Annotated in this window: 48 protein-coding genes (1 of these 48 running past the window's edge); 28 read left to right on the top strand and 20 right to left on the bottom strand. The window is 70.6% G+C overall.

The window, feature by feature from the left end; all coding sequences use genetic code 11:
- On the bottom strand, positions 1-728 hold the 5' portion of the coding sequence (gene fmt, locus HV826_RS06195) for a methionyl-tRNA formyltransferase (protein WP_176416081.1). It extends 211 nt beyond the left edge of the window; the window shows 728 of its 939 coding nt (coding positions 1-728); the start codon lies at positions 726-728; the stop codon falls past the left edge of the window.
- Positions 729-757: 29 nt separating this feature from the next.
- Positions 758-1339 (bottom strand): signal protein, encoded by a 582-nt coding sequence (locus HV826_RS06190; protein ID WP_255207896.1) that lies wholly within the window; start codon positions 1337-1339, stop codon positions 758-760.
- Positions 1340-1442: 103 nt separating this feature from the next.
- Between HV826_RS06190 and HV826_RS06185 the strand changes: the two genes are divergently transcribed.
- Positions 1443-3038, top strand: a complete 1596-nt coding sequence (locus HV826_RS06185; RefSeq protein WP_176416080.1) for a HEAT repeat domain-containing protein — start codon at positions 1443-1445, stop codon at positions 3036-3038.
- Here HV826_RS06185 and HV826_RS06180 read toward each other — a convergent pair.
- The 3 genes from HV826_RS06180 to HV826_RS06170 all read right to left on the bottom strand — a co-directional run bounded on the left by HV826_RS06180 (position 2992) and on the right by HV826_RS06170 (position 7605).
- A complete protein-coding gene (locus HV826_RS06180) occupies positions 2992-5172 on the bottom strand; it encodes an FUSC family protein (RefSeq protein WP_176416079.1) in 2181 nt (726 codons plus the stop codon). The two genes, HV826_RS06185 and HV826_RS06180, sit on opposite strands and share 47 nt — an antisense overlap.
- Positions 5173-5219: 47 nt before the next feature.
- Positions 5220-6566 (bottom strand): LETM1 domain-containing protein, encoded by a 1347-nt coding sequence (locus HV826_RS06175; RefSeq protein ID WP_255207897.1) that lies wholly within the window; start codon positions 6564-6566, stop codon positions 5220-5222.
- Positions 6567-6762: 196 nt separating this feature from the next.
- Positions 6763-7605: a metal-dependent hydrolase gene (locus tag HV826_RS06170; RefSeq protein WP_176416077.1), complete on the bottom strand. Its 843-nt coding sequence runs from the start codon at positions 7603-7605 to the stop codon at positions 6763-6765.
- A gap of 155 nt (positions 7606-7760) precedes the next feature.
- On the opposite strand from HV826_RS06170, the gene HV826_RS06165 reads away from it, so the two are divergent.
- Positions 7761-9620, top strand: a complete 1860-nt coding sequence (locus HV826_RS06165) for an HSP90 family protein (protein WP_176416076.1) — start codon at positions 7761-7763, stop codon at positions 9618-9620.
- A complete protein-coding gene (locus HV826_RS06160; RefSeq protein ID WP_176416075.1) occupies positions 9620-10747 on the top strand; it encodes a hypothetical protein in 1128 nt (375 codons plus the stop codon). The genes HV826_RS06165 and HV826_RS06160 overlap by 1 nt, the downstream gene beginning before the upstream one ends.
- Positions 10748-10759: 12 nt before the next feature.
- Here HV826_RS06160 and HV826_RS06155 read toward each other — a convergent pair whose 3' ends face one another.
- Complete coding sequence (locus HV826_RS06155; protein WP_176416074.1) at positions 10760-13111, bottom strand: Tex family protein; 2352 nt, start codon at positions 13109-13111, stop codon at positions 10760-10762.
- Between the two features lie 59 nt (positions 13112-13170).
- Positions 13171-13710, bottom strand: a complete 540-nt coding sequence (locus tag HV826_RS06150) for a GNAT family N-acetyltransferase (protein ID WP_368670848.1) — start codon at positions 13708-13710, stop codon at positions 13171-13173.
- A 153-nt stretch (positions 13711-13863) separates the two neighbouring features.
- Here HV826_RS06150 and HV826_RS06145 point away from each other — a divergent pair, with 153 nt between their 5' ends.
- On the top strand, positions 13864-14274 hold the full coding sequence (locus tag HV826_RS06145) for a hypothetical protein (RefSeq protein ID WP_176416072.1): 411 nt from the start codon (positions 13864-13866) through the stop codon (positions 14272-14274).
- A gap of 41 nt (positions 14275-14315) precedes the next feature.
- Entirely contained in the window at positions 14316-14513 is a 198-nt protein-coding gene (locus HV826_RS06140; RefSeq protein ID WP_176416071.1) for a hypothetical protein, read from the top strand.
- Positions 14514-14708: 195 nt separating this feature from the next.
- Here HV826_RS06140 and HV826_RS06135 read toward each other — a convergent pair whose 3' ends face one another.
- The 3 genes from HV826_RS06135 to HV826_RS06125 all read right to left on the bottom strand — a co-directional run bounded on the left by HV826_RS06135 (position 14709) and on the right by HV826_RS06125 (position 19090).
- The gene (locus HV826_RS06135) at positions 14709-16934 is read right to left on the bottom strand and encodes an alkaline phosphatase (RefSeq protein WP_176416150.1); all 2226 of its coding nucleotides are present in this window, start codon (positions 16932-16934) and stop codon (positions 14709-14711) included.
- A 163-nt stretch (positions 16935-17097) separates the two neighbouring features.
- On the bottom strand, positions 17098-18192 hold the full coding sequence (gene recA, locus HV826_RS06130) for a recombinase RecA (RefSeq protein ID WP_176416070.1): 1095 nt from the start codon (positions 18190-18192) through the stop codon (positions 17098-17100).
- Positions 18193-18304: 112 nt separating this feature from the next.
- The gene (locus tag HV826_RS06125; RefSeq protein ID WP_407938383.1) at positions 18305-19090 is read right to left on the bottom strand and encodes a hypothetical protein; all 786 of its coding nucleotides are present in this window, start codon (positions 19088-19090) and stop codon (positions 18305-18307) included.
- An 85-nt stretch (positions 19091-19175) separates the two neighbouring features.
- Here HV826_RS06125 and HV826_RS06120 point away from each other — a divergent pair, with 85 nt between their 5' ends.
- Genes HV826_RS06120 through HV826_RS06105 form a run of 4 tightly spaced genes read left to right on the top strand, consistent with a single transcriptional unit; the run spans position 19176 to position 20987 of the window.
- Entirely contained in the window at positions 19176-19769 is a 594-nt protein-coding gene (locus tag HV826_RS06120) for an RNA polymerase sigma factor (RefSeq protein ID WP_176416068.1), read from the top strand.
- Positions 19766-20242, top strand: a complete 477-nt coding sequence (locus HV826_RS06115; protein ID WP_176416067.1) for an anti-sigma factor — start codon at positions 19766-19768, stop codon at positions 20240-20242. The genes HV826_RS06120 and HV826_RS06115 overlap by 4 nt, the downstream gene beginning before the upstream one ends.
- Positions 20239-20736 (top strand): DUF3106 domain-containing protein, encoded by a 498-nt coding sequence (locus tag HV826_RS06110; protein ID WP_176416066.1) that lies wholly within the window; start codon positions 20239-20241, stop codon positions 20734-20736. Before HV826_RS06115 ends, HV826_RS06110 begins: the two co-directional genes overlap by 4 nt.
- The gene (locus tag HV826_RS06105) at positions 20733-20987 is read left to right on the top strand and encodes a hypothetical protein (protein ID WP_176416065.1); all 255 of its coding nucleotides are present in this window, start codon (positions 20733-20735) and stop codon (positions 20985-20987) included. The genes HV826_RS06110 and HV826_RS06105 overlap by 4 nt, the downstream gene beginning before the upstream one ends.
- A gap of 87 nt (positions 20988-21074) precedes the next feature.
- Here HV826_RS06105 and glmS read toward each other — a convergent pair whose 3' ends face one another.
- Positions 21075-22910 carry a glutamine--fructose-6-phosphate transaminase (isomerizing) gene (glmS, locus tag HV826_RS06100; RefSeq protein ID WP_176416064.1) on the bottom strand — a complete coding sequence of 612 codons (1836 nt, stop codon included), beginning with the start codon at positions 22908-22910 and terminating at the stop codon, positions 21075-21077.
- A 107-nt stretch (positions 22911-23017) separates the two neighbouring features.
- Positions 23018-24430 (bottom strand): bifunctional UDP-N-acetylglucosamine diphosphorylase/glucosamine-1-phosphate N-acetyltransferase GlmU, encoded by a 1413-nt coding sequence (gene glmU, locus HV826_RS06095; RefSeq protein ID WP_407938385.1) that lies wholly within the window; start codon positions 24428-24430, stop codon positions 23018-23020.
- A gap of 420 nt (positions 24431-24850) precedes the next feature.
- On the opposite strand from glmU, the gene ggt reads away from it, so the two are divergent.
- The 3 genes from ggt to HV826_RS06080 all read left to right on the top strand — a co-directional run bounded on the left by ggt (position 24851) and on the right by HV826_RS06080 (position 29682).
- A complete protein-coding gene (gene ggt / locus HV826_RS06090) occupies positions 24851-26659 on the top strand; it encodes a gamma-glutamyltransferase (protein WP_176416062.1) in 1809 nt (602 codons plus the stop codon).
- A gap of 3 nt (positions 26660-26662) precedes the next feature.
- On the top strand, positions 26663-27448 hold the full coding sequence (locus tag HV826_RS06085; RefSeq protein WP_176416061.1) for a TatD family hydrolase: 786 nt from the start codon (positions 26663-26665) through the stop codon (positions 27446-27448).
- 176 nt (positions 27449-27624) lie between these two features.
- The gene (locus tag HV826_RS06080) at positions 27625-29682 is read left to right on the top strand and encodes a M3 family metallopeptidase (protein ID WP_176416060.1); all 2058 of its coding nucleotides are present in this window, start codon (positions 27625-27627) and stop codon (positions 29680-29682) included.
- A gap of 111 nt (positions 29683-29793) precedes the next feature.
- Here HV826_RS06080 and HV826_RS06075 read toward each other — a convergent pair whose 3' ends face one another.
- A complete protein-coding gene (locus tag HV826_RS06075) occupies positions 29794-30072 on the bottom strand; it encodes a hypothetical protein (protein WP_176416059.1) in 279 nt (92 codons plus the stop codon).
- 250 nt (positions 30073-30322) lie between these two features.
- Between HV826_RS06075 and HV826_RS06070 the strand changes: the two genes are divergently transcribed.
- The 5 genes from HV826_RS06070 (at position 30323) to HV826_RS06050 (ending at position 34612) form a co-directional block, all read left to right on the top strand.
- On the top strand, positions 30323-30550 hold the full coding sequence (locus HV826_RS06070; protein ID WP_176416058.1) for a hypothetical protein: 228 nt from the start codon (positions 30323-30325) through the stop codon (positions 30548-30550).
- A 13-nt stretch (positions 30551-30563) separates the two neighbouring features.
- Complete coding sequence (locus HV826_RS06065) at positions 30564-31511, top strand: amidohydrolase family protein (RefSeq protein WP_176416057.1); 948 nt, start codon at positions 30564-30566, stop codon at positions 31509-31511.
- Between the two features lie 160 nt (positions 31512-31671).
- Positions 31672-32049 carry a response regulator gene (locus tag HV826_RS06060; protein WP_163783677.1) on the top strand — a complete coding sequence of 126 codons (378 nt, stop codon included), beginning with the start codon at positions 31672-31674 and terminating at the stop codon, positions 32047-32049.
- Between the two features lie 89 nt (positions 32050-32138).
- On the top strand, positions 32139-32960 hold the full coding sequence (locus tag HV826_RS06055; protein ID WP_163783676.1) for an ABC transporter ATP-binding protein: 822 nt from the start codon (positions 32139-32141) through the stop codon (positions 32958-32960).
- Positions 32957-34612 (top strand): hypothetical protein, encoded by a 1656-nt coding sequence (locus HV826_RS06050; RefSeq protein ID WP_176416056.1) that lies wholly within the window; start codon positions 32957-32959, stop codon positions 34610-34612. The genes HV826_RS06055 and HV826_RS06050 overlap by 4 nt, the downstream gene beginning before the upstream one ends.
- Before the next feature lie 136 nt (positions 34613-34748).
- Here the strand turns inward: HV826_RS06050 and HV826_RS06045 are convergent, their stop codons facing one another.
- A complete protein-coding gene (locus HV826_RS06045; protein WP_176416055.1) occupies positions 34749-36008 on the bottom strand; it encodes a VWA domain-containing protein in 1260 nt (419 codons plus the stop codon).
- A 184-nt stretch (positions 36009-36192) separates the two neighbouring features.
- On the opposite strand from HV826_RS06045, the gene HV826_RS06040 reads away from it, so the two are divergent.
- From HV826_RS06040 to HV826_RS06000, 9 genes are all read left to right on the top strand, one after another.
- Positions 36193-36909: a hypothetical protein gene (locus HV826_RS06040; protein WP_255207898.1), complete on the top strand. Its 717-nt coding sequence runs from the start codon at positions 36193-36195 to the stop codon at positions 36907-36909.
- A gap of 143 nt (positions 36910-37052) precedes the next feature.
- Entirely contained in the window at positions 37053-37430 is a 378-nt protein-coding gene (locus HV826_RS06035) for a peptide chain release factor-like protein (RefSeq protein ID WP_176416053.1), read from the top strand.
- Positions 37431-37670: 240 nt separating this feature from the next.
- Positions 37671-38057: a pilus assembly protein N-terminal domain-containing protein gene (locus tag HV826_RS06030; RefSeq protein ID WP_176416052.1), complete on the top strand. Its 387-nt coding sequence runs from the start codon at positions 37671-37673 to the stop codon at positions 38055-38057.
- The gene (locus tag HV826_RS06025) at positions 38054-38761 is read left to right on the top strand and encodes a prepilin-type N-terminal cleavage/methylation domain-containing protein (RefSeq protein WP_176416051.1); all 708 of its coding nucleotides are present in this window, start codon (positions 38054-38056) and stop codon (positions 38759-38761) included. Before HV826_RS06030 ends, HV826_RS06025 begins: the two co-directional genes overlap by 4 nt.
- Positions 38758-39312: a type II secretion system protein gene (locus tag HV826_RS06020; protein WP_176416050.1), complete on the top strand. Its 555-nt coding sequence runs from the start codon at positions 38758-38760 to the stop codon at positions 39310-39312. Before HV826_RS06025 ends, HV826_RS06020 begins: the two co-directional genes overlap by 4 nt.
- A complete protein-coding gene (locus tag HV826_RS37990) occupies positions 39309-40496 on the top strand; it encodes a prepilin-type N-terminal cleavage/methylation domain-containing protein (protein ID WP_176416049.1) in 1188 nt (395 codons plus the stop codon). Before HV826_RS06020 ends, HV826_RS37990 begins: the two co-directional genes overlap by 4 nt.
- 5 nt (positions 40497-40501) lie before the next feature.
- Complete coding sequence (locus HV826_RS06010) at positions 40502-40999, top strand: hypothetical protein (RefSeq protein ID WP_163783667.1); 498 nt, start codon at positions 40502-40504, stop codon at positions 40997-40999.
- Positions 41000-41035: 36 nt separating this feature from the next.
- Positions 41036-45520: a PilC/PilY family type IV pilus protein gene (locus HV826_RS06005; RefSeq protein ID WP_176416048.1), complete on the top strand. Its 4485-nt coding sequence runs from the start codon at positions 41036-41038 to the stop codon at positions 45518-45520.
- 64 nt (positions 45521-45584) lie between these two features.
- Entirely contained in the window at positions 45585-46007 is a 423-nt protein-coding gene (locus tag HV826_RS06000; RefSeq protein WP_176416047.1) for a GTP pyrophosphokinase, read from the top strand.
- A 97-nt stretch (positions 46008-46104) separates the two neighbouring features.
- Here the strand turns inward: HV826_RS06000 and acnA are convergent, their stop codons facing one another.
- The 5 genes from acnA to HV826_RS05975 form a co-directional block, all read right to left on the bottom strand.
- The gene (gene acnA / locus HV826_RS05995) at positions 46105-48822 is read right to left on the bottom strand and encodes an aconitate hydratase AcnA (protein WP_176416046.1); all 2718 of its coding nucleotides are present in this window, start codon (positions 48820-48822) and stop codon (positions 46105-46107) included.
- Positions 48823-48966: 144 nt separating this feature from the next.
- Complete coding sequence (clsB, locus tag HV826_RS05990) at positions 48967-50229, bottom strand: cardiolipin synthase ClsB (protein WP_255217062.1); 1263 nt, start codon at positions 50227-50229, stop codon at positions 48967-48969.
- A 138-nt stretch (positions 50230-50367) separates the two neighbouring features.
- Positions 50368-51939: an FHA domain-containing protein gene (locus HV826_RS05985; protein WP_176416044.1), complete on the bottom strand. Its 1572-nt coding sequence runs from the start codon at positions 51937-51939 to the stop codon at positions 50368-50370.
- A gap of 6 nt (positions 51940-51945) precedes the next feature.
- Complete coding sequence (locus HV826_RS05980; protein WP_176416043.1) at positions 51946-52875, bottom strand: YafY family protein; 930 nt, start codon at positions 52873-52875, stop codon at positions 51946-51948.
- The gene (locus HV826_RS05975; RefSeq protein ID WP_176416042.1) at positions 52872-53894 is read right to left on the bottom strand and encodes a YafY family protein; all 1023 of its coding nucleotides are present in this window, start codon (positions 53892-53894) and stop codon (positions 52872-52874) included. Before HV826_RS05975 ends, HV826_RS05980 begins: the two co-directional genes overlap by 4 nt.
- 313 nt (positions 53895-54207) lie before the next feature.
- On the opposite strand from HV826_RS05975, the gene HV826_RS05970 reads away from it, so the two are divergent.
- The gene (locus HV826_RS05970; RefSeq protein WP_176416041.1) at positions 54208-54678 is read left to right on the top strand and encodes a hypothetical protein; all 471 of its coding nucleotides are present in this window, start codon (positions 54208-54210) and stop codon (positions 54676-54678) included.
- Positions 54679-54694: 16 nt separating this feature from the next.
- On the opposite strand, the gene proB is transcribed toward HV826_RS05970, so the two are convergent.
- Positions 54695-55828: a glutamate 5-kinase gene (proB, locus tag HV826_RS05965; RefSeq protein ID WP_176416040.1), complete on the bottom strand. Its 1134-nt coding sequence runs from the start codon at positions 55826-55828 to the stop codon at positions 54695-54697.
- A 122-nt stretch (positions 55829-55950) separates the two neighbouring features.
- Between proB and hflX the strand changes: the two genes are divergently transcribed.
- A complete protein-coding gene (gene hflX / locus HV826_RS05960; RefSeq protein ID WP_176416039.1) occupies positions 55951-57603 on the top strand; it encodes a GTPase HflX in 1653 nt (550 codons plus the stop codon).
- Positions 57604-57671: the final 68 nt, after the last annotated feature.

The following is a 57671-nucleotide window of genomic DNA, read 5'->3' as shown; positions in this document are numbered from 1 at the left end:
AGCTTTCCACCCAGCGTGGTGAAGGCCCCGGGCCACGGCGTGAAGGCCCGCAGGCGCCGCTCCAGCTCCGCCGCGGGCTTCGTGAAATCCAACCGGCCCTGGTCCTTCTCGATGATGGGGGCCAGCACCATGCCCTCGGAAGGCTGCGGCACCGGCTTCAGCTCCCCGCTCAGGTAGGCCGGCAGGAACTCGCGCAGCACCTCACCGCCCAGCGCGGCCAGCTTCGGATACAGCGAGGCGCTCGTCTCGTCCGGGGCAATGGCCAGGCGCTTCATCGCCAGCACCGGACCGGTGTCCAGGCCTTCATCCATCACCATCAGCGACACGCCCGTCTCCGTGTCGCCATGGGCAATGGCCCACTGGATGGGCGCCGCGCCCCGGAAGCGCGGCAGCAGCGAGCCGTGCACGTTGACGCAGCCGTGGGTGGGCAGCGCCAGCAAGTCCTTGGGGAGGATGCGGCCATAGGCCGTCACCACGCAGACGTCGGGCGCGTACTGGCGCAGCGCCTCCGCGAAGGGCGGCGTGCGCAGCTTGGCGGGCTGGAGCACGGGGACGCCGCGCGACAGGGCCAGCTCCTTCACCGGCGGCGCCGTCACCGTGTTGCCGCGGCCCTTCGGCTTGTCGGGCTGGGTGACGACGGCCACCACGTCTCCCAGCTCGAAGCAGGCGGCCAGTGAGGACACCGCGAACTCAGGGGTGCCCATGAAAACGATGCGGGGTCTACTCATGGTGTCGCGCTTCTCCTGCGCCGGGCGACTCAGGCCACGGACTTGAAGGTGCTCCCGGTGGGAGTGTCCACCGCCTGACGCTTGCGCGTGTGCAGGGCGCTCAGGGTGCCCAGCGCCTCCAGGGCCTCGGGCGTGGTGGCCACCGGCCGCAGGGCCTCCAGCACGGTCTCCAGCGCGTAGGCCTCATCCGCCTCACGCTCCCGGATGCGCGTCACCGCGTCGGTGAAGCGGTCGAAGAACTGCTTGAGCTCGTCCCCGCGCCGCAGCGGTCTCATCCGGGGATAGCGGCCGGCCGCCAGCGACGCCACGTACAGGCTCATGACGTGGACGGGACCCGCCACCCGGTGGGTGAAGACGAGGCCGAAGAGGCCCATCGCCACCGCCGTGCCCAGCGCGCCCACCGCCGTCAGCCACAGCAGCGTCTGCCCGCCGTCCAGCCCCTGGGCCGTGGACGACACGTGGACGCGGTGCGCCAACAGCCCGAACACGAGGATGCTGCCGGCGCCAATCCCCGCCAGCAGCAGGATGTATTTGAGCTGGAAGGGCCGGTCCAGGATGTACGTCCGGCGGACGTGGCTCGGGCGCACCGTCTTTTGATTCCCATCGGACATGTCGTTGACCAGCGTACCCCAGGTGCCGGGGGCGGTTTGCTTCCTTCCTCTCGCGAGGTTTACACGGAAGACAGGACAACCTCGCAGACGCACTGGAGACCGCATGACCCGCTCTCTCACCGCGTTGTGTGTTGCGCTCTCTTTCCTGGTGTTGGCTGGGTGCAAGGGGGACCCAGCGACCCCGGAGTACTGGGAATCAGGCATCCAGCAGAGCCGCAGGGCGGAGGACCGCATCCGCATGGTGGAGGCCATGCGTTCGTCCGGGAAGATGGACGAGCGCTTCCTGCCCATGCTCCACGGTCAGCTCGACACCGAGCGCAAGCCGGAGGTGCGCGCCGCGCTGGCCCGCGCGTTGGGCGACTTGAAGCATGCCTCTTCAGTGGAGCCGCTGACGAAGGCCCTGGACCCGGCGGCGAGCGACATGCCCGCGCACCTGGCGAACAAGGCCATTGTCGCGACGCTGGGGGCCATTGGTGACCGCCGCGCCATCCCCTCGCTGGTGCCGCTGCTGCGCGCGAAGGACAACTACACGCGCATCGAGGCGGTGCAGGTGCTGGGCGACATGAAGGCGAAGGAAGCGGTGGAGTCGCTCATCACCCTGGCCACGGACGACACCGTGGAGCCCTTCCTCAACAAGAAGGCCATTGAAGCCCTGGGGGACATCGGTGACGGCCGCGCGGCGCCCGCGCTGGTGCGGATGCTGACCAAGGAGCGCAAGGGCAAGTCCTTCTACGTGGAGAGCTCCTTCGCGCTGTACCAGCTGGGCGCGCCCGCGGCGGACGCGCTGCTGCCGGCGCTGGAGGGCCAGGACAAGGAGCTGCTGAAGTGGGCGCGGTCGAACGGCGTCAACCCCGCCAGCTACGCGATGAAGGCGGCGACGGTGCTGGGAGACTTGCGGGAGAAGCGCGCGGTGGCCGCGCTGATGAAGCAGCTGGACTTCACCCACGCGGACCCGCAGGTGCAGGCGCTGGTGCGGATGCAGGCCGCGGACGCGCTGGCGCGCATGCGCGCGCAGGAGGCGGTGAAGCCGCTGGCCGGGCTCGTGGCGGAGACGGACGCCACCGTGAGGGATGCCTACGTGAGCGCCCTGGTGCGCCTGGGCGGACGCGACGCGCTGCCCGCGCTGGAGAAGGCCGCGGGCACCGGCGACTGGTACGCGAGGGAGTCGGCGGTGAAGGGCCTCGCCATGCTGGGCGACGCGCGCGAGCTGCCCGTGCTGCAGAAGCTGGCCGCGGCCGAGCCGGCGCGGACGGCGGCGGACTGCAAGCAGGCGGAGGATGACGGCTGCGACGACGCGGCCGCGCTGGGCAAGCAGCGGGCGGACCAGATCGCGGGCCAGTCCAAGCTGCTGGAGGCCGCGCAGGCGTGCGCGGGCAACGCGGGCTGCTGGGTGCAACGCATGGAGAAGGCGGAGCCGCGGATGCTGGAGCGCGCGGCGCTGGAGGTCGGCCGCTCGGGCGCGGCCGAACACGCGGGCGCGCTGGCCTCGCGGCTGGGAGCGCGCGACACCGAGGCCCGGCTCGCGCTCGTCCTCGCGGTGGGCTGGCTGGTGGAAGGCTCGAAGGACGCCGCGAAGAAGCTGCGCGAGGCCTCCCTGCCCACGCTGCGCAAGCAGCTCGCGGACGAGCAGGGCAACACCCGGTTCGTCAACGTCAACGAGGACCTGCGGCGGCTGGTGGCGACGCTGGACCGGACCTGACGCCCTCCTTGAGCCGCAGCGGCGGGACGCGCTCCGCCGCGGAGTGCAGCACGGTGAGCTGTCGCACGAGCCGCTCCACGTGCGCGCGCGACAGCGCATCCACCCCACCCACCGGAGCCGTGGCGGGCATGGGCGCGGGCCGGCGTTGCTGCTCCATGGCCGTCGCCAGCTCGTCCAGCACGCCCCCGGCGAAGCGCACCACCTCGGAGAGCTCCCGGGGGGACGCCGGGTCCGCGCGGCTGGCGGCCAGCGTGGTCACCGCCGACGTGAAGCGCCGCGCATAGACGAGCAGCGCCATCACCGGCTCCAAATCCCTGGCGGGTCCGCGCCACTCTCCCAGCAGCCGCTGGAAGGACGCCTCCGCCGCCAGCAGCGCCAGGCCCATCTTTCGCCGGGCCTCGCGCACCGCGGGCTCCGCGTCCGAGTGCGCGGCGGCCACCGACTTCAGGTAGTCGCGGTCCGCGCGCAGCGCGAAGGCCACCTGCTCCGGCAGGCGCAGGTGCTCCGGGCTGGGCCACAGCAGCCGCGTCACCGTCAGCGCAATCAGTCCGCCGAGCAGCGTGTTGATGATGCGCACCCCGGCCAGCTCCCAGTCTCCCGACTGGAGCTCCGCGAGCAGCACCAGGGCCGGCGTCAGCAGCACCTGGAACGCGGACAGGCTGAGCGGCTGGACGCTCATCGCCACCGCGAACAGCACGACGATGGCCAGCAGGATGATGGCCGGGTCCCTCACCAACGCCACCAGCCCCGCGGCCAGCGCCGCGCCCAGCAGCGTGCCCGCGATGCGCTGCAGGCTCCGCTGGAACGTGAGGCCCGCGTAGGGCTGCAGGACGACGGTGACGGTGATGATGACCCAGTAGCCGTGATTGAGCCCCAGCGCCCAGACGAGCGCGGTGGCCAGCGCGGCCGCGACGCCCAGCCGCAGCGCGTGGCGGAAGATGACGGAGCGGACGTTGAGGTTCTCCCGCAGCGGCTCCAGGAGCGCCTGCCGCGGCGCCGGCTCCGCCTTTCCCGCGGGCAGCGCCAGGGCGTCTGGCACGGGCGCGCCGCCCTCCAGCCGCGCCGCCACCTCCACCGTCGCGTGGGCGTAGTCCCGCAGGCGGTCCAGCAGCGCGTACACGTACTGGTAGCCGGCACGCACCGGCTCGGGCACCTCACCCGCCGTCTCCAGCGCCTCCAGGGCCCGCTTCACCCGCTCGGCGTCCCACACCGGCTGGGGGTTCACCGCCGCCCCCTTCTCCAGGGCCAACGTGACGCGGCGCAGGTCCGCGGCCAGCGCCGCCAGCGCGCGCTGCACCTCCGCGCGGAGCGCGTGATACCGAGGCTCGGCGGGCGCCACCTCCAGCATCTCCGTCAGCGCGATGAGCGTCACCATCATCGAGTCCACGCCTTCGACCAGCACCAGCAGGTGTTCGCCCCGGCCGCTCTCCCCCGCCCGGCCCATGCGCGTGGAGGCCAGCACGGTGCGCGCCTGCTCGATGAGCTGACGCATGCGAGCCTGCCAGGGCGCCACCACCGGCAGGACGCCCGCGGCGGCGGGCGGCACCCCTTCGAGCGGCCAGCGCCCCACCTCTTCCGCGTGGTCCGCCAGCGCGTCGTAACACCGGGCAACGGCCAGACGCGCGGGCCGGTAGGGCACCAGCGGCCACAGCATCAACGCGAGGAACATGGCCCACGCCCCGCCCACCAGGAACAAGCCGGAGCGCAGCAGGGCGTCCGCCACGTCCCTGGCGGGGAGCGCGAGCGACACCACGAAGTAGTTGGCGAGCACCACGCCCATCAACCCGGGCGTGTCCCCAAACGAGCGAGCGAACCCGCACGCCGTCACCCAGAGCAGCGTGGCGATGACGGCGGCCCACGCGGGCAGGTGCAGCGCCGCGACCAGGCCCACCACCGCGCCCAGGAGCGTCATGGCCCCCATGGTGAGCGCGCGATACCGGTAGGGCCCGCCCCGGTCCACCAGGGCGACGAAGAGCGCGGCCAGCCCGACCCACGTGGCGGCGGGGAGGTGCAGCAGGGCCGCGACGGCCATGGGGCCGCCCACCGCGAGCGCGGCGCGCAGCCCCGCGCCATACGCGGGGCGGCCCGGCTCTACCCGGAGGAAGGCCTGGAGGTGATGACGAAGCGGACTCATCGCGGGTGAAGGTGATGTCCAGGCGTGGACGCGGCCAGGGGCCCGCGTCAGCCGGCCTCACGCTCCGGCCCCGCGTCGTCGAAGTCCTCCTCGACGGGCGCGGCCTCCTGGAAGGCGCTGGGCAGCAGACTGAAGGGCAGCACCTTCGCCAGCGCCGCCAGCAGCAGGATGCCGCCGGGCGCCGCGAAGATGGCCAGCGCGGGAATCGCCTTGGCCACGTCGATGAGCTGCGCGCGCATGCGCCGCCGCTCGTCACCCGTGAGCGCCTGACGCCGGGCCGCCTTCGTCAGCAGCACCGCCAGGTCGCCTGTCTCGCGGACCTCCTGCATCAGCCGGTAGAAGTTCGTCTCCAGCGTCTCCTGGATGCCGGCCACCAGGTCGTCGCCCATGGCGCCCGCGGCGTCCGACACGGTGAAGACGTCCACGATGGCGCGGTGGCGGACATAGAACTCCGCCATCTCCAGCTCCAGCCGGTGCAGCTCCACATCCGGGACGTGGAGCGCCTCCGCCAGCTCGCGGATGAAGACGCGCTCGCGCCGCGTCTTGCGGCCGTCCACCAGCGCCGCCAGCAACGTCTGCTCCAGCAGGAAGTGGCGCACGTCCACGCTGCGCACCTGGCGCACCACGTCCCGCACCGGGCGGCGGCGCGCGAAGGACTGCTTCACCGCGGCCTTGAGCTCGGACGTCATCGCCGCCGGCAGCCGCAGGGACTCCACCTGCCGCAGGATGGCGCGGCGCGCGGGCAGGCCCGGCACCCGGTCCACACACGCCAGCCCCGTCAGCACGTCCACCAGCAGCGCCTTCTGCCGCGCCGCGAAATCCAGCCGCCGCCGCGCCCGCTCGCGGTGCAGCGTGCCGCGCGAGAAGTAGTCGATGGCCTGCCGGCAGAACAGCTGCGCGTCCGCGTACTGCGCGCCGTTGTGCAGCACCAGCCCGTACACCGGGTCCCCCGCCAGCACGGGAGAGCGCGTCACCAGCGACGCCTCCACCTTCGCCGCCAGCCGCCGGGACACCGGCCGCCCCGAGGCAATCGTCGCGTCCACCGTCTCCGCCAGCGCCAGTTCCCCGGTGAGCACCGCGAACAGGACCAGGAGCTGCTCGGTGCGGACCGCCGCCGGGGCCCCCACGAGCCGGCCCAGCTCCAGCGCCATCAGCGCCAGGGTGCGCACCACCGCGTGGAAGAGCTGGTCCTCCAGCACACGCGCCTGGAGTTCCGTGGGCTGCTCCACGTCCGTCGCGGCGGGCGCGTCCGCGGGCGTGCCGTACAGCAGGCCACTGGCGCGCAGCGTCCGGCGCAGGTACGCGCGGGCCCGGGCCCGTCCGGAGCCCAGCGGAGGCGCGGACGGAGCCGGCGCGCCCGCCTCGAAGGCGACCGTCTCCGTCAAGAGTGGCATGAGCCACCCCGCCTTGGTGAAGTCCATCACCGGAGCACCCCTGGGCCGCGGGGAGAAACCCTCGCGCCGCGAAAGGAGCGGGATGTAACCCAGGGGCCTCCCGGTTGCCACTCGGCCACGGGACAGGGTCAAGGCCCGGAAGTCAGCGGGGATAGAACCGCCACTTCTACCGGGCCCAACCATCTGCTCTCGGTGCCTACAGCGCGGTCGTCGCGCCGGGCGCCGGGGCCACCACCTTGGCCGTGCCGCGCAGCTTCTTCAGCTCGCCGGTCAGCGCGTCCGGGGTGCCCTGGAGCAGGGGGAAGGTGCCGTAGTGCATGGGAATCACGCTCTTGACCTTCAGGAGCCGCACCGCCTGGGCCGCCTCCGCGGGGCCCATGGTGAAGTGGCCGCCAATGGGGAGCAGGGCCACCGTGGGCTTGAACTGGGTGGCGATGAGCGACATGCCCTCGAAGGGGCCGGTGTCACCCGCGTGGTACAGCGTGGGGCCCTTGTCGACTTTCAGCACGTAGCCCAGGGGCGCGCCCGCGTACTGCGCCGGCGACTTCGGGTCGGCGGCGTAGCTGCTGGAGTGGACCGCCTCCACCAGGTGGAGCGTGACGTCCTTCACCTGGAAGGTGCCGCCCGCGTTGGCGCCCACCGCCTGGGCCTCCGGGAGCCCCAGCAGGTTGATGAGCTCGAAGGAGCCGTAGACCTTCGCGCCCGTCTTCTCGGCCAGCGCCTTGGCCTCGCCCACATGGTCGAAGTGGCCGTGGGTGAGGAGGATGGCGTCCAGCGCCTCCGGCTGCGCGGCGCCCTGTGGGGCCTTGGGGTTGGTGAGCCAGGGGTCGATGGCAATCACCGCGCCGCCCGGGCTGCGAATCACGAAGGCCGCGTGCCCCCACCACGTCACCTCCGTCTTGCCGCGAGGGGCCGCCACCGGGGCCTTCTTGGTGGCCGCGACCTTGGCGGGCGCCGGGGTGCCCTGCGCAGCCGCCGTTCCGCTGAAGGCCATTGCCGCGCCCGCCACCACTGCCATGAGCTTCGTCCGCATATCCATCCACTCCTGCTTGCGAGGTGAAGACCTGCCGCCGCCACCTGACAAAGACCGGGCGGCCATTCAAGGGCCCGCCATGGATGCCCAAGTACGCGCCGCGTCTCAAGCTCGATTCGGCTGTCGATACGACGGGGGGCGTGCGCTAACGTCGGCGGCACGTGGACCACCGATTTCAAGTCAGCCTCCGCGGGGTCATCGACCTCCTGTCTCACCACCTGTACAGCTCCCCGGGCGTCTACGTACGCGAGCTGCTCCAGAACGCGACCGACGCCATCCGCGCCCGCCAGCTCCTGGAGCCCGGCCACGCGGGCACCGTCCGGCTGGAGCTGATGGAGAAGCAGGACGGCAGCCCGCCCACCCTGCTCTTCACCGACGACGGCGTGGGGCTGACCGAGGACGAAATCCACCGCTTCCTGGCCACCATCGGTGAGTCCTCCAAGCGCGAGGCCCTGGAGGCCCGGCGCAACGACTTCATCGGCCAGTTCGGCATCGGCCTGCTGTCCTGCTTCATGGTGTGTGACGAGCTGCTGGTGGTGACGCGCTCGGCGCGCGGCGACGGGCGCACGCTGGAGTGGCGGGGCCGGCACGACGGCACGTATGCCGTGCGGCCCTCCGAGCACCCGCTCGCCCAGCCCGGCACCCAGGTGTTCCTGGTGGCCCGCCCGGACATGGCGCAGTGGTTCACCGCCCAGCGGCTGCGAAACCTCGCCAGCCACTACGGCGGCCTGCTGCCCTTCCCCGTCCACCTCACCACGGACCAGGGCACCGAGCGGCTGGACACCTCCGGCGTCCCCTGGCGCCGCGAGTACGACAGCGCGTCGGAGCGGCGCAAGGCGCTGCTCGCCTACGGGCGCGAGCTGTTCGACACGGACTTCGTCGACTGCATCCCGCTGCGCTCCACCGCGGGAGACGTGGACGGGGTGGCGTACGTGCTGCCCGCGTCGCCGCACTTCAACTCGCGGCAGAAGCACCGCGTGTACCTCAAGCACATGCTGCTGTCGGAGAGCGCGGAGAACCTGCTGCCGGACTGGGCCTTCTTCGTGAAGTGCGTGGTGAACGCCAACGCGCTGCGGCCCACCGCCAGCCGGGAGTCCTTCTACGAGGACGACGCGCTCGCCGCGGCGCGCGAGTCCCTGGGGCAGTCCCTGCGCGGCTACCTGATGGAGCTGGCGCGCGAGGACCCGCGCGCGCTCCAGCGGCTGATTGCCCTGCACGGGCTGAGCGTGAAGGCGCTGGCGCTGGATGACGACGACTTCTACCGCCTCATCATCCACTGGCTCCCCTTCGAGACGTCGATGGGGATGATGACGCTGGCGGACTACCGGCGCGCGCACCCGGTGGTGCGCTACACGTCCACGCTGGACGGCTTCCGGCAGATTGCCCAGGTGGCCAGCGCCCAGGGCCTGTGCATCATCAACGCGGCGTACACGCACGACACGTCGCTGCTGGAGAAGCTGCCGCACGCGGTGCAGGACGTCCAAGTGGAGCCCTTCACCTCCGCGGACCTGCCGCAGAGCTTCGAGGAGCTCACCCTGGACGAGCGCGAGGCCACCTTCCCGCTGCTGCGCATGGCGGAGCGCGTGCTGGCGCCGTTCCGCTGCGGCGCGGTGGTGAAGAAGTTCTACCCGGCGGAGGTGCCCACGCTCTACAGCGCGGACGCGGAGGGCGCGTTCCGGCGCGACGCCGAGCGGGCCCGCGAGGAGTCGGATGACCTGTACGCCGGCGTGCTGGACAGCGTCATGGCGGCCTCGGGCAGCGAGCCTGCGCAGCTGTGCTTCAACCTCCACAACCCGGTGGTGCGGCGGCTGGCGGCGGTGGCGGACCGGGACATGCTGAAGCTGTCGGTGGAGATGCTCTACGTGCAAGCCCTGCTCCTGGGACACCATCCCTTGAACGCACAGGAGATGGTGCTGCTGAACCAGGGCCTGCTGGGCCTCATCTCCGCGCACCTGGGCGGGGATGGCGGACGCGGCGGCGAAGAAGGCAGCGGCGGCGCGGGTCCCCGGGGGCTGCACTGATGAGCGGTGACTGGCGCGAGCAGGCGGAGTCGCTCTTCGAACAGGCGGGCGGGCTGGCGGAAGGCGAAGGCAAGGTGCGGCTCCTGGAAGAGGCGGTGCGCCTGGCGGACACGCACAAGGACGTGGGCCTGGGCTACCGGATGCGGGACGCCCTCATCGACGCGGCGACCTTCGGCGGCTTCCCGGACAAGGCGCTGGTGGCCTTCGCGTGGTGCCGGGGCCAGCAGAAGAAGGACCCGAAGCGCTTCGACCCGGAGGAGATGTTCTGGAAGCAGAAGTGGGTGGTGGCACGCATCAAGGAGTTCCCGCACATCACCCGCAAGCAGATCGTGGACGCGCTGGACGACGTGGAGCAGTGCTTCAAGGCCACGGACTCCGGGGCGCGCGCGGTGCTGAAGATGCGCTACCAGGCCGCGCGGGAGATGGGTGACGCCGCCGAGGAGGTGGAGCGGCTGTGGAGCTTGTGGCTGGAGGCCCGCAGAGACCACCTCACCGACTGCCGCGTGTGCGAGCTGGACGACGAACTGGACCACCACGCCGACAAGGGCGAGTGGCAGCAGGTGCTGCGCAAGGCGAAGCCCATCCTGGACGGCCGCAAGGCCTGCGCGGAGATTCCCCACCTGACGCTGGGCACGGTGCTCTACCCGCTGTTCAAGCTGGGCGAGCTGGAGCAGGCGCGCGAAGTCCACCGCCGCGGCTACGCCCTGGTGGCGAAGAACCGCGAGTTTCTCTCCACCGTGGGCGAGCACCTGGAGTTCCTCGCCCTGACGGACAACCTGTCGCGCGGGCTGACGCTGCTGGAGAAGCACCTGGGCTGGGCGCTGGACCACCCGAGCTACCGGGACCGCTTCACCTTCTACGCCGCCGCCGCCTTCCTGCTGGAGCGGGTGCTGGCCGCTGGAGAGCGGGACGTGGTGAGCCTGCGGCTGCCCAAGACGTTCCCCCACCACCAGGCGGATGGCGGCTACGACGTCCGGGCCCTGCACGCCTGGACGCGGGAGCAGGCCCGGGACATCGCGGACCGCTTCGACACGCGCAACGGGACGGACCGGTTCGCCAGGCTCCTGGCGCGCAACCAGGTGCTGGCGGGGGAGGTCCGTCCCTTCCCCATCGACGCGAAGCCGTGAGGCGACGCCCCGTCAGCGCTTGAGCTTGCTGAACGGGTTGTTGAACGGCTCCGGGCCCTTCTTCTCACCGGGCCCCGAAGGCGGCTTCGGCCCCGGGCCGGAGGCAGGCCGCGCGCCCTGACGAGGCCCGCCGCTGCCGCCGCCGCGCTCCGTCATGCGGCCCTGCCCCGTGGCCCCGCCGACGGGGGGACGGCCCGACGGCTGCGGCGCCCCACCCTCCTGCGCCGCGCGCACGGAGAGCGCCAGCCGCTTGCGCGCCAGGTCCACGGTGAGCACGCGCACCGTCAGCCGGTCGCCCACCTTCACCACTTCGGACGGGTCCTTCACGAAGCGCGTGGAGATTTGCGACACGTGGACCAGGCCGTCCTGGTGCACGCCCACGTCCACGAAGGCGCCAAACGCGGTGACGTTCGTCACCACGCCCTGGAGCACCATGCCCTCCTTCACGTCCTCCAGCGAGCGCAAATCCTCGCGGTGCTGGGGCGCGGTGAAGTCGCCGCGCGGGTCGCGGCTGGGCTTCTCCAGCTCCGCCAGGATGTCCTTGAGCGTCAGCTCGCCCAGGTCCGGGCCCAGGTAGCGCTTCGGGTCAATCTTGCGCACCAGCTCGGCGTTGCCCACCAGCGCGCTCACGGCCACGCCCAAATCCTTCGCCATGCGCTCCACCACGCCGTAGCGCTCCGGGTGGACGGCGCTGGCGTCCAGCGGCTCCGTCCCGCGCACGCGCAGGAAGCCCGCCGCCTGTTCGAACGTCTTCGGCCCCAGGCCGCTCACCTTCAGCAGCTCGCGCCGCGTGGTGAAGCGGCCCTTCGACGCGCGGTGCGCCACCAGCTTCTTCGCCAGGGACGGCCCCACGCCGGACACGTGCTCCAACAACTGCGGAGACGCGGTGTTGACGTCCACGCCCACCGCGTTGACGCACGAGTCCACCACCTCGCCCAGCTTCTTCTTGAGCAGGCCCTGGTCCACGTCGTGCTGGTACTGCCCCACGCCGATGCTCTTGGGGTCGATCTTCACCAGCTCCGCCAGCGGGTCCTGGAGGCGGCGGCCAATGGACACCGCGCCGCGCAGGCTGACGTCCAGGTCTGGGAACTCGTCCCGGGCCACCTCGGAGGCGGAGTAGATGGACGCGCCCTGCTCGCTCACCGACACCACGGGGACCTGCGAACCCATCGCCTTCAGCGTGTCGCGCACGAAGTCCTCCGCCTCGCGGCTGCCCGTGCCGTTGCCCACGGCGACCAGCTCCGGCTTGTGCTTCTGCACCACCGCTGCCAGCAGCTTCGCCGCGCGGGCGCGCTCGTCCGCGCCGCGCTCCGAGTAGAGCGTCACCGTCTCCACCACCTTGCCGGTGACGTCCATCATCGCCAGCTTGGTGCCCGTGCGCAGGCCCGGGTCCAGGGCCAGCACCGCGCGGGCGCCCGCGGGCGGCGTGAGCAGCAGGTGGCGCAGGTTCTCCCCGAAGACGCCAATGGCCTGCCGGTCCGCGCGCTCCTTCAGCTCCGCGCGCAGCTCCGCCTCCAGCGACGGCCCCAGCAGCCGCTCCCAACTGTCCTCCACGGCCGCGCGCAGCTCCTGTGAGAAGAGGGCCTGCGGCCTCGTCACCACGCGCCCGGCCAGCAGGCCCTTCACCTCGTCGTCGGGCAGGGAGAGCTTCACCTTCAGCACGCCCTCTTCCTCGCCGCGCAGCAGCGCCAGCACGCGGTGCGAGGGGGCCTGCGACAGGGGCTCCTCGTGGCCGTAGTAGTTCTCGAACTTGGTCGGCTCGCCCTTCTTCGCGGGCACCACGTTCGAGCACAGCGTGCCCCGGCGCGCGCTCACCTCACGGGCCTCGCGGCGCAGGCCGGCGTCCTCGGCCACGCGCTCGGCGCAGATGTCGCGCGCGCCCGCGAGCGCCGCGGCCTGGTCCGGCACGTCCTTCTCCGGGTTGATGTAGGGGCGCACGCGCGCGGCCACGTCCTCGCCCCGGCGGCCGTCCTGCTTCCACACCAGGTCCGCCAGCGGCTCCAGCCCGCGCTCCCGGGCAATGGCGGCGCGCGTGCGGCGCTTGGGCTTGTAGGGGAGGTAGAGGTCCTCCAGCTCCGTGCGCGCCTTGGCCGCCTTGAGCGCCTTCGCCAGCTCCGGCGTCAGCTTCCCCTGCTCTTCAATCGAGCGGAGGATGGTGTCGCGCCGGGAGTCCAGCTCGGCGCGCTCGGTGGCCCGGTCGAAGAGGGTTTGAATCTGGACCTCGTCCAGGCCGCCCGTGACTTCCTTTCGGTAGCGCGCGATGAAGGGAACGGTGGCTCCGTCCTCTTGCAGCGCGAGGGTCCGGTCCACCTGCTCGGGCCTGAGGCCCAGCTCCTGGGAAAGCTCCGCGGCGTAAGCGTGCATGGCGCCGCTTCTATAACCCGGGCCCCGCACCGCTCCCAGAGACCGGCCGTCCGAAGCGCTCAGCCAACAACGAACGCGGCGCGCCGGGCCTCCCACTCCGGGCGCAGCAGGCCCCAGATTTGCTGGTCCCTGCGTTGCCCCAGGAACAGGCAGTGCCCGCGCAGGGTGCCCTCCATCGTGAAGCCCAGCTTGCGCGCCACCCCTTGAGAGCCCGTGTTCTCCGCCAGCGTCGTCAGCCACACCCGCTGGAGGCAAGGCAGCGTGAAGAGCTGCTCCAGCATCAGCCCCACCGCGCGCGTGCCCAGGCCTCGGCCGTGGTGCGCGTCCGCCATCATGTAGCCCAGCTCGATGCGGCCATGCGCGCGCGACAAGTCCCGCGCGGACACCGTCCCCACCAGCTGCCCGTCCGCCTCCACGAACCACCGGAAGCTCCGCGCGCGGGGCTCACCCACCGCGCCCGCCTCCAGGATGCGCCGCAGGAGCAGCTCCCGCGTGTCGTCCTCCGTGTCCACGAAGCGCCGCGCGCCGGGAGCCGCCCGCATGGCCAGCCAGAAGTCCACGTGCTCCGGCCGGGCGGGAATGAGTTGGACAGCACTCACGACAGCACCAGTTGACATGGTTGGCTTCTATCGCGGCTGACGCCGCGACGCATCATGCCGGGCCGGATGACAAGCATCAGCACCTCACGGGGCTGCCCACCTGGATGAACGCTATACTGACCCATCCACCCCCACTCCTGGAAAGGTAGAGCCATGGGACTCCCCGAGCGCAGGGCACAGAAGGCCTACGAGACGAATGTCTTTCCCAAGCAGAAGCAGCTCATCGACGAGGCGGCCCACTTCGAGGTGCCTGTCGAAGTCCACTGGGACACCTTGATAGAGGACGGCTACAGCCACCTCTTCGAGGATGCGTGGACGAAGGTCTTCTTCACCTCCGTGGTGGATGCGTTCAAGGCCATCTGTGTCGATGACATGGGCAAGGACGCGCTCAAGGAGAAGCTGAAGAAGGTGGTCATCCAGAACACGGCCGGGAACTCCAATGGGAGCCGCGTCGCCAGCTTCGCGGAGGGTGTGCTGACGCTGGACCATCAGCCCTTCACCAACATCGACGACCTGAAGGACCGCACCAAAAACATCCAGAAGACGTTGGAAGCCGTCCTGTAGGTCCAAGCCACCGTCGAGCGGGCCTGGGGGGAAGCAACGTCATGTCATTGAATACCTGGCCCCGGGACCGCTCCATGAGCCCGGGCGGCGGCCTCTCCACGGGCCCGGGTGGCGGCCTCTACACCGGCTACTGCGAGCAGCCCTATCGGAGCAACCAGCCACCGCGCGCGGCGCTGCTGGAGTACCTGGCCAGGATGGGAATGCAGCACCTGCTTCAGCTCCTCATACGCTACGGCTGACGGCTCCCGCGGCGCAGGCCGCGCAGCGCCCCTCATTGCCTTTCGCAAGCGGCGAAGCCGCGGCAGGCCGACATCGCCTTGAGCGCGCGCCTCGCGGAGCTGCACCGGCCCCGAAACGGCCGAGGGCCGCGGCCCGGAGCACCTGGCTCCCGGCGCGGCCCTCGCGCCTCACCCGGCGGGTGAGGCCCGTGCCGCTCAGGCGGCGGTGATGGCGCCGTCCTTGATGACGAAGTCGCGGCGGAAGGCCTTCGCCGTCAGCTCGGCGGGCGAGCGCAGCGAGTAGTCCCTGGCGATCTCCGTGCTCGGGATGAGGTGGAAGGCCGCCTTCGCCTCGGTGCCGCCGACCTCCAGCACCACGAAGCCGTGGGCGTCACCGTCCACGAACGCCATGCCGGGGTGCGCCTCCTTCAGCGACTTGTCCAGCTCCGTCACGATGTACCGGTACACCGAGCTGCCGGAGGAGAAGCCCGCGCCGATGACGGCCAGACCCGCCAGCTCCTTGATGGAGCCGGAGGAGATGGCCGGCGCCGTCAGCGCGGGGATGCCGGACTCCACGGACGCGAAGGACGCGTGGATGTCGCCGGAGATGAACAGCGCGTTCTGCACCTGGTTGTCGCGCAGGAACTTGAGGAACTCCTGCTTCTTGGTGGGGAAGCCGTCCCACTGGTCCACGTTGAAGTAGAAGTCCTGGCGCAGCGTGGGGTCCGGGACGTCCGCCTTGTCGCTCAGCTTGAACACCATGGAGGTGAGCGAAATCGAGGAGACGATGATCTTCCACGCGTTGGTGGCCTGCACCGACTCCTGGAGCCACGCCTGCTGCTCGTTGCCGAAGATGCCCTCGGTGGCCCCCGCCGAGCCCATGTACTTGATGGCCGCGAACAGGTCGAAGATGGGCTTCACCACGACGTAGCGTGAGCCCTGGATGCCGAAGAGGCCCGTCTTGCCCATGTGCGCATAGGCCAGGCCGCGCGGCGTGCCCGCCACGGGGATGAGCGGAACGGCCGACTCGCCCGCCGCCACGCGCGCCTGGTTGACGGCGTTGAGCACCTGGTTGACGTAGAGCAGCGCCTGCCCACCGGAAATCCAGAAGGCCGCCTTCGTGGCCGCCTCTTCCGCCGTGAGCCCGGCCGCGACGGCCTGCTGGACGTACACGCCGGTGAGGATCTGCTTGTAGGGCGTCAGCTCCTCCGCGTCGATGTCCACGTAGGCGAACATGTCCGACTGCAGCTGCGCCTGCGTGGCCTCCGGCAGCGTCGGCAACACCATGGCCAGCTGCTCGGCCGGCACCGCCACCTTGCCCGGGTACGCGTCCTCGGGGATGAGGTGGTCGGGGCGGTAGGTGCGCGTGTCCGTCACCAGCAGCTTCAGGTTCCGGCCGAACTCGAAGTCGCGGTAGATGCGCGTCGGCTGGGCCACCACGGCGTTGATGTCGATGGCGCCCGCGTCGCTCGCGCCGTGGTCCATGGGGATGTACTCGAAGAAGGCCTGCTCCGCGTTGCGGCGGCGCTCGGTCTGCTTCTCGTTGGTCTTCTCGTCCGTGTACGTCGCGACGTCGCCCCAGCAGTCGTCGGAGAACTCGTGGTCATCCCAGGTGACGATGAACGCGTAGCGCTCATGCACCTGCTGGATGATTTTGTCCGTGCGCAGGTTCTTGTAGAGGTCGCGGTAGTTGGACAGCGAGTTGGCCGCGTAGAACGACGTCAGGCCCGTGCCCTGACGGAGCGCCTTCTCCGGCTCGCTGAAGACGATGCCGCGCCCGTCCACGGACTGGAACGACGCGTCGCCCGTCGTCTCGTAGACGTAGTCACCCAGGAACACGACGAAGTCGAGGTCCTCGTTGAGCTGCAGCAGGTGCTGCCACGCGTTGTAGTAACGGCCGATGTAGTCCTGGCAGCTGGCGAAGACGAACTTCACCGGCACGTCGTCGCCCGCCGCCGGCGCGGTGCGGGTGCGGCCCGTCACCGTGGAGTGCTTCTGGCCGTTCGCGTCGATGCTGAAGCGGTAGTAGTACGTCGTGCGCGCCGACAGGTTCGTCACCTTCACCTTCAGCGCATGGTCGAACTGCGCCTGCGCGGTGAAGGACTGGTCCAGCACCAGGCTGCTGAACGACTCGCTGGTGGAGACCTCCAGCCGCACCTGCGTGTTCGCGCCCGCGTTGTCCGGGTCCACCGCCCGCACCCACAACACCACGCTGTCCGGCCGCGGATCCCCCGAGCACACCGACTGCGGGAAGTACTTCTCACCAGCATCCGACGACGTCTCGTCGTCGGAGCATCCGAACGCAGTGGTCGCGGCGACGGCGACGGCGGCCTGGAGGAAACTGCGGCGTTTGAATCGGTCGAACAAGGTGGGACTCCGGATTGCGCGGGTTGGGAAGCAGGGCCGCGAGTCTAGAGCGCCCGTCCGCTCCGCAGGAAACATCCCCACGGAATGAAACGACAACGCGCCGTGTCACCCACGCCCGGTACGAACCGGCGCGAGCGACACCGGACGCCAAGCAAAAGGGCCGCCCACCTCGCGGCGGACGACCCTCTGACTTTCCTGGCGAATTGCCACCATCCGGGAAAACGCCCCGGAGACCGGGCTACTTCACGGCCTTCACGCGGCCGCGCTTCTCGCTGCCACCTTCGGGCGGCGCGGACTCGTCCGGCACCGCGGCGACGGGCGCGGCACCCGTCTTGCCGATGCCGTACTTCTCCAGCACGCGGCCTTCGATGTCCTTGGCAATCTCCGGGTGCTCGCGCAGGTACTCCTTCACGTTCTCCCGGCCCTGGCCGATGCGCTCACCGTTGAAGGAGAACCAGCTGCCGCTCTTCTCCACGATGTTCTCGTTGGAGGCGAGGTCGATGAGGTCGCCCTCACGGGAGATGCCCGTGCCGTACATGATGTCGAACTCGACTTCCTTGAACGGCGGCGCGACCTTGTTCTTCACCACCTTCACGCGGGTGCGGCTGCCCACCACATTGTCGCCATTCTTGATGGCGCCGATGCGGCGGATGTCCAGGCGCTGCGACGCGTAGAACTTCAGCGCGTTGCCGCCCGTGGTCGTCTCCGGGTTGCCGAACATCACGCCAATCTTCATGCGAATCTGGTTGATGAAGATGACGCACGTCTGGCTCTTGGAGATGGTGCCCGTCAGCTTGCGGAGCGCCTGGCTCATGAGGCGGGCCTGCACACCCATGTGCGCGTCGCCCATCTCACCCTCGAGCTCCGCCTTCGGCACGAGCGCGGCCACCGAGTCCACCACCAGCACGTCGATGGCGCCCGAGCGCACCAGCATCTCCGCGATTTCCAGCGCCTGCTCACCGGTGTCCGGCTGGCTCAGCAGCAGGTCATCGGTGCGCACCCCCAGCTTGCGCGAGTAGCCCACGTCCAGCGCGTGCTCCGCGTCCACGTAGCCGCAGATGCCGCCGCGCTTCTGCGCTTCGGCGACGATATGGAGACACAGCGTCGTCTTGCCGGACGACTCCGGCCCGAAGATTTCGATGATGCGGCCCTTGGGCACGCCACCCACGCCCAGGGCGATGTCCAGCGAGATGGAGCCCGTCGGGATGGCCTGAACGTCGCGCATCAGCGGCTCGTCGTTGCCGAGCCGCATGATGGACCCCTTGCCGAACTGGCGCTCCACCGCGGACATCGCCAGTTCGATCGCCTTTTCCTTCTCCTGATTCACGGCCATTGCTCGTAGCTCCTTGTATTGGCGAGCCACCCCGGCCCACCTGAACGCGCTTTTAGTACGCGATGGGTAGACCCTAGTCCACCCCTCTGACATCCGTGCTGCATCCTGCCGGTCAGCCCTCGCGGAGGGCAGCCAGGAGGGCGGCCACCAGCCCCGCCAATCCCACCCACAGCCCCGTGGGCGCCACGCCGAGGACGGCCAGCACGGCCCCGGCCAGGGAGACCGCGGTCAGCAGCAGCATCCCCACGCGGTACACGGGCGTCCGGGGCGGAGCAAGCCACAAGGCGGCCATCGCCAGCAGGGAGAGCCCCACCTGGGAGGTGAGCAGGCTGGCGTCCCCCTTGGGGAAGAGCGCCTCATGGACGACTTGTGCCCCAATGCCTCCCACCAACACCGCCATGCACGTACCTGGCTTCAGGCGCTGCGTCTTCCGCTGCAGGGTGTTGGCGCGCAGGTGCTCCAGGTCCTCGGGCTGGACCTCCAGGGCGTAGGGGAAGCCCAGGGACAGCAGGGCCTCCACCGCGGCCGCGCGGCAGGTGCGTCCCTTCGCATCCACCAGCCCGGCGAGCCGCCCGCTCTCCAGCAGCCGCAGGAAGGTGTCCGCCACCAGCCGGTCTCCGCCCGCCCTGGCCATCCGGGACAGTTGGAGGTTCAGCCGCGCCGCCACCAGGGGACGCTCCGCCTCCGGCACCCGCAGGGCCTGCTCCGTCAGGACCAGCACCGGCAGGGGGAGGTCCAACGGCGGCGTGGGCGCGCCCGGGAGCCTCGGGGCCAAAGTGGCTCGCGGCGGCGCGGGCTCGGGCGGCGCCTCCCACGGCGCGACGTCACGCGGCGGAGGCGCGTCCTCCACCTCCAGGGCGCGCTGCGTGGGCGGATGGATGCGAGGCGCGTCGGGCACGGAGGAAACTGTAGCCACGGCCCTGGGGGAGGTTCAAAGCGAAGTGCTCCCGCAACTTTCACCGGGCAACGGGGTTGATGTCGGAGTGGACGACGCGGACTTGGACGCACAGGCGATGCTGAGGGTGGCGGCGGGAGACCGGCGGGCCTTTGCCTGGCTGTTCGACCGCTACCACGCGAGCGTGGCGCGCTTCGCGCTCCGCTTCGTGGGCAACCGGGAGCGGGCCGAGGAGCTGACGCAGGACATCTTCGTGAAGCTCTACCGGAACGCGCGGGCCTACCAGCCCACGGCGCGCTTCAAGACGTTCCTCTTCCGGGTGGCCACCAACCACTGCCTCAACGAGGTGCGGCGCGGCGAGTACCGGACGCCGCACGCGCCCGACGGAGGCGACACGGAAGGAGGGGAGATGGAAGGCCCCCGGGGTGACAGGCCGGATGCGGCGCTGGAGGGGCGGGAGCTGGAGCGGGCGGTGAGCGAGGCCCTGGCCGGCATGAGCGCCCGGGAGCGCGCGGCCTTCACCATGTGCCGCTTCGAAGGCATGGCGTACCGGGACATCGCGGACGCGCTGGAGGCGAGCGAGTCCGCCGTGAAGAGCCTCATCCACCGCGCCACGCTGGCGGTGGCGCGCAGGATTGAAGCGCTGCAGGCGGGCACCGGGCCCGCGAGGAGCAGGGCATGAGCTGTGATGACGCGAATGACTTGACGGCGTACGTGGACGGCGAGCTGCCACCGGCCCGTGACGCGCGGGTGCGTGCCCACCTGGAGGCGTGCGCGGCCTGCCGCACCACCGAGGCGCTGCTGCGCACCACCGTGGCGCGGCTGGCGGAGCTGCCCGCCTTCGAGCCCTCTCCGGCCACGCGGCGCGCGGTGCTGGCGAAGCTGGACGCGCTGCCCGTGTCCTGGCCGGAGCGGATGAGGACCTGGCTGCGCCCGGCGGTGCTGTGGCCCTCCGCCGGGCTGGTGGCGGTGCTGGCCGTGTCCCTGCTGATGCCGCGCCCCGGCCCGGACGCGCCGCTTGCGCTGGAGGACGCGTCCGTCATGGAGCTGGCGGTGAACCTGGAGCTGGCCGAGGACTACGAGCTGCTGGGGCTCGACAGCATGGCGGACCTGGAGGTCGTCGCGAACCTCCACGAGCTGGAGGTGGTGCGATGAGGAACGGGAACCTGGCGGCCACGCTGACGCTGGGCATGGCGCTGCTCACGGGCGCCCCCGCGCGCGCGGAGGCTCCAGCGCCCCGGACGGCGGCCGAGCGCTTCGAGCAACTGACGCCTGAGCAGAAGGAGGCGCTGCGCGCGAAGCTGCGCGAGTTCAAGGCGATGTCGCCCGCCGAACAGGCGCGCATCCGCGCCAACCTCCAGCGCTGGCGCCAGCTGCCGCCCGAGGAGCGCGAGCGCATCCGCGCCAACCTGCGCGAGTTCAAGCGCCTCACGCCCGAGGAAAGACAGGCCCTGCGCGAGCGGGCCCGGGACTTGAGGAAGCTGGACCCGGAGCAGCGCGCCGAGCTGCGCCGGCGCATGCGGCAATACCTGAAGGAGCACCCGGAGCGCCGCGAGCAGCTGCTGGAGAACGTCCGCCGCTGGCGGCAGCTGTCGCCCGAGCAGCGGCAGGAGGTCCGGGAGCGCCTGCGAGAAAGGCGGCGCCGTTGAGCGGCGCCCTGTCCGCCGTCGTCCTGCTGTGCCTGCTGCCCCTGGGCGCCACCGCCGCCGAGGCCCAGGCCGCCACGCCCGCGCCGACGCCCAGCGTCCCCGCGAAGCCGCCCCCGCCCGGCGAGCCTCCGCGCGCCCGCGCCACGCCCTCCGAGGAGGACCAGGAGGTGGTCGAGAACCTGGAGCTGCTCGAGAGCCTGGACGCGGCCGAGGACCTGGACCTGCTGCTCGAGCTGGGCCGGGAGGACTGAAGCCCTCACGCGGAAACGATGAAGCCCGAGCCCCCTCGTGCGGGAGCCCGGGCTTCTGGCGCTTCAGGTCCGAAGCCGCGCGGTGCGCTACTCCACCGTCACGCTCTTGGCCAGGTTGCGCGGCTGGTCCACGTCGTTCCCGCGCAGGTCCGCCACGTGGTAGGCCAGCAACTGCAGGGGGATGGTGGCCACCACCGGCGCCAGCAGCGCGCAGGCCGCGGGAATCCGGATGACATGGTCGGCCAGCGTGGCCACGTGCTCGTCGTCCTCGTCGATGACGGCAATCACCTTGCCACCGCGCGCGCGGACCTCCTCGATGTTGCCAATGATTTTCTCGTAGGCGACGTGCGGCTGCTTCGGCGCGATGACGACCACCGGCATCTTGTCGTCGATGAGCGCGATGGGGCCGTGCTTCATCTCACCGCCCGCGTAGCCCTCCGCGTGGATGTACGAGATTTCCTTCAGCTTGAGCGCGCCCTCCAGCGCCACCGGGTGCATGGGGCCGCGGCCGAGGAAGAGGAAGTCCTGCGCGTTCATGTACTCACGCGACACGCGCGTCACGGCCGGCTCGCACTTGAGGACGTCCTCAATCATCTTCGGTACCTGCGTCAGGTGCGTCAGGTGCTCCTGCGCCGCCGGCACGGACAGGGTGCCACGCATGCGGCCCAGCTTGACGGCCAGCAGGTACAGGGCCACCAGCTGCGTGGTGAACGCCTTGGTGGACGCCACGCCAATCTCCGGGCCCGCGTTGGTGAGCACGGAGAAGTCGGCCTCGCGCGTCATCGCGCTGCCAATGACGTTGCAGATGGCCATGGCCGTGGCCCCGCGGGCCTTGGCCTCCTTGAAGGCCGCCAGCGTGTCCGCCGTCTCGCCCGACTGGCTGATGGCGATGGCCAGGTGCGAGCCGTCAACAATGGGGTCGCGGTAGCGGAACTCGCTCGCCAGCTCCACCTCCACCGGCAGGCGCGCCAGCGACTCAATCATGTGCTTGCCCGCGACACCAGAGTGCCACGACGTGCCGCACGCGAGGATGGTGACCTTCGTCAATGAGCGGACCTTCTCCGCCGACAGGTTCCAGCCCTCGAAGTGGACGTCGCCTTCCGACAGGAGCATCCGGCCGCGCAGCGTGTCCGCGATGGCGCGGGGCTGCTCCCAGATTTCCTTGTGCATGAAGTGCTTGTGGCCGCCCTTCTCCGCCATCATCGGCGTCCAGTCGATGCGGCGGGTGGGCCGGTTCACCTTCTGGCCCTGGCGGTTGAAGATGTCCACGGCCGCCGCGGTGATGACGGCCAGGTCACCCTCTTCCATGTAGACGAAGTCGCGCGTGTGCTCGAGCAGCGCGGGCACGTCGCTGGCCAGGAAGTTCTGGCCTTCGCCCAGGCCCAGCACCATGGGCGAGGCGTCCTTGGTGCAGACGATGCGGTTGGGCTCACTGGCCGTCAGCACGGCCAGCGCGTAGGTACCCCGCACCTGGGCAATGGCCGCGCGCACCGCGTCCGGCAGCTCCAGGCCACGCTCCAGCCCTTCGGAGATGAGGTGCGCGAACACCTCCGAGTCCGTCTCCGAGGAGAAGACGTGCCCACGCGAGCGCAGCTGCTCCTTGAGCGCCAGGTGGTTCTCGATGATGCCGTTGTGCACCACCGCCACGTCCTTGTACGTGTGCGGGTGCGCGTTCTCGTCGGAGGGCCGCCCGTGGGTGGCCCAGCGGGTGTGCCCGATGCCGATGTTCCCCGGCGGCTGGTCCGCCACCACCCGGTTCTCCAGGTTGCGGAGCTTGCCCGTGGCCCGCACGACGTTGAGCTTGCGCTGGTTCAGCACCGCCACGCCCGCCGAGTCATAGCCACGGTATTCGAGCCGCTTCAGGCCCGAAACCAGGATGGGGGCTGATTCCTTGTCACCAACGTAACCAACAATCCCGCACATAGTTGCACCTCTCTCGCACGCCCACGCCCGCCGGAGCAATCCGCGGGATTCCCCTACATCCCTGCCGCACAGCACTCTGCCTGGTTCCCAAGCAAGAGCCGCGCCGCCTATCCCGCCCGAGCCTTCGCCTGCCGCGCCTTCTTGGTGGCCACCCAACCTTCCTTGGTCACCTGTGGCGTTCGGGACACAGCGAGGCTCCCTGGAGGCACATTTTTCGTCACGGTGGTGCCCGCGCCGACATACGAGCCGTCGCCCACCTTCACGGGCGCGACGAGCTGGGTGTCGGAGCCGATGAACACCCCATCACCCAGTTCCGTCAGGTGCTTGTTCACCCCGTCATAGTTACAGGTGATGGTGCCAGCCCCCACGTTGCACCCTGAACCAATGACAGCGTCCCCCAGGTAAGTGAGGTGGTTGGCCTTCGAACCTTTTCCGATGCGGGCCTTCTTCGTCTCCACGAAGTTGCCCAGATGCACGTCCTCTGCCAGCTCCGTCCCGGGGCGCAGCCGCGAGAAGGGACCGATGACGTTGCGCGCCCCCACCTGGGCCTCTTCCAACACGGAGTAGGGCTTGATGACGGTGCCGTCCGCCACCGTGGAGGCATGCAGCACGCTGCCCTGGCCAATGGTGCAGCCCTTGCCCACCACGGTGCCCGCGGCCAGCGTGACGGAGGGACCGACTTCGGTGTCAGGCCCCACGGTGACGCCTTCCTCGATGTAGGCGGTGGCGGGGTCCTGCAGCGAGACGCCGGCGCGCATGTGCGCCTCGTTGATGCGCTGCTGCAGCACGCGCGCGCGCGCGGCCAGCTCCACCCGGTCATTCACGCCGGCCGTCTCCGTGGCGTCCGCCTCCACCGAGCCCACCGGGCCCAGCTTCGCGGCCATCTCCACCAGGTCGGTGAGGTAGTACTCGCCCTGGGCGTTCTGCGGCTTGATGTCAGCCAGCGCCTTCCAGAGGAACTCCGCGTCCACGGAGTAGATACCGGCGTTGCACTCGCGCACCGCGCGCTGCTCCGGGGTGCAGTCCTTGTGCTCCACGATGCGCGTCACCTTGCCACCCTCGCGGATGACCCGGCCGTAGCCCGTGGGGTCCTCCAGGGTGGTGGACACCATGGCCAGCGTCCCGCCCGCCTGGTCATGGGCTGCCAGCAGCGCCGCCAGCGTCTCGCGACGCAAGAGCGGCACGTCGCCGTAAAGGATGAGGACCCGCCCGGAGTAGCCCTTCAGGGCCTCCTCCGCGGAGCGCACCGCGTCCGCCGTCCCGCGCTGTTCGCGCTGGAGCGCGAAGCGCAGGGGGGCCTCCGGGAAGAGGCCGCGCACGGCCTTCTCCACCGCCTCCGCCTGATGGCCCACCACCGGGACCACCGACGTGGCGCCCAACTCAAGGGCCCGCTTGAGGGGATACGCGCAAAGGGGCCGGCCGAGGATGGGGTGAAGGACCTTCGCCTTCTCCGACTTCATCCGCGTGCCCTTGCCCGCGCACAGCACCACCGCCGCCAGAACGCTCATGCGGCGGAGAATTAGGGACAGCGAATCGAGTCGTCAACCGCGCGAGGATCAGAAGGCGTGACGGTGTCCACCGGGCGCGGCTTCGCACTGACCGAGACGCACAGGGTGTTGCGTTGAATCGTGATGCCGAAGCTGGGCTTCAAGAAGACCGTCACCTCGGCCGCGCCAGGCGCGGCGCCAGGTAGGCTCTTTTTCTCGGGTATGGCTGGCGTGCTCATACGCTCCCCCGGACGCGATTCATGATGGGACCAGGATGCACGCCACTGGAGAACAATCCAAGAGGAAAAATGTTGCTAGGCTGAAATCCTGGTCCCGGCCACACGGTTCGTGCATACCGAGACACATGTAGTCCGTCTGGTCCCCCGCCGTCGCCGGACTGGAGGGTAGGCTTTTGTCGCCCGGGTAACACACCACCCAGGACGAAAGCCAGCGATGGACTGTTCAGACAACGCGAGGAGGGCTGAACCTGTGAAGGAAACAAGCTTCCGCGGTGCGGTGGTGAAGCGCGGGCTGCTGGCCGCGGTGTTGGTGGTGGCGAGCGCCGCGCAGGCGGCGCGCCCATACCGGGGCGGCGCGGTGGCCACGGCCTACCCCCAGGCGAGCGCGGCGGCGCTGCAGATGCTGGAGAAGGGCGGCAACGCCACGGACGCGGCGGTGGCGGCGGCCTTCGTGGCGGCGGTGGTGGGGCCCTACCACTCCGGCGTTGGCGGTGGCGGCTTCGCGCTGGTGCACGACGCCAAGAGCGGCGACACGAAGGTGCTGGACTTCCGCGAGGTGGCTCCCAAGGCGGCCACGCGCGACATGTACCTGAAGGACGGCAAGGTGGTGCCGGGCCTGTCCACGGACGGGGCGCTGAGCGTGGCGGTGCCGGGCGCCGTCGCGGGCTACCTGGAGCTGCTCAAGGCGCACGGGAAGCTGAAGCCTGCGGTGGTGCTGGCGCCGGCCATCGCCGCGGCACGCAAGGGTCTTTGGGTGACGCCGCGCTACCGCACCATGGCGGAGGGCCGGCTGGCCTGCCTGAGCCGAGACGCGGAGGCCTCGCGCGTGTTCCTGGTGAAGGACGCGCAGGGCCAGTGGGCCGCGCCGCCCGTGGGGCACGTCATCCGCCAGCCCGACCTGGCGCGCACGCTGGCCGCCATCGCGAAGGGAGGCGCCAAGGCCTTCTATGCGGGGCCGGTGGCGAAGGCCATCGCCACGTCGGTCCAGGCCGGCGGCGGCATCCTCACCCAGGAGGACCTCGCGGCCTACAAGACGCGCGGCGCCACGCCCCTGGAGGGCACGTACCGCGGCCACCGCATCCTCACCATGCCGCCGCCGAGCGCGGGCGGCGTGGCCGTCATCCAGGTGCTGACCGCGCTGGAGCAACTGCGTCCCCAGGGCGTGCCGTTCCGCGACGCGGAGGCGCTGCACCTCTACGTGGAGGCCGTGCGGCGGGCCTACGTGGACCGCGCGAAGCACCTGGGGGACCCGGCCTTCGTGGACGTGCCCCTGGCGCGGCTGGTGTCGCCCGGCCACGTCGCGGACCTGGCGGGCTCCATCGACCCGAAGAAGGCCACGCCCAGCGCGTCACTGCTGGCGCCGAAGGAGGGCGTGCGGGGCTCCACGCTGACGGACGAGCCCACCACCCTGACGCCCGAGCCGGAGAAGAAGAACACCACGCACATCTCCGTCATCGACAAGGACGGCAACGCGGTGGCCATGACGACCACGGTGAACTACGGCTTCGGCTCGTGCGTGGTGGCCAAGGGCACCGGCGTGCTGCTCAACGATGAGATGGATGACTTCGCCGCGCAGCCGGGCGTGCCCAACGCCTACGGCCTGGTGACGGGCGAGCCCAACGCGATTGCGCCGGGCAAGGTGCCGCTGTCCTCCATGTCCCCCACGCTGGTGTTCGCCAAGGAGGACCCCAAGCGCGTCATGCTCGCGGTGGGCAGCCCCGGCGGCTCCACCATCCCCACCACCGTCATCCAGGTCATCAGCAACGTGGTGGACCACGGCATGGACGTGGCGCGCGCGGTGAACGAGGGCCGCGTGCACCACCAGTACCTGCCCGACGAGGTGTGGGTGGACAAGTGGGGCCTGGAGCCGGCGACGCTGTCCGTGCTGGAGGCCAAGGGCCACAAGGTGCGCCGCGTGGAGCAGTGGGGCGACGCGGAGGCCGTCTACAGCGACCCGAAGACGGGGCTGCGCTTCTCCGCGAGCGACCCGCGCAACGAGGGCGCCGCCCTGGGACAGGACTGAGCAGTGCCCACCACCCCACCGCCCATCTTCGACGCCCACCTCCACCCGGAGAGCCTGAGCGACCAGGATTTGGAGTCCATGCGCTTCTTCGGCGTGGAGCGGGCGCTGGTGGTGGCGCACCACTTCCCGGAGCCCACGTCCAAGGCGCTGCTGCGGCACTTCGATGACCTGGTGGAGCGCCAGCTTCCCCGGTTGGAGCGCCTGGGCATCCGCGCGTACGCGGCCCTGGGCGTCCACCCGCGCTGCATCCCCCGGCGCGGCTTGAGCGAGGTGCTGTCCGCGCTGCCCGGCTACTTCCAGGGCGGGCGCGTGGTGGCGCTGGGAGAGACGGGCCTGCACACGGGCGGCGAGGAGGAAGAGGAAGCCTTCCTGGAGCAGCTCGCGCTGGCCCGGAGCCTCAAGCTGCGCGTGGTGGTGCACACCCCCACCACCGACAAGGAGCGCCACACGCGGCGCATCCTCACGCTCTTGCGACAGTCAGGCCTGCTGCCCTCGCGCGCGCTGGTGGACCACGCCAACGCCCGCACGGTGCGCACCATCCTGGAGGTGGGCCACTGGGCCGGGCTGACGCTGCACCCCGAGGCGCTCAAGGCCGAGCGCGCGGTGGTGCTGGTGCGGCGGCTGGGCAGCGAGCGGCTGGTGCTCAACTCCGACGCGGGCGACGGCGCCGGTGACATCCTCGGCCTGGCGCGCGCCGCCAACCTACTGGCCAAGGCCAGCCTGTCCGAGCGCATCGTCCGCCGCATCACCCACGAGAACGCCGCCCGCTTCTTCCAAGTGGGCGGCTGACGCTCGCGCGGCGCCGCAAGCCACCGTGGCCGGACGGCGTTGACCTGGGTCAACCCTCCTCCGCGGCGGAATCTTGCGATGAAACGGCGCGCTCTTCGTCATTCCCATCAGGAGCACGCAGCGGAAATAGGCCGGTCCCCCGCACGTTGCCCCCTCACCCGCGCTGGGAGTGGCATTTGCACCGCTTGGTCGTCTTCGTCGTCAGCCTCGCGCTCGCGGGCTGCACTGGCCCGTCCTCCGCTCAGCGCCCTGCGTCATCCACCGGGGCGCCGGTGCATTTCGCGTTGCGCCCCTTGGAGCCTGACGCGGGCCGCCAACTGACCGCCACCCCCGGGCGCTTCCTGGCGGCCTGCCTGTGCGACGTGCAACGGGCCCTGGCGCGCATCGACGCGCTGCTGTCACTGCCCGAGCCCCGGAACGTGGACGCGGCCCTCACCGCCTACGACGACGCCATCGCGTTGCTGGACGATGCCAACGGCCGCGCGGGCATCGGCGCCAACACCCACCCGGACGCCGCGTTCCGCGCGGCGGCGGCGCGCTGCGCCCAGGCCGCGGAGGGCATGCGCACGGACGTGTCACTCAACCCCCACGTCTACGCGGCCCTGGCCGCGCTGGACCTGAGCGGACAGGACGCCGCCACCCAGCGCTGGGTGGACCTGGTGCTGCGGGGCTTCCGCCGCGCGGGGGTGAATCGGGACGCGGCCACCCGCGCGCGGCTGCGCGAGCTGCACGATGCGCTCACGCGGCTGGGTCAGACGTTCAGCCAGCACATCCGCGAAGACGTCCGGTACGTGGAGGTGGCGCCCGAAGCGCTGGCGGGCCTCCCCGGCGACTACATCCGGGACCATCCACCGGGCCGCGACGGCCGGGTGCGCATCACCACCGACGCCTCCGACGCCCTGCCCTTCTTGACGTACGCGAAGGATGGCCGCGCCCGCGAGGCGGTGTGGCGCGCGGGCCAGCGGCGCGGCCATCCCCGCAACCTGGAGACGCTGTCACGCCTGCTCCAGACGCGTCACGACCTGGCCACGCTCCTGGGCTACCCGAGCTGGGCCGCCTACGCGTCAGAAGACAAGATGGTCCGACACCAGCACGTGGCCGAGGACTTCATCGAGCAGCTCGCCACCGCCACCACCGCACGCGTCCAGGACGACTACGCCGCGCTGCTGGAGCGCAAGCGGCGCGACGTGCCCGGCGCCGCTCGCGTGGAGCCCTGGGAGCAGACGTACCTGAAGGAACAGGTGCGCGAGGAGCGCTACCGCTTCGACTCACGCGAGCTGCGCCCCTACTTCGAATACACGCGGGTGAAGCAGGGCGTGCTGGACATCACCGCGCGGCTCTTCGGGCTCACCTACCGCCGCGTCCCGGACGCGCCGGTGTGGCACCCGGACATCGAGGCCTGGGACATCTATGAGGGCCCCACGCGCCTGGGGCGCTTCTACCTGGACATGCACCCGCGCCCGAACAAGTACGCCCATCCGGCCCAGTGGGACCTGGCCACCGGCCGCGCGGGGAGGACGCTCCCTGAAGGCGTGCTGACGGGCAACTTCCCGCGTCCCGGCGCCCACCCCGCGCTGCTCCAGCACGCCCAGGTGCAGACGTTCTTCCACGAGTTCGGCCACCTGCTGCACCACGTCCTCGGCGGCCGTGCGCGTTGGGCGGGCCTGTCCGGCTCCCGCACGGAGCGCGACTTCGTGGAGGCCCCCGCCCAGGTGCTGGAGGAGTGGGCCTGGCGCCCGGAGTCACTCCAGACGTTCGCCCGCCACGTCGTCACCGGCGAGCCGCTGCCCACGGAGACCATCCTCCGGATGCGGCGCGCGGACGCGTTCGGCAAGGGCCTGTGGCTGCGCCAGCAGCTCTTCTACGCGGCCGTCAGCCTGCAGCTCCACGCGAGCGACCCGGCCGGCGTGGACACCACCGCGCGGGTGAACGCGCTCCAGGAGCGCTACATGCCCTTCCCCGCACTGGACGACACCTACGCCCATCTCTCCTTCGTCCAGCTCGACGGCTACTACTCCTCCGCGTACTACGCCTACCTCTGGTCGCTCGTCATCGCCCGCGACCTGCTCACGCCGTTCCTGGAGCACGGGCTGATGGACCCCTCCACCGCCCAGCGCTACCGGGACACCGTGCTGGGTCCGGGCGGCTCCCGTGACGCGGCGGACCTGGTCCGGTCATTCCTGGGCAGGGACTACGACTTCGAGGCGTATACCCGTTGGCTCGACGACGCCTGACGCTGCTCGTCAGGGCCTGTAAAAACCAAGGGCCCCGCGATGTGAATCGCGAGGCCCCTTGTGTTGTGAATCCGTCAACCCGTTGACACTCCGCTCACGCAGGGTCGGCGCTCAGTGCACCGCGGGTGCGGACACCGGCTGCTCGGGCTGCAGGGTGATGCCCTGGGAGCCCACATTGAAGCGGACCTGCACGGGGACGCCCTGATAGCGGTACTGGGCCAGGGAGTCCGCCGCCTCGTCGAGCTGGCGCTGATAGCGCTCCTCGAGCTCCACGGCGATCAGCAGCATCGTCTCGCCCGCGTCCTCGACGCCCGGGCGGTACACCTGGCACCGCTGGAACCGCGCCCAGCGACCGTTCTCCATCTTCACCAGCTCGCCGTCGTAAGCCATGCGCAGCTCCTCTGCTGTAAATCCAACGGAATCCAATGTAGGGCCGGATTAACTCCGTGTCATCCCCCCACTTGAAAATTCGTCAAAACCCTGAAACTCCAATGGGTTAGGGGCACACATGGCAGGCATCCAGGCGAGGGGACAGGGGCAACTGCTCAAAAATGTAAATTGAGCGGGTCGTCAACGTGGTTAAGGCCCGCCTCGCGGGGCGGTGGCACGGGAGCAGTGCGTCACCTATGCTTTGGGGGAGATGAAGCTGCCCGGGCTGTTCCGCAAAGAGCGCACCACCATCCAGGCCGCCGACGCCCAGGACCATGCCGAGCGGCTCCTCGCGGAGTCGCTGCGCATGCTGGGCCAGGTCTGCTCCAAGGTCGCGGACGCCATCGAGGCGCAGCGGCTGTCCCGCCAGGGGTACTCGCACAACACCTACCTGCGACGGACCGACGGCGACGAGGACGACAGCGGCAAGAAGGCGTAGACGGGTGGCGCGCATGGCCACCGACTCCGACGCTGACGTGCCCGCGCCCTGCCTGGCCTCCGCGCCCACGTGGCGGGACGCCGGCATCCGCATGCCCATGCCCGCCCTCCAGGACGCGGAGGGCGCTCGCCTGCCCGAAGGGCTGCCTCCCGTGGTGGACGCCCACGTCCACCTCTTCCCGGACCGGGTGTTCGACGCGGTGTGGCGCTGGTTCGACCAGTACGGCTGGCCCATCCGCTACAAGCTGCACACGCGGCAGGTCGTGTCCTTCCTCCTGTCGCGAGGCGTCCACCGGGTGGTGGCGCTGCATTACGCCCACCGGCCGGGCATGGCCCGCGCGCTCAACGCCTACGTGGCGGAGGTGGCCCGGGAAGAGCCTCGGGTGCTGGGGCTCGCCACCGTGCTCCCGGGGGAACCCGACGCCACGGCCGTGCTGGAAGAGGCCTTCGCCGCGGGCCTGCGCGGGGTGAAGATTCACTGCCACGTCCAGGCCTTCTCCCCTGACGCGCCGCACCTTCACGAGGTGTATGCCGCGTGCGCGAAGGCAGGCCGTCCGCTCGTCATGCACGCGGGACGGGAGCCCTCCAGTCCCCACTACCCCCGCGACACCTACGCGCTCTGCGCCGCGGAGCGGGTGGAGCGGGTGCTGAAGGACCATCCCACGCTGAAGCTGTGCGTGCCCCACCTGGGCGCGGACGAGTTCGACGCCTACGCGCGGCTGCTCGAGCGGCATGACAACCTCTGGCTGGACACCACCATGGCCCTGGCCGGGTACTTCCCCGTCCCCCTCCCCCGCCGCGCGCTGGAGGTCCGGCCCGAGCGCATCCTCTACGGCACGGACTTCCCCAACATCCCCTACGCGTGGGACCGCGAGCTGCGGACGCTGCTGGGGATGAAGTGGGATGACGCGGTGCTCGCGGGCCTCCTGGGGCAGAATGCACTCCAGCTCTACGGAGCGTGAGCCCCGCGCGCATCCGGCCCCGGATGCAAGCCTCGTCCTCACGGGCCGTTCGCTGTTGAAAAGCATCGGGGCCCCTTCCGGAATGGAAGAGGAGTTCCCATCATCCTGCCCATAGAATTTCGCGGCGCGACACCCAAGCCGCAGCTTCCGAGGCCCTGCCATGTCCCACATCCTGGTCGTCGACGACGACGCGAGCCACCGCACGCTCATCTGCGATGCCCTCGAGGAAATGGGCTATCCCACGGTGCAGGCGGCCAACGGCCGCGAGGCGCTGGACCTGCTGGAGGGCGCCATGCCCTCCGCCGTGCTGCTCGACCTGCGGATGCCGGTCATGAGCGGCTGGGGATTGCTCGACGCGCTCAAGAAGATGCCCCGTGCGCGCGGTCTGCCCATCATCATCATCTCCGGCTACGGCTTCGAATGGGAGGCCGAGCTCGTGGGCGCCGCGGGCTACATCTCCAAGCCCGTGGACCTGGACAAGGTGCGGATGACGGTGCAGCAGATCGCCGGTCCGCCGGAGATGTCGCTCGTCCACTGAGCCGGCATCGTAGGAGCCGGCGGCATCCCCCTGTTGACGGGTGGGGATTGTCCCCCGGTGCCGGGCTCGGGTGAGATGGAGGGCATTCCATGACGCCCTCTCCCACTGATGACCTGGCGGTCGACGCCCGCGGCCTGCAGAAGCGCTTTGGCGGCTTCAGCGCGCTCAACGGCCTGGACCTGCAGATTCCCCGCGGCGCCTTCTACGCGTACCTGGGCCCCAACGGGGCCGGGAAGTCCACCAGCATCGCCCTGCTGACGGGGGTGTACGGCCCCGACGCGGGCACCATCCGCATGCTCGGGGTGGACGCGGTGGCCAGGCCCATGGAAGTGAAGCGCCGCGTCGGCGTGGTGCCGGAAGAGCTGAGCCTCTTCGAGCGGCTCACCGGCCGGCAGTACCTCACCTTCTGCGCGCGCATGTACGGGCTGGACGGCGACGAGGCCGCGGCGCGGGCCACGGAGCTGCTGGAGCTGACGGAGCTCACCTACAAGGCGGGCGCGCTGGTGGCGGAGTACTCCAAGGGCATGCGCCGGAGGCTCGCCATCGCCGCGGCGCTGATCCACGCGCCGGAGCTGGTGCTGCTGGACGAGCCCTTCGAGGGCATCGACGTGCTGGCCGCCGGCGTCATCCGCGAGCTGCTGCGCGAGCTGAGCCGCCGCGGGGTGACGCTGCTGCTCACCACGCACGTGCTGGAGATCGCCGAGCGGTTGGCCACGCACGCGGGCATCATCCGCGGCGGCCGCATGCTGGACCAGGGGCCGGTGGGCTCGCTGCTGTCGCGCTACGAGTGCCCCTCGCTGGAGGCGGTGTTCGAGAAGCTCATCTCCGTGCCGGCCTCGCGCAACGCGCGCCTGTCCTTCTACGGCGAGGCGCCCGAGTCCGTGACGCCGCTGCGCCAGGAGACCGCATGAGCCGCCCCGCCGTGCCTGGCTTCTTCCGGCACTTGTGGCTGCTGTGGGGGCTGCGCTTCGACATCGGGTTGAACCAGGGTCCCGGACGCAGCCGGCTGCTCGCGGTGGCCGCCTTCGCCGCGTCGAGCGCGCCGGGCCTCTTCCTGGGCCTGACGTTCTTCACGCTGATGCGGCTGCGGCCCATCGCGCAGAGCAACGTATGGCCCTTCTTCATCCTCAACCTGCTGTGCTTCGTCACCTTCTCGGTGTGGGTGACGTGGCCGCTGCTCTCCGCGGGCGTGGATGACCACTCCGAGCTGAGCCGCTACGCCGCCTTCCCCATCTCCCCCTTCCGGCTGCTCATCGCGTCGACGGTGGCCAGCCTCTTCGAGCCGCGCGCGCTCGTCTTCTACGCGCCGCTCACCGGGGCCGCGCTGGGCTTCGCGTCCGTCCGCGTGCTGTACATGCCGTGGCTGGCGGTGGTGCTCTACGTCCTCTTCGCGCTCCTGTGCGCGGCCTGGAGCAGGGTGGCGCTGTACGCCGTCATCAACGTGCTGCGGGCGAAGCACAGCGCGGAAATCATGGGCGGCGGACTGGCGCTCTTCCTCCTGGGCGCGTCGTTCATTCCGCCCATCGACACCTCGTGGCTGACGGCGGTGGGCGAGGCGGGCGTGGACGCCCTGGACATGTCCCTCATCATCAACGCGGCGGTGGCGCTGGGCCGCGTGCCCCCGGGGCTCTTCGGAGACGCGCTGGCGCAGCTCGCCTGGCACCGGCCCCGGGTGGCCATGCTGGAGGCGGCGGCGCTGCTCTTCTTCGCGGGCGTGGGCATGGCGGTGGCCTACGCGCTGCTGATGCGCTTCCACCGGCAGGCGGGCCGCGCGGGGGGCTCAAGCAAGGACTCGGGTGACAGCAACCCGTTCGCCACCACGCGGACGCGCTACACCACGCTGGTGACGCGCGAGGCCCTGGACCTGTGGCGCAACCCGCGCGCGCGGCTGCTGGCGTCGGTGCCCTTCATCCTGGCCATCCTGCTGAAGCTGCTGTCCGGCCGGGACCTGTTCGTGTTCCTCCTGGGCGGCGCGGCGGATGCGTGGCTGATGGGCGGCCTGTGCATCTACGGCGCGGTGGTGATTGCGTCCACATTCTCCCAGAACACCTTCGCGTATGACGGACAGGGCTTCGCGGCCTTCCTGGCGGCGCCCCTGGACCTGGCGGAGGTGCTGCGCGCGAAGAACCAGGTGCAGGGCGCGGCGGCGCTCGGGATGGCGGCGCTGGTGGCGCTCTTCTACCGGGTGTACTTCGGCTTCGGCACCGGGCTGGACCTGCTGTGCGCCATGGCGGCCGTGACGGCCGTGGTGCCCATGCTGCTGGCCGCGGGCAACTTCCTGTCGCTGTACTTCCCGGTGAAGTTCCACGCGAGCCTCAAGCGGCGGGACAAGGTGCCGCTGACGGCCTCCATGCTGGGCATCCTCGCGGCCAGCGCGGGCTGCATGCCCTTCGGCTGGGCGCTCAGGCTCGCGGGCAAGGAAGGCCCCACCTGGCACACCGCGGCGATGATTCTCCTGGCCGCCGCGCTGAACGTGGCGCTGTATCGCGGCGTGCTCCCCCTGGCGCTGCGGCTGCTGGAGCGGCGGCGGGAGGTCGTCCTCCAGGCGGTGACGCGGGAGTAGCCCACGCGGCGGACAAGCTGCTCCCGGAGGCCGTCCATCCGGCGCCAGGGGAGCGCGCGCGCCCACGCCTGACACGCGCAAGCCGCGGACGCCTGCAAGCGCGTCCGCGGCCTCCGGGTCCCCACCTCCATCGCGCTCAGTAGGCGATGCCGTGCCGGGCGGCCTGCGCCTTCACGCCCTTCATCACGTTGGCGTCGAAGGCGTCATCCTTCTCGGGGGCGTTCTTCGTCAGCCACGCCTCGCGCTCGGCGGCCAGCGCCTCCGCCTTCTTCTCCAGCGACTTCTTCTCCTCGGAGAGCGCCTTCACCTTCGCCACCTGCGCCTCCTTGGACATGCCCTTGAGCTCGGAGGGGAGCTCGTCCGCCTTCACGCTCGCCAGCGCGGACGGCGCCTCCACCAGGTCCACCGCGCCGCCCACCGCCTTGGGCGCGCTGCTCGCGGGGGCTCCCGCGGCCCCACGGCCGCGCGTCTTCTTCATGTAGCTGATGCGCTCGGCCGCCGCCTCCGGCGCCAGCGCCCCCATGGAAGCGGCGCGCGCCATGTTCTCCGCCTGGACCTCCCTGCGGCCCGTGTAGAGCGTCTTGGTGGACAGCTCCGCGTTCACCTTCGCCAGCTCCGCGTCATACGGCGTGGCGACGGCGACCATGCCACCGCCCTGGTCAATGGAGTCGAAGGTGCCGTCCGTCAGCTTCGCCACGAACCGCCACGACGTCTCCGTCTCGGCGTTCCCGCCGCACCGCACGGTGTTCACGACGATGTGCTTCTCCCGGGCCTTCTTCGCCCAGTGCTTGAAGTCCCAGTCGTCGTTGCGCTGCGCGGGGGGCGCGTCCCCCACCAGGAAGATGGCCTTCATCACCTCGCGGTTCTGGCTCCAGGACAACTTGGACACGGCCTCGCCCAGGCCGCGCCCCACGTGCTCGGGCGTATCCCCGCCGCCCCCCGCCTCGAACTTGCGCAGGTTCGCGAACACCGTGTCCAGGTCGTCGCTCAGGTCGAAGCGCTTCGTCACGTAGTCGTCGCCCACGTCACGGTAGGCCACCAGCCCCACCTTCAGGTGCGGCGTCGGGCGGCCCTGCGCGATGCGCGAGGCGATGGAGTAGATCTTCCGCTTCGCCCCCTCCAGCAGCCCGCTCATCGAGCCCGTCGTATCCAGCACGAACACCACCTCGATCTCCGGCCGGGCGGCGGCGGGGACCTGCTGCTGGGAAGGCGCCGGCTGCGCGGGCTTCTGGTCCGGAGCGGGCTTCGCCTGGGCGGCCGGCGTCGCCGTCCTGGCGGGCGCGGGCTTCTCCACGGGCTTGAGAATCGGGCTCTCCCTGGCCTGGGCCAGGGCGGCGGACAGAGCGGTGACGAGCGCGGCCGACAGCGCGGCGCGCGACAGGGACTTGCGGTCCATGGCGTTCTCCAAGGGAATGGGACGGCGGCAGCGAGGTTGGAAACGGCTGACCTCGCCCCCGGGTCTACGCCCCCGGTCGATTTCTCACACGCGCCGGCGGCCTCGCCGAGCCCGCCTGCTCTGGAGCGGCTTGCCCGGGTGGCACGGGGGGCGGATGCTGGCACGCACCAGGAGACTCAAGAACATGACCCCCTCCATCCGCCGGCCCCTCATCGGGAGCCTGTTCCTCGTCGGCAGCGCGCTCGCGTTGTCCTGCGGCGGCACCGGGCCCTTCTTCCGCATGGCCTTTGACATCCCCGACACCCTCACCGCCATTCCAGGTGAGAGCCTCCCGGTGGACATCACCGTGCTTCGCGAGGGCGACGACCAGAGCGAGTTCCGCATCAACCTCCAGAATGCGCCCGAGGGCGTGACGCTCGCGCCGGAAATCGTCCTGCCCGAAGGCGAGGCCAGCGTCACCACGACCGCCACCTACGCGGTGGCGCAGGACACGCAGGCCCAGGGAATGATGCGCGCCTTGCTGGTGGCCACCAACGCCACGGAGACGTTCGCGACCAGCGCCAACATCTTCCTCGTCATCCTCCCGCCGCCCGTGGCCCAGCCGGACTTCTCCGTCACCATCGAGCCTCGCCAGTTAAACCTCTTCGCCGGTCAGAACGAGAAGGTGCGCATCACCGTGACGCGAGCGGAGGGCTTCACCGGCCCCGTCACCGTCGCGCTGGAGTCGCCCACCCGCCGCATCAGCATGCCCACGGTCACCATCCCCGCGGACCAGACGTTCGTGGAGCCCTACATCGACACCGACCGCGGCATGACCCGCGTGCCCGTCGCCGCCTCCATCATCGCCACCAGCGAGGACGGCCGGCTGGCCAGCACGGGCACCACCGTCAACGTGCGCTAGCACCGCCACGCATCAATTCGAAAGCCCACCCGCTCAATCTGCCCCGCCCGTCAGACGAACGGCGGGCCCCCGTCCGGCGCCGGGGCCCGCCCGCACGACAGCGGTGCACGAAGAGGCCAGGGAGGGTTACCTTGAAGACAGCCATGAGCATCTCACCCACCCGCCGGCAGGCCGCGCTGGACGCCCTCAAGCTGGACGACGAGGCCCTCCTGAAGGCGTGCGAGGTGGACTACTTCATCGCCTCGGGCCCGGGGGGCCAGCACCGCAACACCACCGCCAGCGGCGTGCGCCTCACGCACGCTCCCACCGAGCTGTCCGTCAGCGCCACCGAGCGCCGCAGCCAGGTGCAGAACAAGGGCGTGGCGCTGGAGCGCCTGCGCGAGGGCCTCAAGGTCCTCACCTTCGTGCCCAAGGTGCGGCGGGCCACCAAGCCCACCGCCGGCTCCAAGCGGCGGCGCCTGGAGGGCAAGAAGCGCACCTCCGAAAAGAAGGCCCTGAGAAACAGCAAATCCGGCTGGTAACCCGGGTCCATTCAGACTCCAGTCACCCTGTCGTCGGACAGTCTGGGTGCGCCTAAAGTTTGCGGGCTCGCAGACGTTGCAAGGTCGTCTGCTGCTCGGAAGGACCTCCTCCCGGAAATTCGCCGTGGAGTGTCGGGGGCTTGGCTCGCCAAGCAGGGAGGCACGCGGTGTGCAGATACACCCTGCGTGTCTCCACTACCCCAGCCCCCAGGGGTCATTGTGCCCGCAGGACATTCCCCCATGCCCTTGCTCACGGTTTTTTCGACGCCTTCCCAGAAGTACCGTTCCCGCGCGCCCCGCTGGAAGCTGTGGGCACCCCTGGCGCTGACGCTGGCCGCCTCCGCCGCGTGGGCCCAGGACGCCGCCCTCGAGCCGGACTACGCCGTCGAGGCAAAGAACGCGCAGCCCTCCGGCCTGGTGGTGCGGGTGGCGCCCCTTCATCAGACGCAGCTCATCGTGGAGAACGCCGAGCGCGTGAGAGTCCAGGCCGCCGCGGTGGTCGAGGCGTCGCTCGGTGAGCCGAACCAAATCATGGTCCAGGGGCTGAGCCTGGGCGTGTCCGAGGTGCTCGTGTGGCGCCAGGGCATCAAGCAGCCCCTGAGCGTGCGCGTGGAGGTCGCGAAGTGAGCCGGCGCGACGCACGCGGAATGACGCTGCTGGAGGTCAGCATCGTCCTCGCCATCATCGCGGTGCTGGCCGCGCTGGCCTACGCGGGCTACGCGCAGCTCAGCGCGCGGACGAGCCCGCAGAACGCGGCCGCCGACCTGTCCGGCGCGCTCGCCGAGGCCCGGGCCCGCGCCGTGGACCGCCAGGCCGACGTGTGGCTCATCATCTACCCGGACATCAATCCGGAGGGCCAGGCCGGCGCCGGCAACGGAGCCTGGTTCCTGGTGGAGGACCGCCTGCGCGACTTCGGAGCCGCCGCGGCCCCCGCCGGGCAGCTGAGCTTCAACACCTTCTCACCGCCGCTGGACATCCAGCCCACTGCGGCGCAGGGCCGGCTGATGGACGCCATGTACCTGGACCGCTACTCACAGCGCACCGTGCGCTTCGGCGCCAGCGGCAACCTGGCGTGGACCGGCATCTTCGAGGGCCTGGCCGCCACGGACTGCAGCTTCTGCAGCGGCGCGCCGCGGCGTGGCGCCATCGTCTTCCGCGGTGACGGCTCCGCGCGCTTCGTGGACGGCGCGGGCCAGCCCGTCATCCCCGCTGGCAACGACACCGTGAACCGGGCCGCGTCGCTGGCACTTCTCTCCACCGACGGGCAGCGCGAATACCTCTTCGCCGTCTCCGCGCCCGTCGGCTTCGTCGACATGAGGGTCAACCGATGAGGCGCCTGAATCCCGCATCCCGCCGTGCCCGCGTGCGCGGCGCCACGCTCATCGAAGGCCTGGTGGCCGCCGCCATCCTCGCCATGGGCATCAGCGGCGTCTTCGGCGGGCTCATCTTCGCCAGCCAGCAGAACGCCGCCGCCAACCGCCTGTCGCAGGCCAGCGCCATCGCCTCGCAGGTGCGCTCCGGCCTCCAGCTCCAGGGCCGCTCCCGCCTCTTCGCCGGTACCGGGCCGCTGTCCAGCGCGCGCTGCGCCGGCGCCGCGGAGACGCTCGAGCTGGCCGGCGGCCTCTCTACCCTGCCCGACGCCTGCGTCGTGGACCTGGACGCCTTCGAGACGGGGACCGGCGACCCGCTGCTCCGCGTGGTGCCGGGCTACTCGCCGGAGGAGAGCGAGTACTACCGCCGCGTCCTCGTCTGGACGCCGGCGCAGGCCATCGACTCGGTCGCGGTGGTGGTGTCCTTCCGCAGCGCCGGTCAGCGCCGCTACGTCAAGCAGTTCGTCGCGCTCTACAACCCGGCGGAGAACGGCGCGGGGGTGGAGCTGTGAGCACGCCCAGGACACACGCGCGACGCGGCTTCACGCTCATCGAGTTGCTGGTGGGCATCACCGTCTCCTCGGTGGTGCTGCTGGCGGTGGCGGGGACCATCATCGCCGTCAACAACATCTTCCAGAACAACACCGTCTCCAAGACGGCCGTCGAAGGCAGCCGCGTGGGCACCGACTACCTCAACCGCACGCTGCGCTACGCGGGCTACGGGCTGGACCCGGCCATCGCCTTCGACTTCGACACGGCGGGCCTGCCGGGGGCTCGCAAGGACAACTACACCGAGGAAGTGGAGGACTGGGGCACCTTCGTCACCGACGACCTGGCCTTCCGCTACCGCGACCCGATGTTCCTGCGCCACGGCCAGCTCAACGGCGCCGGGGCGCCGCCCTACCAGTTGACGCTGGACTCCGCCGCGACCTTCGGCCAGCCGCTGCGCCAGGGCCAGGCGGTCCTGGTGGCCTGTCCGGGTGGCCAGGACTACTTCCTGGGACGCCTGACGGCGGACGTGCCCGCGGACGGCACCACCGCCACGCTGGACACCGCGCTCGCCGCGGGCCTCCCGGGCGACGCGCCCAGCGCCTGCATGTCGGACGCCGGCCGCGTGCCCTTCGTCATGCTGGTGCATGAGAAGCGGCTGCGCGTGGAGGAGCACGGGGGGCGCCCCTACCTGGTGGTGAAGCACGGCTGGGCGGACAACGCCGACTTCGACCCCATCGCCGCGGACGTGGAGTCCTTCCAGGTCAGCTACCAGATGAACCGGCCGCCCGCGAACTCCGCGTGCTGCGCCGGCCTGCCCGCGCCCGACGGCGCCGTGGGCAGCGGCATGGCCTGGGTGCTGGGTGACGAGGACTCCGTCGTGCTGCCCAAGTACGACGCCGACGTTCCGGCGCCCACGTACAGCACGCCGTATGACGCGCCCCTGCGCTACAACATGAACCCGGCCAACATCCGCTCGGTGGGCGTGGGCCTCACGGTGCGCTCGGTGCGCCAGCTGCCCTCCGGCACGAAGAACCAGGCCCGCAAGCTCTTCAACGCGGAGCCGGTGAACCCCGAGGACACGTACTTCCGCACCACCGTGGAGACGTCCGTCCGCATTCCCAACATGACGTCCCGCGCGTTCTTCATCCCCGAGCTGCGCGCCGCTGGCGTCGCCGGTGACCTCAAGAACGTCTGGGGAGGCTAGCCACCATGACTCACTTCGCCTCACGCCGGGGCAGCGCCCTGGCCATCACCCTGATTGCCCTGACGGTGCTGCTGCTGCTCGTGGTGGGCGCCATCACCTTCACCGGCCGCAACCAGTCCGCCGCCGTGGCCAAGACGCGCAGCGACCGCGTGGAGGCCTGCGCGGAGACGGCGCGGCGCTACCTGCTGTCGCGGCTGAAGGTGTTCGGCACCGGCGCGGTGCCCGTCACCAACATCAGCCTGGAGCAGGTGCTGCAAGACGACCAGGTCGTCGCCGACAGCAGCGTCATGCGCACCGCCCACCTGGGTGACACCGCGTCGGCGCCCACGGCGGCGGTGCTCGCCTCGTCCTCGTTCAGCAGCGGCAAGGACCAGGTGAGCGACGCGGCCAACACCCTCCGAGAAGGCACGGCCGGCGGCAGCTACTACCGCGTGGTCGTCATGTGTGACGAACCCGGAGGCCGGCAGGCCGAGACCGAGTTCGTCTTCCGCTTCGGCATCTGACCCCTTCGACACCGCCCTTCCCCGAGAGCCCCCCCCATGAAGGCACTCTTCTCCACCTTGACGGCCCTGACCGTGCTGCTGGCCGCCCCTGGCGCGCTCGCGCAGGACCCGGCGTCTTGCAGCCTGCAGTCCACCTCCCGCCTGGACGCGCTGCTCAACCCCGCCCGCGGCAGCGACGAGCGCTTCTTCACCAGCCCCAGCGGCCCGCCCAACATCCTGCTCATCCTGGATACGTCGGGCTCCATGGCGTACTGGCCCATCGCCTGGAGCAACAACGACTACTACAGCTTCGACGAGAACCAGAACGGGCAGTCCCCGGGCTGCCGCCAGGAGAACATCGACGCGCTGAACTACGACGCCAACGTCGAGTACCCGCGCATGTGGCTGTCGCTGACCAACCAGGACTCACCCTGGTTCGTGCCGTCCAGCTACTACCGCTTCGACGGCAACGGCAGCGGCACGCAGGCCAGCTTCGGGATGAACCTCAACCCCGTGCGCTTCGACCAGCCACCGCCCAACACCGTCATCAGCGACAACGCGGCGGCGGCATGCTCCAACCTGGTGGGCACCGGAAACGGCGGCAACCGGCCCGCGGCGCGCGCCGCGTGCGCGCAGTGCCTCGCGACGAAGGGCTACTTCCAGTACAAGCACGACGCGCGCGTGGCGGCCGGCAACTTCCTCAACTTCTACTCGCCGCGCGGCCACTCCGCCGTCAACGTCATCAGCCAGGTGCTCAAGGACTCGGAGCGCACGCGCTTCGGCGTGGTGACGTTCTCCGCGAGCAGCGCCGCCAGCGACACGGTGAAGTGGAGCAACCAGGACGTGGTGCGCTTCGAGCGCTTCGGCCCCCGGTGTGACCAGTCGCTCAGCGGCGCGGAGCGTGACAACCACCGCAACAACCTGCTCCTCAAGATGAACCGCGGGCTGCGCTTCAACACGGGCACGCCGCTGACGCAGGCCATGTGGGGCGCCAGCACCTACTTCCGCTCCTCCGGGGACGACCCGTTCCCTGGCTGGTTCGGCAGCGACTACCTGCGTGACTCGGACTTCGACGACGAGGACTCGCCGGGACGGGCCGCCACCTGCTTCACCTGCGGCTTCAACGCCATGATCCTGCTCACGGACGGTGAGCCCAACGAGCCCAGCGGCAGCTCCGCCCAGGTGCCCTCCCAGGTGCGGGACCTCAACGTCCCCTGCAACAACTGCGCGGCGGCCGGCCAGGGCAACACCAGCGGCGGCTCCAGCAGCCACATCCACCGCATCGCCAAGTGGATGTGGACGCATGACCTGCGGCCGGAGCTGGATGGAGCGCAGCAGGTGGCCACCTACACCGTGGGCTTCGCGCTGACGAACACGCAGGCCATCAACCTGCTGCGCGTCACCGCGGACGCGGGCGGCGGGCGCTTCTACGCGGCCACCAACTCCAGCCAGCTGAAGACGGCGCTCCAGTCCATCGTCGACGACGTGCAGAACCGCAACGTCGCGTTCGCCGCGGCGGCCATCTCCTCGTTCCAGACGGGCAGCTCCACGCTCAGCGCGCTGATGCCGCGCATGTCGCCCGCCTCGGGTGACAGCGCCTGGCGCGGAGATTTGTGGCGCTTCAACCAGTTCAACGAGTTCGTGGAAGGCGTGGACAAGAACGGCGACGGGGACATGGACGACATCTTCGTCGTGGACCGGGACGGGGACATCGTCGTCGAGGACTCGTCAGGCAACTTCGTCAAGGACGGCGGCAGCACCCCGGCCAACCAATTCTGGGAGGCGCGCCGCGCGCTGCTGGCCCGGTCCCTGGACAGCCGGAAAATCTACACGGTGACGGACAGCAACCAGGACGGGCGCATCACCGCCGCGGACAACACTGCGACGCCCATCGAGTTCACCGTGGACAACCGCGAGGCGCTGAAGAGCTACCTCGGCATCCTCGGCACCCCCGCGTGCCCGAAGGTGCAGTCGCTGAGCCCCCTGGACATCGACCCGGGCACGTTGCTGGCGGGCCTCCGGCTGACGCCCCAGTTGGCCGCCGCGGCCATGGGCGTCACGGTGCCCGGCTTCGGCAGCGTGGCGCAGGCGCAGACGTGGCTGGACGACCTCTGCGTGCGCGCGCTCATCCAATACGTGCGCGGCCAGGACCTGGCGGACGAGGACGGCAACGGCGACCGGGCCGAGGTGCGCCGCTCCGTGCTGGGCGACATCTTCCACTCCGCGCCGGTGCTGGTGGACCCGCCCATGGACAAGTTCCTGTGCAACCTGGGCATGAGCAATCAGTGCACGCGCACGCTCTACAGCCAGCAACTGGGCGTGTCGCCCACGCCGCTCGCCACGGAGGACATCAGCCGCTGCGGCAACACCGTGGAGGTGGACGCGTATGACGCGTACCTGCACCGCTACCGCCGCCGGGACAAGCTGGTGCTGGTGGGCGCCAACGACGGCATGCTGCACGCCTTCCGCGACAGCGCCGCCAGCGGCGACAACTGCGCGGGCGGCATGCCCATGATTGAGTACGCGCCCAGCACCGGCGAGGAGGAGTGGGCCTTCATCCCGCCGGACCTGCTTTCGCGCCTGCATGAGATGGCCAGTGGCCACCAGTACTACGTGGACGGCGACATCATGGTGCGCGACGTGTGGGCGGACGGCTCGGGCGGCTCGCAGGCGGACGGCATCAAGCAGTCCGACGAGTACCACACGATGGCGGTGATTTCAGAGGGACGCGGCGGCGTGCACTACCTGGCGCTTGAGCTGCGCGCGGACGCGGGCACCGGCCGCTTCGGCCCGCCCCGGATGCAGTGGATGTACCCGCAGCCGGACTCCCCGGAGGCCGCCCTCTTCGGCAAGACGCTCTTCTCCCTCAGCCCCAAGCCGCCGCCCATTGGCCCCGTGCTGGTGGAGGCGGGAACCGCGCCCGGCGCCGTGTCCCGCTACAACGCGGAGACCCAGGAGCGGTGGATGGTGGCCCTGTCGGGCGGCTGGTCCCCCGGCCAGGAGAAGGGCCGCGGCATCTACATGGTGGACGCGTGGTCCCCCGAGGTGAATGGCCGCACCGACAACCTGTGGTGGAAGTTCGAATACGACCCGAACGCCACCGGCGAGCAGCACGGGCCCGCGCGGCACCTCACCCACAGCGTGGCGGCGCCCGTGGCGCTGGTGGACTACGGCGTGGCGGGCAACGTGCAGCAGGATGGCTTCTTCGACACGGCCGTCTTCGGTGACATGCGCGGCCAGCTCTGGGTGGCGCGCATGTCCGTGCCCGGCGCGCTGGACCCTTCCACGAACCTCATCCGCAACTGGAGCGCCGCGCGCGCCTTCCAGATGGACCGGGACTCCGTGGGCCCCTCGGGCGTCCCAGGCACCAGCCTGACGCGCACGTGGCCCTTCTATTACGTGCCCTCCATCGGCATCCAGCCGGGCACGGGCGCCATGCGCGCGCTCGTCGGCACGGGAGACCGCTACGCGCTGCTGGATGACCAGGCCGGCATCTGCCGCTTCGACAACCCGCAGGCCTGCGCGCGCTACGGGTGCGGCAACGTAGAAGTGGATTACCGCGTGGACCGCATCGGCGAAAACATCACCCAGTCGCGGCACCAGTGGACGCAGCGAGGGCTGGCGCAGTCCACGCTGACGCGCGGGACGGCCTCGCAGCCCGCTTGCGGCGACCCGGGCCAGACGGTGGTGTCCGCCCGGTTCACCCGGCACGAGGCCCGCTCCTGCCCGGGGGCGCCCCAGGACTACACCTCCATGAGCCCCGCGCGCGTGGAGTGTGGCAAGGACGCCGCGGGCAACTTCCGCTGCCTCGACGTGAGCAACGTGGCGCCCAACTTCGCGGACCTGGAGCTGACCCGCAGCGTCAACGCCATCGGGAAGAACCGCTTCTACGGCGTGCGCGTGTACGGCGTGGCCGGGCAGACCTTCGCCGAGGACGCCACCGCTGTTTCCGCGGAGGGCCCCCTGACGGCGAGCCAGTTCGACGCGGAGCGCCTGAGCGACCGCACTGGCGACAACGACACCAGCGGTGACCTGGTGGACGTGACGAACATCACCTGCGACGCCTCCGGCGCCTGCTCCGCCACGGGCGCCCTGCCCGACGGCAAAGGTTGGATGCTGGAGTACACGGACAACCACACCCACAAGACGGCGGGCGGCGCGGCCACGGTGGCCAGCTGCACGCTGTGGAACGTCATCTACCCGTCGCAGGACGGCGAGGTGTGCAGCAGCACCGCGGCCCGAGCCCGCTTCTACCAGGCGGACTTCCTCAGCGGCCTGCCCAACTGCGCCGCGTCCTTCGAGAACGCCCGCTACCAGGAGCGCGCGGTGCTGTCGCCGCCGCCCGAGCCCGCCACCGCGGTGATGATTTCGCCCACGGGCAGCGTGAAATACAGCGCCATCATGCAGGAGCCCGGGCAGCGGCAGGCCACCTCGGTGGACGTGTCGGAGAACAGCGAGGTGCTGCAGAACGTGTACGAGCTGCCCCTCACCCAGGAGCAGCACGCCTGCCGTCACGAGGACGCGGCCCGCTGTCTGCCGTGACGTGCAGGCCCGCCGCCGCCCTCCCCGCTCGCCTGGGGAGGGCGTTGGGCGTTAGAAGACGGGCATGCCCGCACTCGAAGACGCCATCGCGCTCGCGGTGGCCGCGCACCACGGCCAGCGAGACAAGGCCGGCCAGACGTACATCCTCCACCCGCTGCGAGTGATGATGCGGCTGGACACGGACGAGGAGCGCACGGTGGCCATCCTCCACGACGTGGTGGAGGACACGCCCTACACGCTCGAGCGCCTGCGCGAGCTGGGCTACCCGGAAGCCGTCCTGGGCGCGCTGGACGCGCTCACCCGCCGCCAGGACGAGACATACGAGGCCTTCATCGAACGGCTGCGCCCGCTGGCGCTCGCCCGCCGCGTGAAGCTGGCGGACCTGGAAGACAACATGGACGTGCGGCGGCTGGCCGCGGTGACGCCCAGGGACGCCGAGCGCCTGGCCCGCTACCGCGCCGCCTGGGCCCGCCTGCGCGAGCCGTGAAGACACGACGGCCCGGAGCGCCACCAGGGACACTCCGGGCCGCGGTGCTACCGGCGCCCGCCGAGGAAAGCAGGGCGCCGGTTCCTTCGACTCCGCGCTAGGCCTTGGCCAGCTGGCGGAGCACGTACTGCAGGATGCCGCCGTGGCGGTAGTAGTCGAGCTCGTTCGGCGTGTCGATGCGGCACACCACCGTGAACTCCTTGGTGCCGCTCTCCCCCGTGGCCTTCACGGTGAGCTTCTTCTGCGGCGCCAGGTCCTGCGCCACGCCGGTGATGTCGAACTTCTCGTGGCCGGTGAGGCCCAGCGACGCCGCGTCCTGGCCCGCCTCGAACTGGAGCGGCAGCACGCCCATGCCCACCAGGTTGGAGCGGTGGATGCGCTCGAAGCTCTTGGCGATGACGGCCTTCACGCCCAGCAGCATGGTGCCCTTGGCCGCCCAGTCACGGCTGGAGCCGGTGCCGTACTCCGCGCCCGCCAGCACCACCAGCGGCGTGCCCTCCGCCTGGTACTTCATGGACGCGTCGTAGATGCTCATCCGCTCGCGCGTGGGGATGTGGACGGTGACGCCGCCCTCCACGCCCGGAACCAGCAGGTTCTTCAGGCGGATGTTGGCGAAGGTGCCGCGCACCATCACCTCATGGTTGCCGCGGCGCGCGCCGTAGGAATTGAAGTCCTTGGGCTCCACGCCGTTGGCCATGAGGTACTTGGCCGCCGGGCTCGCCTTGGCGATGTTGCCCGCGGGGGAGATGTGGTCCGTGGTGACGGAGTCACCCAGCAGCGCCATGACGTGCGCGCCATGGATGTCCTGCGCGGGCTTGGGCTCCTTCGGCAGGTTCTCGAAGAAGGGCGGCTTGCGCACGTAGGTGGACTTGTCGTCCCACTGGAACGTGGCGCCCTTGCCCACCGGCAGCTGCTGCCAGAGCGCGTCGCCCTCCATGGCGTTGGCGTACTGGCTGCGGAACTGCTCCGGCTTCACGGAGGTGCGGATGACCTCCTGAATCTCCTCGTTGGTGGGCCAGATGTCCTTGAGGAACACGGGGCGGCCGTTGGGGTCGTTGCCCAGCGGCGCGCTGTCCAGGTCCACGCCCACCTCGCCGGCCAGCGCGTAGGCCACCACCAGCGGCGGGCTGGCCAGGTAGTTCATGCGCACGTGCGGGTTGATGCGGCCTTCGAAGTTGCGGTTGCCGGACAGGACCGCGGCCACCACGAGGTCGCCCTCGGTGACGGCGTTGGCCACCGGCTCCGTCAGCGGACCGGAGTTGCCGATGCACGTCGTGCAGCCGTAGCCCACGATGTGGAAGCCCACCGCCTCCAGGTAGGGCAGCAGGCCGGCGTCGCGCAGGTACTCGCTGACCACGCGGCTGCCCGGGGCCAGGGACGTCTTCACCCACGGCTTCGGGTTGAGGCCGCGCTCCACGGCCTTCTTCGCCAGGAGGCCCGCGCCCACCAGCACCGCCGGGTTGGAGGTGTTGGTGCAGGAGGTAATCGACGCAATCACCACCGCGCCGTGGCCCACCTGGTAGCTCTGGCGGCCGTTCTTCACGGTGACGGTCTGAGCCAGACGCTCGGGAGGCACCGCGGCGGCGGCGGCCTTGCCCTCGTCCCCGCTCTTGCTCTTTCCGGCCGACAGCATCTCCACCAGCGACTTCTCGTAGCCGGACTTCATGTCCTTGAGGGGCACACGGTCCTGCGGGCGCTTGGGGCCGGCGAGGCTGGGCACCACGGTGGACAGGTCCAGCTCCAGCGTGTCGCTGAAGAGGGGCTCCTCGGCGTCGTCACGCCGCCACAGGCCCTGCTCCTTGGCGTAGGCCTCGGTGAGGGCGACGAGGTCGTCCGGACGGCCGGTGAAGCGCAGGTAGTTGAGGCTCTCCTCGTCCACCGGGAAGAAGCCGATGGTGGCGCCGTACTCGGGCGCCATGTTCGCGATGGTGGCGCGGTCCGGCAGGGACAGGTTCTTCATGCCGCTGCCGTAGAACTCCACGAACTTGCCCACCACGCCCTTCTTGCGAAGCATCTGCGTGACGGTGAGCACCAGGTCCGTGGCGGTGGCGCCCGCGGGCAGCTTGCCGGAGAGCTTGAAGCCCACCACCTGCGGAATCAGCATGGTGATGGGCTGGCCCAGCAGCGCGGCCTCGGCCTCGATGCCGCCCACGCCCCAGCCCACCACGCCCAGGCCGTTGATCATCGTGGTGTGGCTGTCGGTGCCCACCAGCGTGTCCGGGTACACGGTGCTGCCCTGGCGGAACGTCACGTGCGCCAGGAACTCCAGGTTGACCTGGTGGCAGATGCCGATGTCCGGCGGCACCACGCCAAAGCCCTTGAACGCGCTCTGGCCCCAGCGGAGGAACGCGTACCGCTCACGGTTGCGCTCGAACTCCAGCTCCGCGTTCTCCTTGAACGCGGCGGACGTCGCGAAGGAATCAATCTGCACCGAGTGGTCGATGACCAGGTCGGCCGGGTTGCGCGGGTTGATTTTGTCCGGGTTGCCGCCCATGGAGGACAGCGCCTCGCGCATGGCCGCCAGGTCCACCACCGCGGGCACGCCCGTGAAGTCCTGGAGCAGCACGCGGGCGGGGTGGAAGGAGATCTCCACGTCCGGGGTGGCCTTGGGGTCCCAGGCCAGCATCTTCTCCACGTGCTCGCGCTTCACCACGCGGCCGTCCTCGTGGCGCAGCAGGTTCTCCAGCAGGACCTTCAGCGAGAACGGCAGGCGGTTCACCGCCGGGTGGGATTTGGCCAGCTTGCCCAGGCTGAAGAGGTCATAGGTGGCGGAACCCACCTTGAGCTGGGACTTCGTGCCGAAACTGTCGGTCATGTGTTGTGCCGTCCTTCCTTGCGCGGGATGCGGCAACTTCTAGGCCCCCCTTTGACGCGTTGCAAAGGGTTCCTGCGAGCGCATTGAAGGCCGGACGCTTCGCGCTGCGGGGATGCACCCCGCTGAGGGGCGGCCCTGCGTGGCTCAAATGATTCTGCGAAGCAGAGACAGTGCCCGCTCCAGCAGCTTCTGCCACAGGGGCCGGCGGCGGAACTCCGCCAGCGTCACCTCGCGGCAGTCCCCGCAGTCGGTGCGGAAGGAGTCCTCCAGTTGCTGTCCCAGGCGCGCGTCGGTGAAGACGGCGTTCACCTCGTGATTGAAGGCCAGGCTGAGGCGCTCCAGGTTGAACGAACCGATGGTGCCCCACACCCCGTCCACCACGGCCGTCTTGGCGTGCAGCACGCCGCGCTGCCACTCGAAGATGCGGACGCCCGCGCCCAGCAGCCGCTCGTAGAAGGCCCGGGCCATGAACTCCAGGAGGGGGTGGTCACTGCGCGCGTTGAGCAGCAGATGGACCTCCACCCCGCGCCGGGCCGCCTCGCGCAGCGCCATCACCATGCGCCGGTCCGGGATGAAGTAGGCGGCGGCCACCAGCACGCTGCGCCGGGCCCGGCGGATGGCGTGCAGATAGGACCGGTGGATGCTTCGCCGACTGGACAACACCGCCAGCCCCACCGAGCCGCGGCGGGACGGCGGGTTGCGCAGGCGCTCCAGCCGCCGCGTCAACCGGTGGAAGCGGCCCTGGAACATCATCCGCCACGTGGCGGAGAAACACCGCTCCAGTTCGTGGACGGCCGGCCCTTCGATGCGCAGCACGTCATCCCGCCACGCCGCGCCCAGCTCCGCGGGCGCCCAGTGGGCGGAGATGTTCACCCCGCCGGTGAAGGCCACCTCACCGTCCACCACCAGGATTTTGCGGTGGTCCCTCCGCAGCAGGTGCCGCAGCCCGCGTGACAGGCTGAAGGGCTTGAAGGCGCGGATGTCCACGCCCCGCGCGCGCAGCCCGGCGAAGAAGCTCCGGCGGCTCGTCCACGAGCCCACCGCGTCATACAGCACCTTCACGTGCACGCCGCGCTCGGCCGCCTCCGCCAGCGCCTCGCCGAACCGCTCGCCGACGGCGTCGGAGACGAACATGTACGTCTCCAGGCGGACATAACGGCGCGCCTGGCGGATGGCCTCCAGCATCGCCGGGTAGGCCTCCACGCCGTCACGCAGCAACTGGCAGGCGTTGCCCTGCACCACCGCATGACGGCGAGGCAGGTAGTAGCGCGACAGGAGCAGCCCGGAGACGTTGGGGCGCCACACCGGCCCATGCTCCGGCACGGGCCCCGGGGGCGTGGGCGCACGCCGCGGCGCGCCCGTGTCCGCCTCCCCCGACTGCTCGGTCAACGCCTCCGGCTCACGCATGGCCTCCCAACGGTGCGGATGCCCGGGCGAGCCGGCAACCCGAGCCGCTTCGCAGCCTGGCTTCCCGTGCCAGCCGGTGTCCGGAAGCCGACAGGACAAGCCCGCGACTTCACGAACACCGGAAATCCGTGGCGCGACCTAGAGACCGTACTCCGCGCGCTTGGCGTCCGCGCGGGTGGCGCACGGCTGATCGAACTCCGGGAAGTACTCCTTCACGTGGTCCAGGGTGGCGGAGGCGCTCTTGTAGTTGCCCTGGTTGTAGTAGCCCTCCACCTCCAGCAGCAGCTTGGAGCAGGTGCGGTCCAGCTCCTGCTGCGCCGCCTTCATGCGCTCCTGGGCGTCGTAGTAGAGGTCCGGCTTCGGCTCCGGGTGGGCCTCCAGCATCAGCCACGACACGCGGAAGGACTTCCAGGCCTCGTAGCGGTTGCGAGCGCCGATGTCCGGCGTCTGGAAGTGCTTCAAGCCCCGCTTGTGGTACTCGGTGGCCTCGCGCACCAGCTCCTCGGGCAGCAGGTCCGGCAGCAGCGCGCGCTCCACCCAGATGTTCCAGATGGTCCACGGATCTTCACCCGGCGGATTCTTCACGTTGTCGAAGATGATGCGGTTGGGCTCGCCCTTCTTCAGGTGCTGCGCCGGAATCATCAGCTCGATGGAGCGATCCTGGCTGGCCAGCGTGTCGGGCGGCACCTTGCCCACGTCCACGCCGTTGACGCTCACCACGACCTCATCCTTGGAGATGCCCTGGGCCTGGTAGTGGAGGATGACCACCGCGCGCGTGGCGGCGGTGTACTCCCACTCGAAGACCTTCATGTCCGCGCGCTCCCACGTCACGCCCGGCCCCAGGCCGAACGACTCGCGGATGGGCTGGCCGCTGAGCATCGCGGGCTCCTCCCCCACCGGCTGACCGTCCTCGCCGCTCAGCACCAGCCAGTAGAGGACACCGAACAGCGCGAGCACCATGGCCACGCCGCCACTGATGATGCCGGTGCGCACGCCCTGGCTGGCGTCCGCCCAGAAGAGCTTCGCGCTGGACACCACGCCAGGGGACTCACGCCGGATGCGCGCGCGCTCCGCCGCGGACAGGCCCCCACCCCCCGACGCGGACGGCGCCGGACGGGCCCGGGCCGGCGGGGGCGAACTGGACGGCCGCCGCGCGGGTGGCGCCGCGGGCGTCGGGCGCTCGATGGCCGCCGGCCGTGAGCCGCTCTGCCCCTGGGACACGGGGCGCAGGGCCTGCAGATTGGAGCGGGTGGCGCCCTCGCGGATTTCGTTCAGCGCCTCCTGGTCGGCACCGTCCGGGGCCAGCGCGACGCCCTTGTTGCGCTGCCGCTTCAGGGAGTCCAGGGAGACGATGCGCGTGCTGCCATCACCTTCCTGGGCGCCGGCGGGCAGCTCCTCTTCGCCCGTGGCCGGCTCGTCCGTCAGCATGCCGAAGATGAACGTCACCGGCCCCAGGGTCAGCTTGTCGCCGTCCTCGAGCACCTGCGTCTTCACCGGACTGCCGTTGACGAGCGACCCGTTGGCGCTGCCCTGGTCCTCGACGGCGTAGGCGTCACCGTCGAGGAAGATGCGGCAGTGGCGCCGGGACACACCCGGGTCGAACAGCGCGACGTCACAATCCGTCGAACGGCCGATGAGAACGGAGTCCTGGTCGAAGACGAACTCCTTACCGGCTTCTCTACCCTCGGAGATCGTCAGCTGGAAAGGCATGGGGGGTCACAATCCTACAGAGGCCCGCGCCGCTCGGGCAACGGCCGCACGCGCGGAGGCCGGTTCCATGACCTGCGCCTCGCCACCGAAGGACAGGACCCACTGGGTGAGCCAGCGCTCGCTGTCCCCCGCCACCAGCACCTCCACGCCCCCGTCAGCAAGCGGGCGGGCATCCTGGCCGAAGCGCTCCTTCACATACGGTGCGGCCACGGGGGAGAAGCGCACACGCACCGTGGCATCCTTCAAGCCCCGCGCCGGGTTGGGCACGTCCGCCCGGGCGTCCGCGGGCGGCTGGAAGGGCACGTCCGTGACGAGGATGTCCTCCATCCGGTCCAGGCGGAACAGGCGCGCGTCCTGCCGGGTGTGGCAGTAGCCCTGCAGGTACCACTGCCCCCGGTGGCTGAGCAGCTCGTAGGGGCGCACGGTGCGCGGCTCCGGTGACCGGCCGGGGCTGGCGTAGCCGAACGTCACCTCCAGGCGCTCGATGATGGCGCGGGTGAGCGGCCCCAGGGCCTGGGGCGCCTCCGTGGACGCATCAATCTTCCGGTACATCTCCCGGTAGCGCTCGCGGGTGGCGGGCGGCAGCACGCGCTCCAGCTTCTCCAGGGCGCTCTGCAGCGCGTCCCCCGTGGCCGGCCGCAGCAGCTCCGCCGACGCGGCCAGCGCCGCGGCCTCGCCCGGCGTCAACCGGGGCGGCGCGAACAGGCGCTGGTCCAGGTCCACGTAGACGCGGTCGTTGTCCACGTAGATGTCGATGTAGTCATCCGGGTTGAAGGGCGGCCGGCCCACACAGGTGAGCAGGTCCAGCTCCTCCAGCAGGTCCTCGCGGCTGACGTTGAGGGCGCGCGCGAGCGCGTCCACCGTGACGCCGGGGTGCTTGGAGACGTAGGGGACCAGGAACAGCAGGCGGCGGAGCCGCTCGTGGACGTTGCTCATGCGCTCACCTTGTCCAGCGAATCGTCGTGGCACGCCACGATGCGCGAGGCCATCTCCCGCAGGCGCGCCTGCGCCCGCTCCGGGCCCTCCACGCGGCAGTCCGGCCCCAGCGCCAGGCAGAAGCGCATCAGGCCATCCACGAACGTCACCGGCAGCCGCGCCCGCACCGCCCCCATCTCCGAGGGCTCCAGCGTGGCGCCGGGCAACAGGCTCGCGGCCCGCGAGGCGAGCGTGCCCGACAGGTGGAGCACCACCTCCACCTGCTCATGGAAGCGGTGCTGCCACGGGAAGTACGCCACGTGGGCCTCCAGCGAGAAGTCCGCCGGCACCTGGAAGTCCGGCGTGCGCGGACGCGCCGTGTTCACCTTCAGCTCGCGGATCCGGTGGACGTGGAAGGTCCGCAGGTCCTTGCGCAGGTGGCAGTACCCCACCAGCGTCCAGGCGCCGCGGCGCAGCGCCAGGCCATACGGGTCCACGCGCCGCTGCGTGGTGCCGGCCTGCTTGGGGCTGGCATACGTCAGGTCCACCCACTTGCGGGCCGCGCACGCATCCCAGAGCTGCTCCAGGCGCGCGGAGACCTCCTTCTCCTGGCCCTCATGCACGGAGCCCAGCTCCATGCGCACCCGGGGTGTGGGCAGGGATTGACCGGCGAAGAAGCCGATCTTCCGCAGCGCGTGCGCCAGGTCGTCCCGGCCCGGGAAGGCGCCCGACGCCAGCGCCGCGGAGCCAGCGGCATAGAGCACGGCCAGCTCTTCCTTGGAGAGGTCCGCCTCCGGGAGGTAGTAGGCGTCCCGGTCGACGAGGTAGCCGTCCCGCCGCTCGTCATCGCCCTGCACGTACGTCAGCGGAAAGCCCAGCTCCACGAGCTCCGCCTTGTCGCGCTCGAACTTGCGCTCGGCGGCATCATCGGAGCCGCCGTAGTCACCAGGGAAGTGCTCGCGCAGCTCGGCCCAGGAGATGGGCTCGCGCGCGTCGAGCAGAAGGGCTACGAGGTCGAGGATGCGTTCGGTGCGGTCCATTGGAAAGGTCGGCGACGATGCCGGGCGGACCCGGGGGGGTCAAGAAGTGGACGTGTGGGTGGGGAAACAGGTGAGCGGTCCGCCCGCGTCCGCGAGATAGCCGGACATGACTGAACAGACAAGCAGGTATTCGTCTGTAGGCGCGGTTGTCCTCATTCCAGCGGACAAGGACTTGGGCGGGGGGCTCGCACGACGGGCATGATCTGGGTTATTGCTGCACCATTCCGTGGAAGTGGAGAAGACGTGGACGGGCCATGCCTGTCCGGATGCCGCGTGGCCGACGCGGCGAGCGGAGCCTCTGAAGGGACTCACGATGAGCGGCATCACCCTCGTCCGTAATGTGGTGGCCGGGTTGGCGATGTTCGTGGGCGCCACGAGCATGGCCGCGCCTGCGCCCGTGCGCGCGGAGCCCCTCTACTTCGCCGTCGAGGTCCGCCGCGACGGGCGCCTGGTGGCCCAGCCCAAGCTGCTGGGTGAGACGGGCCGCACGCTTCGCGCCGAGCGCCGCCGCCCCGGAGCGCCCCTGCCCGACTACCGGCTGGTCCTCACACCCAGGGCAGAAGGCCAGTCGTTCCTCCTCCAGTTGGACGTGCTCCTGCCCGAGGCCAAGGGCCACTCCGAGCTGGCGCTGCTCCACGGCCAGGAGCGCAAGCTCCAGCTCGGCCGCGTGCCCGGGGAGCTCGAGGTCTCCCTGCTGCTGATGAAGGTGGACTCGCCGGAGTTCCGCGCGCTCATGCAGCTGGGCGAAAGCTGCGGCAAGTCGCTGTCCACCTCGTCCATCTGACCGGCGCCCCGCCCGGCTACAGCACCGCCAGGTCGTCGCGATGCACGGCCTCGTCCAGGTAGCGATAGCCCAGCACCGCTTCGATGTCCGCCGTGTGGTGTCCGGCGATGCGTCGCAGCTCGTTGGCGTCGTAGGCCGCCAGCCCCCGCGCGAACACGGCGCCCTCCGCGTCCACCAGGTCCACCGGGTCTCCTCGCCCGAAGTCGCCCTCCACGCCGCGCACGCCGCTGGGCAGCAGGCTGCGCTTGCCGGTGACAATGGCCTCGCGCGCGCCAGCATCCACCGTGAGCGTCCCGCGCGCGCGCAGGGCATGGGCAATCCACGCGGCGCGGGCGCTGCGGCGGCTGCCCGTGGGCTCGAAGAGGGTCCCCACGTCCGCGCCCTCCAGGACGGCGCGCAGGCGGCCGGGCACGGCGCCGGACGTAATCACGCAGTGGATGCCGGAGTCAGACGCGCGCGCGGCCGCCCGCACCTTGGTGCTCATGCCGCCCGTCCCCACCCCGCTGCTCGTGCCGGTGGCGAGCGCCAACACCTCCGGCGTCACCTGCATCACCGTGGCCACCAGCTCCGCGTCCGCGTCGCGCCAGGGGTCACCGGTGTAGAGGCCCTCCACGTCCGACAGCAGGACGAGCGCGTCGGCGTCCACCACGCCGGCCACCAGGCCCGCCAGCGTGTCGTTGTCACCGAACTTCAGCTCGTCCACGGAGACGGTGTCGTTCTCGTTGATGACGGGGACGACGCCCGCCGTCAGCAGTCGCTCCAGCGTGTGCTTCACGTTGAGGTAGCGGCGGCGCTCCTGCACGTCCTCGTGGGTGAGCAGCACCTGGGCCACCGCCTTCCCGCGCGCGGCGAAGGCCTCTTCGTAGGCCTGCATCAACCGGCTCTGCCCCACCGCCGCGCACGCCTGCTTGCCTGGGATGTCGCGAGGGCGCGAGGGCAGCCCCAGCCGCTCGACCCCCAGGGCGATGGCCCCGCTGGACACCACCACCAGCTCGCGGCCCTGCGCGGCCCACAACAAGTCCTGGCCCAGCGCATCGAAGTGCTGACGGTTGAACCGCCCGGTGGCGTTCGTCAGCGCGTTGGTGCCGATTTTCACCACCACCCGCCGGGCGGCGCGCAGGGCGGTGCGTCCCGTGGAAATCGAACTCACGGGGCGTCAGCGTAGGTCAGAAATGGAAGACGCGCGCGTCCGGCGTGTTTTCCTCACAGCGGCAGTCATAGAGTCGTACGGAAAAGGTGGGGGCCCCAACGCCTCCGCCAGGAGAGCACGGTTTGAAGGAAATCTACGGCAACACCCTGGGCCTCAAGTCGAGCGAGCAGCACCGCCTGCGCAACACCTTCCGCCGGCGCGTCCCACCGCACGAAATCGTGTCGCCCGAGCTTGCCCGGCACCTCACCGAGCTGTCGCGTGAGACGAACCGGCAGGTGGGTGTGCTCGTCAACCGGAAGGGCGAAATCGAGCACGTCATCGTGGGCAGCGCCCACAAGCTCGAGCTGCCGGACATCGGCCGCGCCCGCGCGGGTCAGGTCCGTCTGCGTGGCCTCCGCCTGGTCCACACCCACTTGAAGAGCGAGCCGCTCACCAAGGACGACCTCACGGACCTCGCGCTGCTGCGCCTGGACTGCGTGGCGGCCGTTGGCGTGGGCCACGACGGCCTGCCCGGCGTCCTGCACTACGCCTACCTCGTTCCGGAGAACAGCTCCGGCGACTTCTGGCACGTCGAGTCGCTGCCCTCCGTCCACGTGGCGCAGCCGGACCTCATGGACACGCTAGGCGCGCTGGAGGAGGAGTTCAACCGCAAGGCGGCGTCACGCAAGGTGGGCGGCCGGGAGAAGGCCATCCTCGTGGCGGTGTGCCTGGACGGCAACCGCGCACTGGCCGAGTCCAGCCTGGCGGAGCTGAAGGAGCTGGCGCGCACCGCGGGCGTGGAGGTCATCGACTCCGTGCTCCAGGTGAAGCGCGAGGCGGACCCGCGCTACCTCATCGGCCGCGGAAAGCTGGAGGACCTCAACCTGCGCTCCATGCAGTCCATGGTGGACCTGCTCATCTTCGACAAGGACCTCACCCCGTCCCAGGGCCGGCACATCGGCGAGGCCACCAGCCTCAAGGTCCTGGACCGCTCACAGCTCATCCTCGACATCTTCGCGCAGCGCGCGCAGAGCGCCGAGGGCAAGCTCCAGGTGGAGCTGGCGCAGCTGAAGTACCGGCTGCCGCGCCTGGTGCAGAGCGACGACTCGCTCAGCCGGCTCATGGGCGGCATTGGCGGACGGGGCCCGGGCGAGACGAAGCTGGAGATTGACCGCCGCCGCGTGCGCGAGCGCATCACCCACCTGGAGAAGCGCATCGACGCGATTGGCAAGGAGCGCAGCGTGCGCCGGGCCCAGCGCAACCGGCGCGAGCTGCCCGTCATCTCCATTGTCGGCTACACCAACGCCGGCAAGTCCACGCTCCTCAACGCGATTACCAACGCCGAGGTGCTGGCGGAGAACAAGCTGTTCGCCACCCTGGACCCCACCAGCCGGCGGCTGCGCTTCCCGCGGGAGCGGGAGGTCATCATCACCGACACGGTGGGCTTCATCCGCGATTTGCCCAAGGACCTGGTCGCCGCCTTCCGCGCCACGCTGGAGGAGCTGTACGACGCCAGCCTGCTGCTCCACGTCGTGGACGCGGCGGACCCCGCCCGCGACGAGCAGGTGGAGGCGGTGGAGAACATCCTCGAGTCGCTCGACCTGATGGAGAAGCCGCGCCTCATGGTGTGGAACAAGGCGGACCTGCTGCCGCCGGATGAAGTGGAGGTGCTGCTGCGCACCCGGGGCGGCGTGGCCATCAGCGCCGCGACGCGCGAGGGCCTGGCGACGCTGCTGGCCAAGGCGGACACCACGCTGTTCGCCGAAGGCGCCACAGAGGCCATTGGCGCAGTCTGAGCCCACGGTTGCCGGGCAGGCACGGCTCCCCGTAGAGTCGGGGGGCCGTGTCGATTCCCGCCCTCCCT

The organism is Myxococcus sp. AM010 (genome assembly GCF_013372585.1).
GTDB lineage: Bacteria > Myxococcota > Myxococcia > Myxococcales > Myxococcaceae > Myxococcus > Myxococcus vastator.
This window is presented reverse-complemented; position numbering and strand designations above follow the sequence as displayed.

What these genes read in the sequence shown, in the direction of transcription:
- HV826_RS06135 (WP_176416150.1), bottom strand. Translation starts at nt 16,934, where the DNA reads ATGTTTCCTGCGGAGCGGACGGGCGCTCTAGACTCGCGGCCCTGCTTC.
- HV826_RS06035 (WP_176416053.1), top strand. Translation starts at nt 37,053, where the DNA reads ATGAGCATCTCACCCACCCGCCGGCAGGCCGCGCTGGACGCCCTCAAG.
- HV826_RS06110 (WP_176416066.1), top strand. Translation starts at nt 20,239, where the DNA reads ATGAGGAACGGGAACCTGGCGGCCACGCTGACGCTGGGCATGGCGCTG.
- HV826_RS06060 (WP_163783677.1), top strand. Translation starts at nt 31,672, where the DNA reads ATGTCCCACATCCTGGTCGTCGACGACGACGCGAGCCACCGCACGCTC.
- HV826_RS05985 (WP_176416044.1), bottom strand. Translation starts at nt 51,939, where the DNA reads ATGCCTTTCCAGCTGACGATCTCCGAGGGTAGAGAAGCCGGTAAGGAG.
- HV826_RS06070 (WP_176416058.1), top strand. Translation starts at nt 30,323, where the DNA reads ATGAAGCTGCCCGGGCTGTTCCGCAAAGAGCGCACCACCATCCAGGCC.
- HV826_RS06000 (WP_176416047.1), top strand. Translation starts at nt 45,585, where the DNA reads ATGCCCGCACTCGAAGACGCCATCGCGCTCGCGGTGGCCGCGCACCAC.
- glmS (WP_176416064.1), bottom strand. Translation starts at nt 22,910, where the DNA reads ATGTGCGGGATTGTTGGTTACGTTGGTGACAAGGAATCAGCCCCCATC.
- HV826_RS06065 (WP_176416057.1), top strand. Translation starts at nt 30,564, where the DNA reads ATGGCCACCGACTCCGACGCTGACGTGCCCGCGCCCTGCCTGGCCTCC.
- HV826_RS06045 (WP_176416055.1), bottom strand. Translation starts at nt 36,008, where the DNA reads ATGGACCGCAAGTCCCTGTCGCGCGCCGCGCTGTCGGCCGCGCTCGTC.
- HV826_RS06020 (WP_176416050.1), top strand. Translation starts at nt 38,758, where the DNA reads ATGAGGCGCCTGAATCCCGCATCCCGCCGTGCCCGCGTGCGCGGCGCC.
- HV826_RS05975 (WP_176416042.1), bottom strand. Translation starts at nt 53,894, where the DNA reads ATGGACCGCACCGAACGCATCCTCGACCTCGTAGCCCTTCTGCTCGAC.
- ggt (WP_176416062.1), top strand. Translation starts at nt 24,851, where the DNA reads ATGGACTGTTCAGACAACGCGAGGAGGGCTGAACCTGTGAAGGAAACA.
- HV826_RS06160 (WP_176416075.1), top strand. Translation starts at nt 9,620, where the DNA reads ATGAGCGGTGACTGGCGCGAGCAGGCGGAGTCGCTCTTCGAACAGGCG.
- HV826_RS06155 (WP_176416074.1), bottom strand. Translation starts at nt 13,111, where the DNA reads ATGCACGCTTACGCCGCGGAGCTTTCCCAGGAGCTGGGCCTCAGGCCC.
- HV826_RS06040 (WP_255207898.1), top strand. Translation starts at nt 36,193, where the DNA reads ATGACCCCCTCCATCCGCCGGCCCCTCATCGGGAGCCTGTTCCTCGTC.
- HV826_RS06075 (WP_176416059.1), bottom strand. Translation starts at nt 30,072, where the DNA reads ATGGCTTACGACGGCGAGCTGGTGAAGATGGAGAACGGTCGCTGGGCG.
- HV826_RS06030 (WP_176416052.1), top strand. Translation starts at nt 37,671, where the DNA reads ATGCCCTTGCTCACGGTTTTTTCGACGCCTTCCCAGAAGTACCGTTCC.
- clsB (WP_255217062.1), bottom strand. Translation starts at nt 50,229, where the DNA reads ATGCGTGAGCCGGAGGCGTTGACCGAGCAGTCGGGGGAGGCGGACACG.
- HV826_RS05980 (WP_176416043.1), bottom strand. Translation starts at nt 52,875, where the DNA reads ATGAGCAACGTCCACGAGCGGCTCCGCCGCCTGCTGTTCCTGGTCCCC.
- acnA (WP_176416046.1), bottom strand. Translation starts at nt 48,822, where the DNA reads ATGACCGACAGTTTCGGCACGAAGTCCCAGCTCAAGGTGGGTTCCGCC.
- HV826_RS06140 (WP_176416071.1), top strand. Translation starts at nt 14,316, where the DNA reads ATGTCATTGAATACCTGGCCCCGGGACCGCTCCATGAGCCCGGGCGGC.
- HV826_RS06055 (WP_163783676.1), top strand. Translation starts at nt 32,139, where the DNA reads ATGACGCCCTCTCCCACTGATGACCTGGCGGTCGACGCCCGCGGCCTG.
- HV826_RS06010 (WP_163783667.1), top strand. Translation starts at nt 40,502, where the DNA reads ATGACTCACTTCGCCTCACGCCGGGGCAGCGCCCTGGCCATCACCCTG.
- HV826_RS05970 (WP_176416041.1), top strand. Translation starts at nt 54,208, where the DNA reads ATGAGCGGCATCACCCTCGTCCGTAATGTGGTGGCCGGGTTGGCGATG.
- HV826_RS06050 (WP_176416056.1), top strand. Translation starts at nt 32,957, where the DNA reads ATGAGCCGCCCCGCCGTGCCTGGCTTCTTCCGGCACTTGTGGCTGCTG.
- HV826_RS06180 (WP_176416079.1), bottom strand. Translation starts at nt 5,172, where the DNA reads ATGAGTCCGCTTCGTCATCACCTCCAGGCCTTCCTCCGGGTAGAGCCG.
- HV826_RS06185 (WP_176416080.1), top strand. Translation starts at nt 1,443, where the DNA reads ATGACCCGCTCTCTCACCGCGTTGTGTGTTGCGCTCTCTTTCCTGGTG.
- HV826_RS06145 (WP_176416072.1), top strand. Translation starts at nt 13,864, where the DNA reads ATGGGACTCCCCGAGCGCAGGGCACAGAAGGCCTACGAGACGAATGTC.
- HV826_RS06115 (WP_176416067.1), top strand. Translation starts at nt 19,766, where the DNA reads ATGAGCTGTGATGACGCGAATGACTTGACGGCGTACGTGGACGGCGAG.
- HV826_RS06005 (WP_176416048.1), top strand. Translation starts at nt 41,036, where the DNA reads ATGAAGGCACTCTTCTCCACCTTGACGGCCCTGACCGTGCTGCTGGCC.
- HV826_RS06170 (WP_176416077.1), bottom strand. Translation starts at nt 7,605, where the DNA reads ATGGATATGCGGACGAAGCTCATGGCAGTGGTGGCGGGCGCGGCAATG.
- HV826_RS06190 (WP_255207896.1), bottom strand. Translation starts at nt 1,339, where the DNA reads ATGTCCGATGGGAATCAAAAGACGGTGCGCCCGAGCCACGTCCGCCGG.
- recA (WP_176416070.1), bottom strand. Translation starts at nt 18,192, where the DNA reads ATGGCCGTGAATCAGGAGAAGGAAAAGGCGATCGAACTGGCGATGTCC.
- HV826_RS06175 (WP_255207897.1), bottom strand. Translation starts at nt 6,566, where the DNA reads ATGCCACTCTTGACGGAGACGGTCGCCTTCGAGGCGGGCGCGCCGGCT.